Source organism: Marinomonas sp. UCMA 3892, from assembly GCF_012726345.1.
GTDB lineage: Bacteria > Pseudomonadota > Gammaproteobacteria > Pseudomonadales > Marinomonadaceae > Marinomonas.
This window is the reverse complement of record NZ_PTXN01000006.1, coordinates 115,344-173,014: the sequence shown is the minus strand read 5'-3', so window position 1 is coordinate 173,014 and position 57,671 is coordinate 115,344. Positions and strand designations below refer to the sequence as shown.

The 57,671-nt window shown below is 43.3% G+C and carries 54 protein-coding genes (2 of these 54 cut by a window edge); 18 read left to right on the top strand and 36 right to left on the bottom strand.

Annotation, left to right across the window (positions count from 1 at the left end; translation table 11 throughout):
- Positions 1-863, bottom strand: partial view of a rhamnose ABC transporter substrate-binding protein gene (gene rhaS, locus B6N13_RS10170; protein WP_169459279.1) — the 5' portion only. 133 nt of this gene lie to the left of the window's left edge; only the first 863 of its 996 coding nucleotides appear in the window; it begins with the start codon at positions 861-863; its stop codon lies off the left edge, out of view.
- Between the two features lie 62 nt (positions 864-925).
- Complete coding sequence (locus B6N13_RS10165; protein ID WP_169459278.1) at positions 926-1,708, bottom strand: DeoR/GlpR family DNA-binding transcription regulator; 783 nt, start codon at positions 1,706-1,708, stop codon at positions 926-928.
- A gap of 237 nt (positions 1,709-1,945) precedes the next feature.
- Here B6N13_RS10165 and B6N13_RS10160 point away from each other — a divergent pair, with 237 nt between their 5' ends.
- The 6 genes from B6N13_RS10160 (at position 1,946) to B6N13_RS10135 (ending at position 9,559) form a co-directional block, all read left to right on the top strand.
- Positions 1,946-4,036, top strand: coding sequence for a bifunctional rhamnulose-1-phosphate aldolase/short-chain dehydrogenase (locus B6N13_RS10160; protein ID WP_169459277.1), 2,091 nt, complete (start codon positions 1,946-1,948; stop codon positions 4,034-4,036).
- A 36-nt stretch (positions 4,037-4,072) separates the two neighbouring features.
- On the top strand, positions 4,073-5,365 hold the full coding sequence (rhaI, locus tag B6N13_RS10155; protein WP_169459276.1) for an L-rhamnose catabolism isomerase: 1,293 nt from the start codon (positions 4,073-4,075) through the stop codon (positions 5,363-5,365).
- Positions 5,366-5,569: 204 nt separating this feature from the next.
- Positions 5,570-6,688 carry a glycoside hydrolase family 88 protein gene (locus tag B6N13_RS10150; RefSeq protein WP_169459275.1) on the top strand — a complete coding sequence of 373 codons (1,119 nt, stop codon included), beginning with the start codon at positions 5,570-5,572 and terminating at the stop codon, positions 6,686-6,688.
- A 65-nt stretch (positions 6,689-6,753) separates the two neighbouring features.
- A complete protein-coding gene (locus B6N13_RS10145; protein WP_169459274.1) occupies positions 6,754-7,740 on the top strand; it encodes a TRAP transporter substrate-binding protein in 987 nt (328 codons plus the stop codon).
- Positions 7,740-8,258, top strand: a complete 519-nt coding sequence (locus B6N13_RS10140) for a TRAP transporter small permease (protein ID WP_169459273.1) — start codon at positions 7,740-7,742, stop codon at positions 8,256-8,258. The genes B6N13_RS10145 and B6N13_RS10140 overlap by 1 nt, the downstream gene beginning before the upstream one ends.
- A gap of 2 nt (positions 8,259-8,260) precedes the next feature.
- A complete protein-coding gene (locus B6N13_RS10135) occupies positions 8,261-9,559 on the top strand; it encodes a TRAP transporter large permease (RefSeq protein ID WP_169459272.1) in 1,299 nt (432 codons plus the stop codon).
- A 31-nt stretch (positions 9,560-9,590) separates the two neighbouring features.
- Here the strand turns inward: B6N13_RS10135 and B6N13_RS10130 are convergent, their stop codons facing one another.
- The 7 genes from B6N13_RS10130 to B6N13_RS10100 form a co-directional block, all read right to left on the bottom strand.
- Positions 9,591-10,961, bottom strand: coding sequence for a dihydroorotase (locus tag B6N13_RS10130; protein WP_169459271.1), 1,371 nt, complete (start codon positions 10,959-10,961; stop codon positions 9,591-9,593).
- Positions 10,958-12,979, bottom strand: a complete 2,022-nt coding sequence (gene thrS, locus B6N13_RS10125; protein ID WP_169459270.1) for a threonine--tRNA ligase — start codon at positions 12,977-12,979, stop codon at positions 10,958-10,960. The genes B6N13_RS10130 and thrS overlap by 4 nt, the downstream gene beginning before the upstream one ends.
- On the bottom strand, positions 12,976-13,707 hold the full coding sequence (locus B6N13_RS10120; RefSeq protein ID WP_169459269.1) for a PIG-L deacetylase family protein: 732 nt from the start codon (positions 13,705-13,707) through the stop codon (positions 12,976-12,978). Before B6N13_RS10120 ends, thrS begins: the two co-directional genes overlap by 4 nt.
- Before the next feature lie 71 nt (positions 13,708-13,778).
- Positions 13,779-14,339, bottom strand: a complete 561-nt coding sequence (locus B6N13_RS10115; RefSeq protein WP_169459268.1) for a carbonate dehydratase — start codon at positions 14,337-14,339, stop codon at positions 13,779-13,781.
- 13 nt (positions 14,340-14,352) lie between these two features.
- Positions 14,353-15,300: a GTP cyclohydrolase FolE2 gene (gene folE2 / locus B6N13_RS10110; protein ID WP_169459267.1), complete on the bottom strand. Its 948-nt coding sequence runs from the start codon at positions 15,298-15,300 to the stop codon at positions 14,353-14,355.
- Between the two features lie 52 nt (positions 15,301-15,352).
- On the bottom strand, positions 15,353-16,570 hold the full coding sequence (zigA, locus tag B6N13_RS10105) for a zinc metallochaperone GTPase ZigA (RefSeq protein WP_169459266.1): 1,218 nt from the start codon (positions 16,568-16,570) through the stop codon (positions 15,353-15,355).
- Between the two features lie 376 nt (positions 16,571-16,946).
- On the bottom strand, positions 16,947-17,606 hold the full coding sequence (locus tag B6N13_RS10100; RefSeq protein ID WP_169459265.1) for an NAD(P)H-dependent oxidoreductase: 660 nt from the start codon (positions 17,604-17,606) through the stop codon (positions 16,947-16,949).
- A gap of 115 nt (positions 17,607-17,721) precedes the next feature.
- Here B6N13_RS10100 and B6N13_RS10095 point away from each other — a divergent pair, with 115 nt between their 5' ends.
- Positions 17,722-18,615, top strand: coding sequence for a LysR substrate-binding domain-containing protein (locus tag B6N13_RS10095; protein WP_169459264.1), 894 nt, complete (start codon positions 17,722-17,724; stop codon positions 18,613-18,615).
- Positions 18,616-18,633: 18 nt separating this feature from the next.
- On the opposite strand, the gene B6N13_RS10090 is transcribed toward B6N13_RS10095, so the two are convergent.
- On the bottom strand, positions 18,634-19,611 hold the full coding sequence (locus tag B6N13_RS10090) for a hypothetical protein (RefSeq protein ID WP_348981537.1): 978 nt from the start codon (positions 19,609-19,611) through the stop codon (positions 18,634-18,636).
- Between the two features lie 147 nt (positions 19,612-19,758).
- On the opposite strand from B6N13_RS10090, the gene B6N13_RS10085 reads away from it, so the two are divergent.
- Positions 19,759-20,223: an Lrp/AsnC family transcriptional regulator gene (locus B6N13_RS10085; RefSeq protein ID WP_169459263.1), complete on the top strand. Its 465-nt coding sequence runs from the start codon at positions 19,759-19,761 to the stop codon at positions 20,221-20,223.
- On the opposite strand, the gene B6N13_RS10080 is transcribed toward B6N13_RS10085, so the two are convergent.
- The 8 genes from B6N13_RS10080 to cynS form a co-directional block, all read right to left on the bottom strand.
- Positions 20,197-20,523 carry a crosslink repair DNA glycosylase YcaQ family protein gene (locus B6N13_RS10080; protein ID WP_248280291.1) on the bottom strand — a complete coding sequence of 109 codons (327 nt, stop codon included), beginning with the start codon at positions 20,521-20,523 and terminating at the stop codon, positions 20,197-20,199. The genes B6N13_RS10085 and B6N13_RS10080 overlap by 27 nt on opposite strands.
- A gap of 149 nt (positions 20,524-20,672) precedes the next feature.
- A complete protein-coding gene (locus B6N13_RS10075; protein WP_169459262.1) occupies positions 20,673-21,671 on the bottom strand; it encodes an asparaginase in 999 nt (332 codons plus the stop codon).
- A gap of 102 nt (positions 21,672-21,773) precedes the next feature.
- Positions 21,774-22,091, bottom strand: coding sequence for an antibiotic biosynthesis monooxygenase (locus tag B6N13_RS10070; RefSeq protein WP_012071390.1), 318 nt, complete (start codon positions 22,089-22,091; stop codon positions 21,774-21,776).
- Between the two features lie 54 nt (positions 22,092-22,145).
- Complete coding sequence (locus B6N13_RS10065; protein ID WP_169459261.1) at positions 22,146-22,631, bottom strand: MazG-related protein; 486 nt, start codon at positions 22,629-22,631, stop codon at positions 22,146-22,148.
- Positions 22,632-22,688: 57 nt separating this feature from the next.
- Positions 22,689-23,120 (bottom strand): VOC family protein, encoded by a 432-nt coding sequence (locus B6N13_RS10060; RefSeq protein WP_169459260.1) that lies wholly within the window; start codon positions 23,118-23,120, stop codon positions 22,689-22,691.
- A 112-nt stretch (positions 23,121-23,232) separates the two neighbouring features.
- Positions 23,233-24,942: a bifunctional protein-serine/threonine kinase/phosphatase gene (locus tag B6N13_RS10055; RefSeq protein ID WP_169459259.1), complete on the bottom strand. Its 1,710-nt coding sequence runs from the start codon at positions 24,940-24,942 to the stop codon at positions 23,233-23,235.
- A 79-nt stretch (positions 24,943-25,021) separates the two neighbouring features.
- Complete coding sequence (locus tag B6N13_RS10050; protein WP_169459258.1) at positions 25,022-25,834, bottom strand: formate/nitrite transporter family protein; 813 nt, start codon at positions 25,832-25,834, stop codon at positions 25,022-25,024.
- A 55-nt stretch (positions 25,835-25,889) separates the two neighbouring features.
- Positions 25,890-26,330, bottom strand: coding sequence for a cyanase (gene cynS / locus B6N13_RS10045; protein ID WP_169459257.1), 441 nt, complete (start codon positions 26,328-26,330; stop codon positions 25,890-25,892).
- A gap of 761 nt (positions 26,331-27,091) precedes the next feature.
- Between cynS and B6N13_RS23560 the strand changes: the two genes are divergently transcribed.
- Positions 27,092-28,444, top strand: a complete 1,353-nt coding sequence (locus B6N13_RS23560; protein WP_169459256.1) for a methyl-accepting chemotaxis protein — start codon at positions 27,092-27,094, stop codon at positions 28,442-28,444.
- Positions 28,416-28,679, top strand: a complete 264-nt coding sequence (locus B6N13_RS23555; RefSeq protein ID WP_169459255.1) for a methyl-accepting chemotaxis protein — start codon at positions 28,416-28,418, stop codon at positions 28,677-28,679. Before B6N13_RS23560 ends, B6N13_RS23555 begins: the two co-directional genes overlap by 29 nt.
- A 55-nt stretch (positions 28,680-28,734) precedes the next feature.
- Here B6N13_RS23555 and B6N13_RS10030 read toward each other — a convergent pair whose 3' ends face one another.
- The 3 genes from B6N13_RS10030 to B6N13_RS10020 all read right to left on the bottom strand — a co-directional run bounded on the left by B6N13_RS10030 (position 28,735) and on the right by B6N13_RS10020 (position 32,148).
- Positions 28,735-30,321 carry a hypothetical protein gene (locus B6N13_RS10030; RefSeq protein ID WP_169459254.1) on the bottom strand — a complete coding sequence of 529 codons (1,587 nt, stop codon included), beginning with the start codon at positions 30,319-30,321 and terminating at the stop codon, positions 28,735-28,737.
- A 162-nt stretch (positions 30,322-30,483) separates the two neighbouring features.
- Complete coding sequence (gene recA / locus B6N13_RS10025) at positions 30,484-31,560, bottom strand: recombinase RecA (RefSeq protein WP_012071398.1); 1,077 nt, start codon at positions 31,558-31,560, stop codon at positions 30,484-30,486.
- An 87-nt stretch (positions 31,561-31,647) separates the two neighbouring features.
- Positions 31,648-32,148, bottom strand: coding sequence for a CinA family protein (locus B6N13_RS10020; RefSeq protein ID WP_169459253.1), 501 nt, complete (start codon positions 32,146-32,148; stop codon positions 31,648-31,650).
- A gap of 78 nt (positions 32,149-32,226) precedes the next feature.
- Here B6N13_RS10020 and mutS point away from each other — a divergent pair, with 78 nt between their 5' ends.
- Both mutS and fdxA read left to right on the top strand, forming a co-directional pair.
- Complete coding sequence (gene mutS / locus B6N13_RS10015) at positions 32,227-34,878, top strand: DNA mismatch repair protein MutS (RefSeq protein WP_169459252.1); 2,652 nt, start codon at positions 32,227-32,229, stop codon at positions 34,876-34,878.
- A 155-nt stretch (positions 34,879-35,033) separates the two neighbouring features.
- The gene (fdxA, locus tag B6N13_RS10010; protein WP_012071401.1) at positions 35,034-35,357 is read left to right on the top strand and encodes a ferredoxin FdxA; all 324 of its coding nucleotides are present in this window, start codon (positions 35,034-35,036) and stop codon (positions 35,355-35,357) included.
- Between the two features lie 563 nt (positions 35,358-35,920).
- Here fdxA and B6N13_RS10005 read toward each other — a convergent pair.
- Positions 35,921-37,141: an EAL domain-containing protein gene (locus tag B6N13_RS10005; protein ID WP_012071402.1), complete on the bottom strand. Its 1,221-nt coding sequence runs from the start codon at positions 37,139-37,141 to the stop codon at positions 35,921-35,923.
- A gap of 162 nt (positions 37,142-37,303) precedes the next feature.
- Here B6N13_RS10005 and ilvD point away from each other — a divergent pair, with 162 nt between their 5' ends.
- From ilvD to B6N13_RS09990, 3 genes are all read left to right on the top strand, one after another.
- Positions 37,304-39,148, top strand: coding sequence for a dihydroxy-acid dehydratase (gene ilvD, locus B6N13_RS10000; protein WP_169459251.1), 1,845 nt, complete (start codon positions 37,304-37,306; stop codon positions 39,146-39,148).
- Between the two features lie 95 nt (positions 39,149-39,243).
- A complete protein-coding gene (gene rlmJ, locus B6N13_RS09995) occupies positions 39,244-40,086 on the top strand; it encodes a 23S rRNA (adenine(2030)-N(6))-methyltransferase RlmJ (protein ID WP_169459250.1) in 843 nt (280 codons plus the stop codon).
- Positions 40,087-40,108: 22 nt separating this feature from the next.
- Positions 40,109-41,332 (top strand): PAS domain-containing protein, encoded by a 1,224-nt coding sequence (locus tag B6N13_RS09990; protein ID WP_169459249.1) that lies wholly within the window; start codon positions 40,109-40,111, stop codon positions 41,330-41,332.
- A gap of 58 nt (positions 41,333-41,390) precedes the next feature.
- On the opposite strand, the gene B6N13_RS09985 is transcribed toward B6N13_RS09990, so the two are convergent.
- Complete coding sequence (locus tag B6N13_RS09985) at positions 41,391-41,816, bottom strand: secondary thiamine-phosphate synthase enzyme YjbQ (protein WP_169459248.1); 426 nt, start codon at positions 41,814-41,816, stop codon at positions 41,391-41,393.
- 5 nt (positions 41,817-41,821) lie between these two features.
- Entirely contained in the window at positions 41,822-42,331 is a 510-nt protein-coding gene (gene folA / locus B6N13_RS09980) for a type 3 dihydrofolate reductase (protein ID WP_012071407.1), read from the bottom strand.
- A gap of 164 nt (positions 42,332-42,495) precedes the next feature.
- On the opposite strand from folA, the gene B6N13_RS09975 reads away from it, so the two are divergent.
- A complete protein-coding gene (locus tag B6N13_RS09975; RefSeq protein WP_169459247.1) occupies positions 42,496-43,347 on the top strand; it encodes a thymidylate synthase in 852 nt (283 codons plus the stop codon).
- 60 nt (positions 43,348-43,407) lie between these two features.
- Here the strand turns inward: B6N13_RS09975 and B6N13_RS09970 are convergent, their stop codons facing one another.
- The 6 genes from B6N13_RS09970 to B6N13_RS09945 all read right to left on the bottom strand — a co-directional run bounded on the left by B6N13_RS09970 (position 43,408) and on the right by B6N13_RS09945 (position 48,465).
- Positions 43,408-43,914 (bottom strand): GNAT family protein, encoded by a 507-nt coding sequence (locus tag B6N13_RS09970; protein ID WP_169459246.1) that lies wholly within the window; start codon positions 43,912-43,914, stop codon positions 43,408-43,410.
- Position 43,915: 1 nt separating this feature from the next.
- Positions 43,916-44,200, bottom strand: coding sequence for an addiction module antidote protein (locus B6N13_RS09965; RefSeq protein ID WP_012071410.1), 285 nt, complete (start codon positions 44,198-44,200; stop codon positions 43,916-43,918).
- A complete protein-coding gene (locus B6N13_RS09960) occupies positions 44,197-44,502 on the bottom strand; it encodes a type II toxin-antitoxin system RelE/ParE family toxin (protein WP_012071411.1) in 306 nt (101 codons plus the stop codon). The genes B6N13_RS09965 and B6N13_RS09960 overlap by 4 nt, the downstream gene beginning before the upstream one ends.
- 157 nt (positions 44,503-44,659) lie before the next feature.
- Positions 44,660-45,469 (bottom strand): prolipoprotein diacylglyceryl transferase, encoded by an 810-nt coding sequence (gene lgt, locus B6N13_RS09955; protein ID WP_012071412.1) that lies wholly within the window; start codon positions 45,467-45,469, stop codon positions 44,660-44,662.
- Between the two features lie 172 nt (positions 45,470-45,641).
- Complete coding sequence (ptsP, locus tag B6N13_RS09950) at positions 45,642-47,930, bottom strand: phosphoenolpyruvate--protein phosphotransferase (protein ID WP_012071413.1); 2,289 nt, start codon at positions 47,928-47,930, stop codon at positions 45,642-45,644.
- A 49-nt stretch (positions 47,931-47,979) separates the two neighbouring features.
- Positions 47,980-48,465: an RNA pyrophosphohydrolase gene (locus B6N13_RS09945; RefSeq protein WP_012071414.1), complete on the bottom strand. Its 486-nt coding sequence runs from the start codon at positions 48,463-48,465 to the stop codon at positions 47,980-47,982.
- A 135-nt stretch (positions 48,466-48,600) separates the two neighbouring features.
- On the opposite strand from B6N13_RS09945, the gene B6N13_RS09940 reads away from it, so the two are divergent.
- Positions 48,601-49,257, top strand: a complete 657-nt coding sequence (locus tag B6N13_RS09940; RefSeq protein WP_012071415.1) for an HAD family hydrolase — start codon at positions 48,601-48,603, stop codon at positions 49,255-49,257.
- Between the two features lie 86 nt (positions 49,258-49,343).
- On the opposite strand, the gene B6N13_RS09935 is transcribed toward B6N13_RS09940, so the two are convergent.
- Positions 49,344-50,540 (bottom strand): class I SAM-dependent rRNA methyltransferase, encoded by a 1,197-nt coding sequence (locus B6N13_RS09935; RefSeq protein ID WP_012071416.1) that lies wholly within the window; start codon positions 50,538-50,540, stop codon positions 49,344-49,346.
- A gap of 103 nt (positions 50,541-50,643) precedes the next feature.
- On the opposite strand from B6N13_RS09935, the gene B6N13_RS09930 reads away from it, so the two are divergent.
- Positions 50,644-51,510, top strand: a complete 867-nt coding sequence (locus tag B6N13_RS09930; RefSeq protein WP_012071417.1) for an HDOD domain-containing protein — start codon at positions 50,644-50,646, stop codon at positions 51,508-51,510.
- A 75-nt stretch (positions 51,511-51,585) separates the two neighbouring features.
- On the opposite strand, the gene B6N13_RS09925 is transcribed toward B6N13_RS09930, so the two are convergent.
- The 5 genes from B6N13_RS09925 to B6N13_RS09905 form a co-directional block, all read right to left on the bottom strand.
- A complete protein-coding gene (locus B6N13_RS09925) occupies positions 51,586-52,653 on the bottom strand; it encodes an ABC transporter ATP-binding protein (protein ID WP_169459245.1) in 1,068 nt (355 codons plus the stop codon).
- Between the two features lie 40 nt (positions 52,654-52,693).
- Entirely contained in the window at positions 52,694-54,301 is a 1,608-nt protein-coding gene (locus B6N13_RS09920; protein WP_248280290.1) for an iron ABC transporter permease, read from the bottom strand.
- A gap of 112 nt (positions 54,302-54,413) precedes the next feature.
- The gene (locus tag B6N13_RS09915) at positions 54,414-55,481 is read right to left on the bottom strand and encodes a Fe(3+) ABC transporter substrate-binding protein (RefSeq protein WP_169459243.1); all 1,068 of its coding nucleotides are present in this window, start codon (positions 55,479-55,481) and stop codon (positions 54,414-54,416) included.
- Between the two features lie 284 nt (positions 55,482-55,765).
- Positions 55,766-56,593, bottom strand: coding sequence for an HDOD domain-containing protein (locus B6N13_RS09910; protein WP_169459242.1), 828 nt, complete (start codon positions 56,591-56,593; stop codon positions 55,766-55,768).
- Between the two features lie 141 nt (positions 56,594-56,734).
- Positions 56,735-57,671, bottom strand: the 3' portion of a protein-coding gene (locus B6N13_RS09905; RefSeq protein ID WP_012071422.1) for a UbiH/UbiF/VisC/COQ6 family ubiquinone biosynthesis hydroxylase. The gene runs 269 nt beyond the window's last position; only the last 937 of its 1,206 coding nucleotides appear in the window; its start codon lies beyond the right edge, outside the window; it ends in the stop codon at positions 56,735-56,737.

Here is a 57,671-nt window from a genome sequence, read left to right as displayed (position 1 = left end):
CCTTTTACAAGGTTGTACGCCAGCATGGTTGCTGAATAACCAAGATCGATTGGGTTCCAAATAGCAAAGCTATGAATGGCACCACTGTGCACATGACCTGCTAATTCAGAAGGTAGGCCCAAACCTGTCACATAGACTTTGCCCGTTAAGCCCATGTCGCTAACAGCTTGCGCTGCGGCCAAAATACCAACGGTAGTTGGTGCCACGATGACATCTAGATCTGGGTGATTTTTGATCAAGGCTGTTGCTTCACGGAAACTCTTATCCGCTAAGTCATCACCGTAAACGGTATCAACAAGTTTTAAGTTAGGGAATTTACTGAGAGATTTTTTCATCTCACCAATCCAAATATTTTGGTTAGTCGAGGTTGGCGTTGCGCTCAGGATGGCAAAAGTACCGGACTTTTTGCCTTTGGCTTTAATCGCGTCAGCCGCAAGCTGTACGTTCATTTCGCCAATTAGGCTATTACTGGAAGGATTTAAGTGAATTTGGCGTCCCTCTTTGCCTACGCCTGAATCCCAAGAGATGACTTTAATGCCACGTTGTTGAGCTTTTTTCAAGGAAGGAACCAAGGCATCCGCATCGTTTGCAGACACGGCAATCGCATCAACACGCTGCGCGATCAGTGAGTTGATGATTTCAATCTGGCCTTCCGCTGTGGTCGAAGTTGGCCCAGTGTAAATAACCTCCACATCGCCTAACTCTTTCTTGGCTTCTTCTGCACCGCGGTACGCCGCTTCGAAAAAGCCAATACCTAACGCCTTCACTAACAACGCCACTCGAACCTGATCCGCTGCATACGTACCAGAAGCAAATAAAGTTGCAGAAGCCAACACACATGCCGTGATGAGTTTGTTTTTCATAATTATCTCCAAGAGCGCGCTCATCGTCACACAACAAGAAGTTGTCGTATCCGAGACGCGGTTTATTGTTTTTGTTTTTCTACTATGATCAACCGACACCCTGCCGCTTTGATCACTTCTTTACTCTTGTTATCTATTCCATCGTCCGTGATGACGATATCTATCTGTGAAAGAGGACAAATGATCATACTTGATCGGTTTTGAAATTTTGTACTATCAACCAAAAGCACCCGCTGATCTGCTCGATTTATCAATTTCATTACCGCTTGTACGATTTGTGGATCTGTCTCCATCACACCGTGAGAATTAATGCCATATGCACCAATAAAAAGAACATCAGCGTACGTGTGGTTGGAAATATCATCTGGAAACGGACTCAAAATTATGTTCTGTTCCCGATGAATTTTTCCGCTCGGCACGGTCACGCTGCACTTACTCTTTTTAATCAATTGATCAGCAATGGAAAACGAATTGGTCAGTACTTGCAGCTTTAAGCCACGCATAAACTCAGACATAGCCGCTGTCGTTGTGCCGCCGCTGATCATTATTGACATATTGTCCGATAATAAATCCACCGCCGCTTTCGCAATACAACGCTTTATGTCCATGTTAATCGTTTGACTAACCGAGTAAGGCCTTCCCAATAAACTCACATCAGAAGGAGGATTAATGGCTTCCGCCCCTCCTCGCACCCGACGTAGTTTCTTTTGCTTGTCTAAAAAGCTGATATCTCTTCGAACCGTTGCTTCTGAAGCGCCTAGCACATCGGCTAGGTGCGCTACCGTCACAATAGGTCGAGCTTCAACTTCAGACAAGATCACTCTATGCCTTTCAATTTCGTGCATCGATTAAATCCTCGATAATCAATATAATTTATTTTCAATCATTATCAAGCACTATCGATCAAAATATATGTAAAAAGATAAAAAATGCTTGAAAATGATTATTTTTGTTCTAGTATGAACGCTATCGATCATTCTAACCCGCTGATTGTGCATAACAAAAATAAATTTAAAGTCTTTGATTAATAGCCATAAAACAACGCTTTAGGCCATTAAAAAGACGGAACTTGAGGTTAAACGATGTCTACTAACTTACTACCCAATCTTTGGAACGATGCTGACGCGTCCCTTCTGACTGAACCCGAATTATTGCAATATCGATCAAACTTGCTTGGTTCTGACATGCGCGTGACCAATTATGGTGGCGGTAATACCTCAGCAAAGCTGCAAATGGACGACCCTCTTACTGGAGAAAAGACCACCGTATTATGGGTAAAAGGTTCTGGCGGCGATATTGGCTCCATGGGATTGGATGGCTTTTCCACTCTATATATGGACAAACTGAATCAGCTTTTGCCGCTTTATCGCGGACTTGAGTTTGAAGATGAGATGGTCGCTTACCTTCCGCATTGTACTTACAACCTAAACTCCCGCGCCGCCAGTATAGATACACCACTTCATGCGTATTTACCTTACCTCCATGTGGATCACCTTCACCCAGACGCGGTAATTGCTATTGCGGCAAGCAAAAACAGCAAACAACTGACTGAAGACATTTTTAACGGTGAAATTGGCTGGCTTCCTTGGCGTCGTCCGGGTTTTCAGTTGGGTATGGATTTGCATAAAATCGCCACCGAGAATCCTCACCTTAAAGGTGTTGTATTAGAAAGCCACGGTCTTTTCACTTGGTCAAATGGCAACAAAGATTGTTACCTCAACTCACTGAACATTATTAACAAAGCACAAACATGGCTGGAACAACAAAGCGCAGGCAAAGCAGCCTTTGGTGGCGAGTTATTTAAAACCTTGCCTGATGAAAAATGCAAACAAGTGGTTTCTAGCTTAATGCCATTGATTCGTGGCAAAACCAGCGAAAAACAACGTCAAATTGGTCACTTCAACGCTTCAGACGAAGTACTACAGTTCGTCAATTCGAAAGACTTAGACCGTCTTGCCAAGCTTGGCACCTCTTGCCCAGACCATTTCTTGCGCACCAAAATTCGTCCATTTGTGGTCAATTACAATCCAGAAAACGACAACCTTGATGAAGTGATCGAGTCACTAGACCAAAGCCTTGCTGATTACCGTGAAGATTACGCGGGTTACTACAACCGCTGTAAACGCGATAACAGCCCTGCCATGCGCGATCCAAATCCAGTAATTTATTTGATACCTGGCGTTGGCATGTTGTCTTTCGCCAAAGACAAAGCTACAGCACGAATCGCAGGGGAATTCTACGTTAACGCCATTAATGTCATGCGCGGTGCAGACAGTGTGAGCGAATATGTTGGCTTGCCAGAACAAGAAGCTTTCGACATTGAATATTGGCTATTAGAAGAAGCCAAACTGCAACGCATGCCAAAACCCAAGTCCTTGGCTGGTCATATCGCCTTGGTGACTGGGGCCGCTGGCGGCATTGGTCTTGCGACAGCAAAACGTCTCGCCAAAGAAGGCGCTAATATCGTACTGATGGACATAGACGAAGACGCTCTGAAGACCGCCCAGGCGAATATGAACAGCGAATTTAGCAAAGATTGCGCATCTAGTATCAAGATGGATGTAACCAACGAAGACGATGTTATCCGTGCGGTTAAGCATTGCGCTGTGGCATTTGGCGGCTTGGACATTGTTGTTTCCAACGCAGGTATTGCGTCTTCTGCACCATTAGAAGAAACCACTCTTGCTCTATGGAATAAAAACCAAAGCATCTTATCAACAGGTTACTTCTTAGTTGCTCGTGAAGCCTTTAGTCTGCTAAAACAACAGAATATGGGCGGCAACATGGTGTTTATCGCCAGTAAAAATGGCTTGGTAGCCAGTGCTAACGCCAGCGCTTATTGCGTTGCCAAAGCCGCTGAGATTCAACTTGCCCGCTGTGTTGCTCTAGAAGGTGCACCGCTTGGTATTCGCTCCAATGTGGTCAACCCAGATGCGGTTTTACGTGGTTCAAAAATCTGGACAGGTAAATGGAAGGAAGAAAGAGCCAGCGCTTATAAACTGTCTACCGATGATTTAGAAGAACATTATCGACAACGCAGCATGTTAAAGCTGAATGTTTTTCCTGAAGACATTGCCGAAGCCATTTACTTCTTTGCGTCTGACGCGTCATCTAAATCGACAGGCAATATTCTGAATGTTGATGCGGGTCATGCACCGTCATTTACTCGCTAGAGCCTAGACAAAAAAGAACAATAAAAAGGAATCATCATGAAACAATTAATTGATCAAAACTTGCTGCAAGAACACAACGCCAAGCAGGAAGCCGCCGTCACAAGTGATTACAACGCGCTGGCGGAAAAGCTGGATCGCTCCGGCGTGAAAATCGATACTATTCTGCAACAAGCTAAGCAATTTACCGTTGCCGTACCTTCTTGGGGTGTTGGCACTGGCGGCACGCGTTTCGCCCGTTTTCCAGGCAAAGGTGAACCGCGCAATATCTTCGAAAAGCTCGACGACTGCTCGGTAATTCAACTGCTATCGCAAGCCACGCCTGCGGTATCCCTGCATATTCCTTGGGACAGACCAAAAGACCCAAAGGAACTTCGTCAGTACGCAGAACAATACGGTTTGCATTTTGATGCCATGAACTCCAACACTTTCCAAGATCAAATTGGTCAGGATGAGTCGTATAAGTTCGGCAGTTTGACGCACACCAACAAAGCCGTGCGTGAACAGGCTATTGCTCACAACATCGATGTGGTGGAATTAGGTCAAAAGCTCGGCTCTAAAGCTCTGACAGTTTGGGTGGGCGATGGCTCCAACTTCCCCGGCCAACAACACTTTAAAAACAGCTTCACGCATTATTTAGAAAGTATCAAAGAGGTCTATAACAGCCTGCCAGACGACTGGAACATGCTGTTGGAACATAAAATTTTTGAGCCTGCATTCTACTCGACCGTGATTCAGGATTGGGGCAGCAGCTACCTTGCCGCGAAAGAAACCGGCGAGCGTTGTTTGTCTCTGGTAGATTTGGGCCACCATGCACCGAACGTCAATATTGAAATGATCGTTAGCCGTCTTGCGCAATTCGGCAAGCTTGGCGGGTTCCATTTCAACGACAGCAAATACGGTGATGATGATTTGGACAGCGGTTCTATCAATCCTTACCAACTGTTCTTGATCTTCAACGAATTAACCGACATTCGTGCGCAAGATCCGTCTTACAGCCCCTTCTATATGTTGGATCAATCACACAATGTGACAGATCCTGTGGAAAGCTTAATGTACAGTGCGGCGGAAGTGCAACGTGCCTTCGTGAAAAGCTTATTAGTGGATCGCGAAGCCTTAACTCAATACCAAGAAGCAAACGACCCAATGATGGCACAGGCCAGCTTGAAACAAGCTTACAACTTAGACGTTGAGCCGATCTTACAAATGGCCCGTTTACAGGCAGGTGGTGCCATCGACCCTGTTAGCTGTTATCGAGCGAGTGGCTACCGTGCTGCCGTCGCTAAGGCTCGTCCAGCAGATCCGAATAAAACTGGCTCAGGGATCGTGTAGTAAAACAGATAAAAAAAGCGAACGATTAAAAAATATAGCTTTCAAATGAGGCTATATTTTTTTGATTAATTTCATTTTAGAAACGCTATTTTATTTTAAATGATTGAATGTATAACAAAATACAATCATTCGTTTCAAGTTGATATTTTGTGACCTATATTGAGTCTAACCATTACAAGACCCAAAAATAAAAAGGGATTAGCAATGCATGAATTACTAAGAGAAAAGAAGCATGTTGTTTCACGCGATCAAGTCGTCGAGGCAATCGATCTTTTAACTCAAAACCTCATCAACATTGAAGATACTACTGGTGACTTTCTGCTACGTCTTGAAGACGGTCGAGTGATCGACACCAAAGGCTGGGCAGGCTGGGAATGGACTCATGGCATTGGCTTATATGGCTTGTTCAAATATTGGCAGCTCACCAACAACCCAGACACACTAAAAATTATTCACGATTGGTTCGATCAGCGCCTTAGTGAAGGCACGCCAACTAAAAACATCAACACGGTTGCACCTTTTTTAACACTGGCTTGTTTGCATGAACGTACGCCAAAAGAGTCTTGGGTTCCTTATCTGGAAGAATGGGCAGAATGGGTCATGTACGAAATGCCGCGCGTACAAGAAGGCGGCCTTCAGCACATTGTTTATAACAGCGTTAACCACAACCAAATGTGGGACGACACCTTAATGATGAGTGTTTTACCACTCGCTAAAATCGGTAAATTGCTCAACAAACCGGATTACGTGGAAGAAGCAAAATACCAATTTTTGACTCACATTCAATATCTAATGGATTCAAAAAGCGGCCTATGGTTCCACGGCTGGACGTTCGAAGGCAACCACAACTTTGCCGACGCTTTATGGGCTCGCGGCAATAGCTGGATCACTATCGTTATTCCAGAATTCATCGAATTATTGGATTTGGCTGAAAACGATCCGATTCGCCGTTTCTTATTGTCTACTTTAGAACGCCAAGTGAAAGCCCTGAGCGAACTACAACATAGCGATGGCCTTTGGCACACCTTATTGGATGACAGCAGCACCTATTTAGAAGCTTCAGCATCGGCAGGATTTGCTTACGGCATCTTAAAAGCCGTTCGCAAACGCTATCTCTCTAGTGACTACTTACCTGTTGCGGAAAAAGCCATCAAAGCGGTCTATAGCAACATTGACGCGCAAGGCGAACTGCAAAACACCTCTTTTGGTACCGCCATGGGTGAAGATTTAGAGTATTACAAAAACATCAAAATCACCTCCATGCCTTATGGACAAGCGATGGCGATTTTATGTCTTAGCGAATATTTACGTCGCTATATTTAGCTAGTTTATAAACACACTAGCAATCAATTTCTTAGATCAACAATAAACATAAAAAGGATAAGAGAATGAAAACCAAACTATTTACCACCGCACTTACCCTAATCAGCTTAGGACTCGCATCCGCGTCTGCTTATGCGGAAAACTTGCGTTTTGGCTACGCCAGTAATGCCACGCCAACGGTAGAAGCAATGAAAAAGTTTGCTGAATTAGTTGATCAGAAAACCAAAGGCGATGTCACTGTGACTTTTTTCCCTGATAGCCAATTAGGCGGCGAACGGGAAATGGTCGAGCTACTTCAAGCTGGTTTGTTAGATATGACCAAAGTCAGTGGCGGCCTAATGGAAAGCTTTGCCCCTGTTTATGGCGTCTTCTCGATGCCTTATCTGTTTGATAGCCAAGAACATTTTTATAATGTCATGGATAATCCTAAAATCACCACACCGATCTATGAATCGTCAAAAGGCGAAGGTATTTTGGGTCTAACGTATTATGATAGCGGCGCTCGTAGCTTCTATACCTCAGAAAAAGTCATCCGTAATGTGAACGATCTAAAAGGCCTCAAAATCCGCGTCATGCAAAGCCCAACCTCTATCAAGATGGTCAAAATGCTCGGTGGTTCGCCTATCGCCATGGGACAAGCTGATGTGTATTCGTCTATTCAGCAAGGCGTATTAGATGGCGCGGAAAACAACGAGTTTGCCTTGACCATTGCTCGTCATGCCGAAGTTGCAAAACACTATTCTTATGATGTGCATTCTCGTGTGCCAGACATTGTGTTGATCTCGAAAGCAACCATGGATCGTTTAACACCGGATCAACGTCAAGCGGTTCAAGAAGCGGCAAAAGAATCCACTGAGTTTCAAAAGCAAGCATGGACAAAAGCCGTTAACGACGCCAAAGCCATGAGTGAAAAACAATTCGGTGTAACCTTCTATTACCCAGATGTGGCCGAGTTCCAAGCAGCCGTACAGCCAATGTATGACGAGCTAAAATCGGAGCCAGCAAAATATAAGGTTTATCAGGCAATCCGCCAGCAAGCGGAGTCAAAATAATGCCAAAAATAAGACGTTTCCTAGACATCTGTCTAGGGACAACTTGTTCACTCTTACTCCTCAGCATGGTTGTAATACTCAGCTGGCAGGTGATCAGCCGCTATGTATTTAACGACCCTTCGACCTTTACCGAAGAGCTGTTACGTTTAGGACTGGTCTGGTTGTCTCTATTAGGAGCCGCTTATTCTGCAGGCCGTAATTCTCACATGGCTATCGACCTACTGCGCGATCTTTCGCGCGGTAGGTTCCGCAAATTTCTTAAGCTGTTGGTTCCTGTCAGTTTTATTATTTTCAGTATTTATGTGCTGATTTTAGGAGGTTTGCACAGCATGCAGATTGCCTCTAAACAACTCACTGCGGTGTTACAAATGCCAATGTCGAGCTTTTATGCCGCATTGCCTGTCTGTGGTGGATTGCTGATTCTGTACGCCATTTTAAATTTGATTGATGTATTAAAAGAGCCGACCACAAATCAGTCGGATTCAGATGTTGATCAATCACTAAGCATGGGAGAATAAACATGGCAGGTGAAGCGAGCCTTGTACTCATTATTACGTTTTCTATCCTGTCGCTGTTAGGCTTGCCGCTGGCGATTGCCTTAGTTGCCTCTTCTTTGGCTGCCGTCACCATGATGGTGCCAGTGGATATGGCACTTTTCACCTCGGCACAAAAAATGGTCGCCAGCTTAGACAGTTTCTCTCTGTTAGCCGTACCGTTTTTTATTCTTTCTGGCGTCATCATGAACTCCGGCGGTATTGCTATTCGTTTAGTGAATTTCGCCAAACTGCTCGCGGGGCGCATTCCTGGTTCCTTAGCGCAAACCAACATCGCAGGTAACGTGTTATTTGGCTGTATTTCAGGTTCAGCCATTGCCGCATCAACCTCCATTGGTAGCGTGATGGTACCGATTCAAGCCAAAGAAGGTTATGACCGAGCTTTTGCTGCTGCGGTTAACATTGCCTCTGCCCCAACAGGCATGTTGGTGCCACCCACCACAGCCTTTATCATTTACTCATTAATTTCCGGTGGTACGTCTGTCGCAGCCTTGTTTTTAGGCGGCGCTGTAGCAGGTGTTATTTGGGCGTTGGGCTTGGTGCTAGTCACCGTTATTATTGCCAAAAAGCGCAAGTACCCATTGTCAGATCGAGTACCCTTTAAAGAAGCCATTAAGATAACCCTCGACGCGATTCCTAGCTTGTTCTTAATCGTCTTTATCATTGGCGGCATTGTTATGGGCGTAGTAACACCGGTAGAAGCGTCTGGCATTGCGGTGATTTACACCATGATCTTGGCGTTCTTCATCCACAAAACCACACCACTTCGCGCGCTGCCTAAGTTTCTTATTGAGACATCGCACATTACCGGCACCATCATGTTGCTCTTAGCGGCATCGGCCACCTTGTCTTTCGCCATGGCCTTTACTGGCATTCCAGCAGCAATCTCCGCCTTGATTCTTGGGATCTCCAACGACCCGATTATGGTCATGTTGATCATCAATATTTTATTGTTGATTGTCGGCTGCTTTATGGACATTGGGCCGGCAATTTTGATCTTCACGCCGATTTTGCTGCCGATTGCCATGAAGGTTGGCTACGATCCTGTGCACTTCGGCGTCGTCATGGTGTTCAACCTTGCCATCGGCACCATCACTCCGCCTGTCGGTACCGGCTTATTCGTCGGGGCTACCGTTGCCAAGGTAAAAGTCGAAAAAGTCATTGTCGCGCTCGCGCCTTTCTACTTCGTGCTTTTCAGCTTACTCGCGCTGATCTCTTACGTGCCTGTCATCACCTTGTACTTGCCAACACTCTTTGGACTTTGAATGAATAGCTTTGGATGAATAGCTTTGGGGTTTAGATAAGTTCGGTATCCAGAAATCGAATCATTTTCCCGTTGGGCGTGCCCACCAAGGTTTCATTTTCGACGACAAGCAGCCCATTCACTACGGTGTGAATGGGCCAGCCAGTGATGGTTTTGCCGTGATAAGGTGTCCAACCACTGACGCTGGCGACCCAATCATTATGGATTTCCCGTTTGGCGTTAAGGTCAACGAGGGTTAAGTCTGCATCGTAACCTAGGGCGATCCGTCCTTTTCCTTCTATGCCAAAAATCCTAGCGGGGCCAGCGCTGGTGAGGTCCACTAAGCGCGATAGGCTTAAGCGACCTGCATTAACATGATCCAACATCAGAGGAAGTAAGGTTTGAACGCCTGTCATGCCGCTTGGCGATTGTGGGTAAGGTTGCGCTTTTTCTTCTAGGGTGTGCGGTGCATGATCACTGCCAATCACATCCACTACTCCCTCTTGAATGGCTTGCCAAAGCGCATCTTGATGCACTTGTTCTCGAACGGGTGGGTTCATTTGCGCTAGGCTGCCTAAACGCTCGTAACATTCTGGTGCGCTCATGGTTAGGTGGTGAGGCGTGACTTCGACCGTGACTCTGTGTTTGTGCTGAGCCAAAAAGGCCATTTCCTCTTTAGTAGAAACATGCAGCACATGTAAACGACGGTTTGCTTCGCTGGCGATTTTGACGATGCGTTTGGTGGCCATAAGGGCACTTTCTGGGTCTCGCCAGACAGGGTGATCGGTGATTTTATTACTGGTCTCGACGATGCTTTTGCGCGCTTTTAAACGTGCTTCGTCTTCGGCATGAACCGCCATACGACGGGTGCCATGGGCAACTATACGTCGCAGAATATCGTCATCGTCGGCTAACAGGTCACCAAAAGAACTGCCCATGAAAACTTTTACACCAGAGCAGCCAGGAAGTTTTTCCAGCTTATCCAATTTTTCGGCATTGGCGCCAGAGCCGCCCATGTAAAAAGCAAAATTACACCATGCCTGTTGCTTAGCTATGGCAAGCTTGGCGTTTAAGTCATTTTCATTGAGCGTAAGGGGATTGGTGTTAGGCATTTCAAATACACTGGTCACACCGCCCAGCACAGCGCCTCGGGTGCCCGCTTCGATGGTTTCTTTGTGCGTTAAGCCCGGCTCACGAAAATGCACTTGACTGTCTATGACGCCGGGCAAAACATGCAAACCGCCGGCATCAAGGTATTTGTCTGCTTGCCAAGTCTCTTTTAGCTTGCCAAGCGCGACGATACGACCTGCAAGGCAGGCAATATCAATGGGTTCTTCGCCATTGGGCGTGATCACTGTGCCACCATGCACGAGTAAATCGGCATGGTGCTTATCTGTGTGATGAGGAAGTATTGATGCGGTCATGCAGCTCCTTCTATGTCATCGGTGTGATTAGTAGCTATTAGCCTGTTTTTAAGGCTTTGATGAGTCGCCAAACGACCCGCAGTATCCGGCGCTTGGGTAGCTTGTTGCAGTAAGTCGATGGCGTCTTCTAAAGACAAGGTGCCAAGATCTTCACCGCTTTGGCTACGAATCGCGACGCTGCCAGACATTTGCTCTTTCGCACCAACCACCAGCAAGTAAGGAATGCGTTGTAAGGTGTGTTTGCGGATTTTGTAGCCGATTTTCTCGTTACTAATGTCCGTTTCGGTGCGGATATGCTCGCCTTCTAGAAAGGCAGCGACATCTTGAGCATACGCGTTATTGTCTTCGCTGATGGCCAATACAATGGCTTGAGTGGGAGCGAGCCAAGCAGGCAGTTTGCCCGCGTGATGTTCAATCAAAATACCAGTGAAGCGTTCCAGTGAGCCAAAGAGTGCGCGGTGTAGCATGACAGGCTGTTTTTTCTGGCCGTCCATGTCGACATAGTCAATATCAAAGCGTTCTGGTAAGTTCATGTCCACTTGCAGAGTGCCACATTGCCAATCTCGACCGATGGCGTCTCTTAAAACAAACTCCAGCTTAGGGCCATAGAAAGCGCCTTCCCCAGGGTTGATTTGGTAATCCAAAGACATTTTCGTCAATACGTCGATTAAGGTGTTTTCCAGCACGTCCCATGTGGCGTCATCGCCCATCCGATTTTCTGGGCGAGTGGATAATTTGATACGCACCTCGTTAAAACCAAATTGGCGATAAATATCTAATACCAAGGACACCACGTCGCGACATTCGGCTTCCATTTGGTCTGGCGTACAATAGATATGAGCATCGTCTTGGGTGAAGTGACGAACGCGCATCAAGCCGTGTAAAGACCCAGATGGCTCATAGCGATGCACTTTGCCAAACTCCCCCATGCGGATGGGCAAATCCCGAAAGCTTTTCAATCCATGGCGATACAGCAATACACTACCGGGGCAGTTCATCGGTTTGAGGGCAAGGGAGCGATTGTCTTCCGTTTGCGTGGTAAACATATGGTCGTGATAGTTTTGCCAATGTCCTGAGGTTTCCCAGAGCTTGCGGTCCATCATGTCGGGCGAGTTGACTTCTTGATAGCCTGCGTCTTTTTGGCGACAGCGCATGTAGGCTATCAGTTCTTGCAGAACCCTCCAGCCTTTAGAGTGCCAAAAAACGGCGCCAGGGGCGTCTTCATGGAAATGAAACAAATCCAACTCGCGGCCCAATTTTCTGTGGTCTCGTTTCTCCGCTTCTTCTAAACGAGTTAAATAAGCTGACAATTGTTTTTTGTCTGCCCAAGCGGTTCCATAAATACGCTGTAGCCGTTCATTTTGTGCGTCGCCACGCCAGTAAGCCCCTGCTAGCTTGGTTAACTTGAAAGCTTTGAGGAAACGCGTATTCGGTACGTGTGGGCCACGACACATATCGATGTATTCTTCATGGTGATATAAGCCCATTTCGATGACATCGTCTCCCATCTCTTCGATCAGGCGCAGTTTGTAGGCTTCGTCGCGGGCTTCAAACGTACGGATGACCTCATTACGAGGAGTGATTTTTTTGATGACGTCATAGCCTTTTTTGATTAATTCTGCCATGCGTTTTTCGATGGCCGACATGTCGTCTGGGGTGAATGGTCGCTCGAAAGCAATGTCATAGTAGAAGCCATCTTCTATCACAGGACCAATGACCATGTTGGCCGTTGGGTAAAGCTGCTTAACAGCGTGGCCAATTAAATGCGCGCAAGAATGACGGATGATCTCAAGACCTTCTGCGTCTTTTGGGGTGATAATGCTTAAGGTGGCATCCTGATCAATAAGATCGCATGCGTCGACTAGCTGGCCATTGACCTTGCCAGCCAAGGTGTTTTTGGCAAGACCTGCGCCAATGGATTGCGCGACGTGAGCAACGCTGACTGGCGCGGGGTATTCACGCACGCTGCCATCTGGCAGCGTGATCTTGATGTGTTTTTTGGATCTATCTAGGGTCATAGTGTGTCCACGACAGTTGGAGTGAGTTTCATATAGCCTTCCGCGTATTCGATGTTACGTTTTGCGGTAATGCCAATATTACGTTTTGCTTGAACACCGCGCTGTTGCGCAACGCGAGTGTAATACGCCCACAAATGTTCTTGCCCTGCCATGCATTCAATGGCTTGACGTTTGAGGTCCCATACATGGGTGATGTCCAAGTAGGTATTAGGGAGCCATTCACATTGTTCGGTTTGATGAGGTTCAAATGCATAAACAGGTGGCGCGCCCAGTACTTTTTGCTCTAGATTGTGTCCGGCCGCTTGTGCTGTGACTCGTGCTTCTTGAGCTAAGTGCATGGCAAGTGGGTGATCGAAGTTGTAAGGGTCTTTAACGGAGTGACTTAAAACGAATTCTGGTTGTAGTGTCTGATAGAGGTCCACCATACGGAACAAGGTGTCATCGCTGACACGCATTGGATAATCGCCGATGTCCCAGAACTCCACGTCAGCCCCTAAAATGTCCGCCGCGCGTTGCGCTTCCTCGCGTCGAGCCGCTTTGACTTTTTCTAATGTCATATCGGGGAGTTTCCAGAGTTTGGCGGATTCACCTCGTTCGCCATAAGATAAGCAGATCACTTTTACATGCCAACCTTGTTTAACGTGGCTGGCAATGGCGCCACCACAGCGCCACACAAAATCAGCTGAATGAGCACTGACAACAAGCGCGGTTTTATTTGTATTAGACATGTTGTTTCCTCTTTTTTTTGGTGATGGTTGAAAGTTAAATGCTTGCTCAACGAAGCACTGACTTATGTAACTTAAAACTCGTTTTGAATGCGTTTATAACCATTGACAAGTTCATTGTTGGTTCGAGCCACGTCTTCAGAAAAATCGCTGGCATCGGCAGACACTTGCGGCAAGGCGTCTAGATCCGTATCTGGCCCAATGCGTTCGGTAGAGCACACATAAAAACCAGACGGTAAATGACAGCCGTCTACAACGGCGTTATAACGTACGACACAGCCGTCATCGATGGTGCAATTAAACAGCACACTGTTAAAACCAATAAAAACACCGTTGCCGACATGGCATGGGCCATGAACTATCGCCCGATGGGCAATGGAGGTGCGTTGGCCTATGGTGACTTTTGCGCCAGATTTGGAGTGGATAACGACACCGTCTTGGATGTTGGAATGGGCGCCAATGATGATCGGATCGATGTGACCATTAGCGTCCATTTCATCCGCACGGATCACCGCATAAGGACCGATAAAGACGTTTTCTTCGACGACGACTAAACCACATAAAATGGCAGTCGGATCGACAAACGCACTAGGGTGAACAGTCGGTAAATCGCCGCGAGGGTTTTTGCGTATCATGATGGCATTCTTATCAATATAGGTGAGTGGGGAACTGTCTTTGGTCTACTTTGGTTTGCTGTTCTGGCGCGTTAGACCAAGCAACGGCATCGTGTGGGTGCAAACTTTCTAAATGCCGAACATGCACTTTCGGTGAGGCAAACTTGTCATTCAGTGCGGCTTGAATACGACGGGCGGCATCCTCTACAAACATCAGATTTTGACCATTTAGTGCGGCAAAGGCTTGCTCATCTGCGCGCTTAACAGAGGTTTGCAATGGTGTGCCTAAGGCCATTTCGATCTGATCGATCAAAGGTAATAAGCCAAGCTCCTGTTGATTCGTTGGTACATCGACTCGAACGGTGGCCTCGCTGCGTTGGCTATGCGGCTTTGCTAAGCTGGCATTGTCTCGCAACCATACAGCAACGGTATCAGAGGCTAATGCAGGCTGATTAGCAAAATCGCTTAAAAAGCGCCGTTCAATTAATTGGCGAGATAGCGCCGCCGAGCAAGGGCAAGTAGACGAGTATTGAACAATAACTTGGGCATTGATTCGTAAGGCTTTATTACTAAGATAGACGTCCAAGCACACTGGGTAAGATTTCCAGCCAGAAGCGCCTTCGGTCATTAAGGCTGGTCGCCGGGTGAGAAGATCAAATGTCAGACGTAAACGAGCCCTGTCCGTATAACAATCTCGATGGCTATCTATCATAGTTTTGAGCAAGTTTTCTAAGCGATAAGGTGAAAGGGCCTCGCCATCGCTAAGTGAGTCTAATAGGTTATAAAGCCGAGACATATGAATGCCTTTAACATGGGCTGCAGGCAGATTAACCTGTATATCTGCATGAGCATGTAACTCTCTATGATAATGGGCCTCACTAACGGTAATGGGTAAATCGATGCCCTTCATTCCCACCCATTCTAAAGGGGATTCGTTTGCCACGGTTTCACTGATCGAAACATCAGGAAGTAAATTCGTCATTACATTAACTCCTTGGAAAAACACGCCTTATGACCATAAGGCGTGAACAGAATTAAGCCCATTCAGAGAAAGGATTCTTCCATGTTTGCCAAGTGTTAATGCCTAGACGCATTTCTTCATCGCTCAATAAGCAATGGTCTAACTCGGCTCTCAATAACGCTTCATCCATTTGCATGCCGATTAACACCAATTCTTGGCGAGCATCACCAACGGTCTCATCCCATTTTTCATCAATCCAAGCAAGAGACTCTTCATCTTTAGGCCAATGCTCTTTCGGTACAGACACCCACCAATAACCCGCTGGACCCTGTTTTGCGACGGCTCCAGCTTGAGACCAATTTCCCGCTTTGCGAGGGTCGCTTGCCAACCAAAAGTAACCTTTTGAACGAATCACCCCCGGCCATTCTCGATTCACAAGCTCATAAAAACGCTGGGGATGAAAAGGTCTACGCGCTCGATATACAAAATTGCTAATGCCATATTCCTCTGTTTCAGGAACATGTGTACCACGAATTTCTTGCAACCAAGCAGGAGCAAGAGACGCCTGTTCAAAATCAAACAACCCCGTATTTAATACTCGATCTAATGGTACTTTTCCGAACTCTGAAACTTCAATTTTTGCTCTTGGATTCAAATTATGAAGAATCGCGATTAAACGATCTCGATCATCTTCGCTCACCAAATCAATTTTGTTAATGATCATCACATCACAAAACTCAATTTGCTCAATCAATAAGTCCACAACTGTTCGATTATCTTCTTCTCCCAAAGACTCTCCACGAGCTTGCAAACCATCTCGAGAGCTGTAATCGCGAAGAAAATTAAATGCATCGACCACAGTCACCATGGTATCGAGCTGAGCGACTTCATTGAGACAGCGCCCATCTTCACCTTCAAAGGTAAAGGTTTCCGCAACCGGTAATGGCTCTGAAACGCCGGTCGATTCAATCACCAACTGGTCAAACTTACCCTCATTCGCCAATCTCTCCACTTCGATTAGCAAGTCTTCTCTTAACGTGCAGCAAATGCATCCATTGCTCATTTCCACCATTTTTTCGTCCGTTCGAGACAGCTCAGCGCCACCCTCTCGAACTAGATCTGCATCAATATTGACCTCACTCATATCATTAACAATGACGGCAACTCGTCGCCCCTCACGATTATTCAGAATATGATTTAGTAATGTGGTCTTGCCTGCACCCAGAAAGCCAGACAATACTGTGACAGGAAGCTTTTTGCTTCGTGTACTATTCAAAAAATGTTCATTCATATAATGCCCTACATGATAAAAAGTAATAGACGGGACTTAAGCGCTTAAAATAAGCTGCAATTTAAAATGTTATAACATAACATTTTAACTTTAAACCAATATAACTAAAATGAATACAAAGATCAGTAAAATTGCCTACAGAACTGAACTACTCCATCAATTCTGAACTGGGAGCCGATCAACAACATAACGATGTATTTTCAACTTGCTTGCACTTATTCCCTACGTGCCAGTCATCACCTTATACTTGCCAACGCTCTTTAGACTTTGAATGAATAGCTTTGAATGAATAGCTTTGGGCTTTAGATAAATTCGATATCAAAAAAAACAGCATGGAAGCGCTAAACTTTCATGCTGTTTTTTTTATATTAGTAAATCAGCCCAATTGGTTTACTAAAGCGACAATGTCTTGCTTTGCTTTTTCGACCGACGAAGCATGACGATCATCTGCAAATTCTTGATATTCAGAACCCATTTCGTAAAACTGATCAACGCCCAAGTACTTGGCTAATTCTTTGATGTGCGGACCGAGATGATTCATCTGCTCGCGTACGCCACCAACACCAAAACCAAACTCACCAGATGAAGTAAGCAGGACTAAGGTCTTTCCGGACAAGATAGGTTCAATCGGAAAATCTCCTCGCGCTAGGTCAAAGGTAAAGGTTTTATTTACTCTCAGCATTTGATCAAACCACGCCTTTAATACCGCTGGCATACCGTAGTTATACATAGGTGCTGTAATCACAATGACATCGGCATTGGCCACTTCATCAAAATAAGTATCTGACTCAGCCAAGACTAATTTCTGCGCCGTGCTTCTCTTTTGCTCTGGGGCGAACGCCGCAGCAATCCACCCCTGACAAATGAAGGTTGGCGGATTAAGACCGAGATCGCGATAAACCACCTCGTCTTGATGATTTTTATTCAGCCATGTGTCTATAAAAAAACGTCCAAATGACTTCGAAATCGAATTATAGCTTTGTGTTGAGTTGTCAGTACGACGAACGCTGGAGTCGATATGTAGAATGGTTTTCATATTTTATGCCTCTTCCATTGATAGTTAGTAGGCATAGTATGTTCGGCAATCGTTTTAGTGACAAATGGTCTTATTTTTCCTATAAAGTAGTTATTCTCATCCATAGAGTGCCTTTATGTTTCAGCAACTCCCCTCGTTAAATGCTATCAAAGCCTTCGAATCTGCAGCCCGATTAAACAGTTTCAAAGAGGCTGCCAATGAATTAAATGTCACACCAACGGCGATTTCACATCAAATCAGAGCGCTTGAAGACAGCTTAAAAGTAAGATTATTTGAACGACAAACGCGAGCAGTGACATTAACGAAAGAAGGCGAATTACTAGCAGCGTCTGCCAATCAATCTCTGCAGGATTTACTCTCGACAGTGAATCAATTAAAAGGCTCTCCTCGAACATTAACCATCAGCACGACCAGCTCGTTTGCGGCCATGTGGCTGGTACCCAATCTTGCTGACTTTCAGCAGCAGTATCCTGACATCGACATTCAAATAAGAGCAGAAGAATCACTCATAGATATGGAACGTGATAGACGTGTCGATATGGCGATTCGCTACGGAGAGCCGCCGAAACAACTCGACACTAAAACGCTTATTTACCAACCTTTAATTCAAGAATCGATTGGCTTCTTTGCAACACCAGACTATTGGAAAAAACACAGTGAAAACCTATCTGAAGCCGTATTTTTCTGTACTCAATGGAAGAACCCAAACCTACCGAACTTAGGGATAGAAGAAGCGATCAAAAACATCGTTGCTAACACTCAACCACATATTCGTTATTTTAACGATGAAAACCTCACCGCCCAGGCCGCACTTTCTGGACAAGGCATCGCCATCATCAGCCAGCTTGCCGTCGCAAATTCGATTAAAAACGGCTGGTTAACCCAAGGTACGGACAAAATGGCAATGTCTATCACTGGCCTACATTACTATTTAGTTATACCCAAGCGCTTGCAAACTAGCCAAGCTGCAATGTGTTTTAAAAACTGGCTTCAACAAACATTAGCTTAGAGCACTGACTCATTACCTTTAGCTGCTTATCTTTTTATATAAGAACTTTCGACAAGTGCTTTCATCCATTCGTTTGAGAGCAAAAACTAGAATCCCAATCACTACCACTGCAAACGCTATCCGTCCCCAGAAAATAGTCATAAAGTCCGCGCCAATTAACAGAATCAGCAGCGTATCTTCAATCAAGCTATGAAGCAGGTTGAGCAGCATCATGGCGACAAAAATATCCCGTGGGGAAATGTGTCCTCGCTTTGCTTCGTTAATAAGCAAACCGCCACCAAAGGAAACGCCTAGCGTGATACCAACAATCGTCAAATTGGTGGCTTCTCGGCTGATGCCCAGCACAGACAAAATCGGCTTAAGCAGTATTGCCATGAGCTTTTCGATGCCAAGTAATTTCAGCAAACGTAACAGTGTCATCAACGCAGCGATCACCACAAAAATCATCGCAAGACTTTGAAGTTGGTCAAGCGCCCACGCTATATAACTAGGATCACTAGTTGGTGTATGTTTCCAAACAGTGTGCGCAGTTGTGTTTAATAGATCTCCGCTTTGGTAAATGTGGTGAAGTATCCAACCCATTAATAATCCACCACCAAGACGAATCACCAGTGTCGCAACAATCCCAACGCCAGCTTTTTTAGCCACCGCCACTTCTACTGGCAATGAGTGTGCGAGCAGTAATAACGTTCCTAAAATAGAGACTTGAGCGACCGTTAAGTCAACATCTAAGCTCATAAATACCACAAGCCCAGCGTACATATTGGTAACCAGTGTTGTTGCCCACACCAACCCCATTTCACTGGGCAAGCCAACCAAAGACATAACAGGACTCAACCAGTGACTTAGCAGTTCTATGCCTCCCAACTCTTCAACAACCTTGATCACGATAATCATCGGAACCATGATCTTATAAAGCGTCCATGTGACATCAATAATCTCTTTCCAGAGACCATTCCACAAAAGTCCAACCCAACGGGATATGCGTTTATTCACTTCTCTTGCTCCAAACAATTTATAAATAAAGTCTATTGAGATAAGAAGAAATATGTCGATCAATTTAATAATTGATAACGCTAAATATTTTTAATATAAAAGCTGTTAAGAAATTTTCTTTCGTATAATTATTATTTAGAGAAATTTATGGAACTAGACAAAATAGACCGAAAGATCCTAGCCATCTTGCAACGAAATAATCGTATCGCAAACGTGGAACTGGCCGAAGAAGTAGGCTTATCACCACCAGCTTGCCATAAAAGAGTAAAACGACTGAGAGATGACAACATCATTGTGGGTGATGTCTCTATTGTAAATCCAGAATTGAGCGGGAATAAGCTGACTTTACTGGTGTCAGTAGAAATGGAGCGAGACCGAAAAGATGTCTATGACGCTTTTAAGCGCGTCGTGAGCAAAGCTGCGGAAGTTAGACATTGCTACCAAATAACAGGCAGCTACGATTTTATGATGGTTGTCACTGTGCCAGATATCCAAGCTTATGAAAGCTTTGTCGACCGAGTACTTCACACAGAAGCCAACATCCGAAAATTCCAGACCTCGGTGTCACTTCGAACAGTAAAATCCTCAACAGAGGTCCATTTGAACGAATAGGTTACGTAGAAGTGGAGCAAAACTCTCAGGCACAACGAATGTTAGCATCACAGAATCACATTGTTGGAACTCGCTAAAAGCTTTAATGACTGCAACGAAGGCGCTAATCACCATGTCATCATCAAAACTCTGTTTTTCTAGGTATAGCGATTTGATTTCGAGACGGCGTTCTTTTCGGTGGGCTTTGCAATCCATACGACTGATAAATTCCCCTCGAAACAGTAATGGTAAACAAAAGTAACCATATTGCCGCTTGGGTTCTGGCACGTAACATTCGATCTGATAATCATATTGAAACAAGCTTTTGAGTCAATCGCGCTGAATAATGCTGTTATCAAAGGGCGAGAGTATCAACATACGATTATTAAGCCGAGGCCAAACGATGCAAGCGAGAGAGGTCTTTATTAGATTTGAACTCAATTATACTAATACCAAGCCTTATTCAATAACTAAATACGGCAAACTATCAGGCCCGTTATACGCTTTTCCCAATTTTTCAAAGTGACGGCACGATATTTCTGCATGACGTCATCCGCAATAAAAGACGTAATGCCAACATGATCCAATAATGCCGTCATAACGGACTCAGCGGCTCGAACCGCGCCATCTTCACATTTCAGCGCTATGGCGAGTTTTAACTCAGGAATCGCAGCGATATAAACACCTTCCGCGCCAACTTTCAGGAAGGCATGCTTCTGTAATAGGGTCATCATGTCTGTACAGTAACGGCCGGTTCCTGCCACCATAAAAGGATGCTTCACCACAGCATCGTATAAGGTTTGACAGGCTTTCTGGCGCTCTTCCGATAAATTTTCAGGACTAGCAAACTTCGCAAAGGCCAATGCAAGATTAGTCAGTGGCATCGCCCATGTTGGTGCAGAGCAACCATCTGGAGACCAAGGTGCTGTACTGTAATCGTACTCGCACATCTCTGCCATAGTAACGGCAATTTTCTGTTGTACTGGGTGATCAATAGCTATGTAACCCTGTGATGGAACACCGAGCAATTTGGCTAACCCCAACATACCTGCATGTTTTCCAGAGCAATTATTATGTAACTGATTTAGCGCTTTTCCTTCACCAGCTAAGGCGTATCCAGCTTCGACGCGCATAGGCCAATGACAGCCACACTCAAAGTCAGACTCAGACGATGCCAGCTTGTCCAACATGCTCTGCACTGTTGCCACATGTTCTGGTTCACCATTATGAGACGCACAGCAGATAGCAATTTCTTCATCACTAAAAGCAAATCGTTCAGCACCGCCCATCTCAATAAAAGCCAAAACCTGCATGGCTTTAATAGCACTGCGAGGATAAACCAACGTATCCATATCCCCCCAGGAATCAATAACCTCGCCCGTACTTGAAACAATAACCGCCTTAATACTATGTTCGCTTTCAACAATACCACCACGAGTCACTTGCACAGAAAGAGCAGCATGTTGCATATCATTGATCCTTTTATTAAAAATGGAATGGAAAATAAAATATAGGAAATAAAGTAAGTTGGCCGTATAGATAAAACAACGCGTCAAAAAAGTTTTTTATCACTAAGATGCGACAGAAGTTTGTAGATAATCATCACAAACTTCCAGCTCGTAAACCGTTTTAGATTGAACAAGACACCTACGCATTTCATTACGTGCACTTTGGTAAAGCTCATCGGTAAGATCGGTGATCTTTTCCCATTGCTCTCGACTTGGCCATTGGGCATAACCTACCAAAATATTAGGTTTATCTGACGTATGAAGTCTTGAGCCAAAGCTACCACAATTTTTATAAATCGCTTTTGTAACTTCAAGCCATGCATTACGAAAAGACGCTTCCGTGCCTTCTTTGATTTCAAATTCATAAACAGCAATAAACATCCTTTTCTCCTTGGGTTACTTACACTTTCATCGGGTGTTGGCATTTAAATAGCTTCAAACAGCTTTGTGAATTATTGCAAGCTCTTGGATATCAATTAAATCCACTTCCCGACCTAATATACGTTTATACAGAACTAGCTCATCAACAGGAATGACAGGGACTTCGATAGTTTGATAATAACCGACAACTGACTTGGAAAAATCTGTTTCCAACGTATGCCACACACCATCTTCTGATGATTTGATCTTAGTCCCTGGAGACAAGCCTATTTCTATTTTTTGGGAATGGTAGATCAATTGGAAATACTCTAAATCCCAATTACCCTCCATATAATGAGTTAAAGGTTTGGAAACATAAGCAGCTACTTGAGATAAAACCTTGTCCGCTGCCGAGCGGTGAATATATAAGTCAATATCTGCTACATCACGGCTACCACCATGAATTGTTGCAGCTAAACCGCCAACAATCTGATATTGGATATGCTGTGAATCCAAAATCCCTTTAAGCCATTCCAACGCGACAGTTACTTTAGCGCTCATTCTTAGTCCTGATTTAATTTTGTCGTATGCTTTAATGCTCTGCTAAAGATAGGTAACTCAAAACAAAGCTTTCAATCGACTAGAAATTGGATGATTATCTTTGAGTTGCAACAAATCCCATAAATTACCGTATAGATCTTCAAAGACAGCGACTGTACCGTATTCCTGCTCTGCAGGTGGTCGAACAAAATGAATACCTTCTGCGACCATGCGTTCATAGTCTCGCCAAAAATCGTCAGTATTTAAAAATAGAAAAACACGACCACCCGCTTGGTTACCAATAAAACCTATCTGCTCTGGTTTGGACGCTTTCGCTAGTAATAAGGTCACGCCCTTTGAACTAGGTGGAGAAACAACTACCCAGCGTTTATCTTGTTCTGGCTGGTAAGTATCTTCAATTAACTCGAATTTGAGTCTATTAACATAAAAATCAATCGCTTCATCGTAGTCTCTAACGACCAAACCAATATGCACTATGTCTTGCTTCATAGATTTAAAACTCATCTAACAATGAATAACAAACACTATAACGCCAATGAAGTAGCATCGAAAACGAAATTTAGTATTTGAAAATTAGACAACCTATGTACGTAAAAAAATATCATTTAACCAACAAGAACAAAACCACGAGAAACAAAGCAAAAGACACCCCTTGCCAAAACATAACAGGGTTACGTTGTATTAATGGTGGACGAGTCCGATCGAGAAAAATTTGATTCGGGTGATGGAGGTCGTAGACAAATTCCGAGACCTCCTCGTAGCGTTGTAATGGGTTGATATTCAAGGCTTTATGCAATGCATCATCAACCCAAACAGGCAGTTCGGAGGCATCATTAATCACCCTACGATAGGTTAATCTTCGTTGGGCTGCGATGCCTCTGGCTTGAGCTATTTTTGAACTGTAAGGAAATTGATTGCCAGAAAGCATCTGATAAGCAATCACCCCAAGCGCGTAAATATCGGAGCGCTCCGACCCTACCTGACCAAGAAAATACTCTGGAGCAGAGTAACGTAGTGTGCCACGTAACACTTCTTCGTCTTTAATGTTGCTCACCCCCGCAATATAAGTCGAGCCAAAGTCGATAATTTTCACTGTCCCGTGGCTGTCTATCATGATGTTCGCTGGTCGAATATCTTGATGAATCATGCCTTTTCGATGGAAAGCCTGTAGTCCAGTCGCAATCTGCGAAATGATATTACGAATTTGTTCTAAACTTGGCTTGGGGTTGTCTATCATCCATTGAGCCAAGGATTGGCCTTCTATATATTCTGTTGCCAAATAAAGAAACTGACGCTGCCTTGGCGATTCTATCGCTTTCGCGACGTGAGGATTATCAAGTCGTTTGGCGATCCAATCTTCTAACATGAAACGCTCTAGATAAGCTGTATCCTTACTCAACTCTGCCGATGGAGTTTTAATCACCACCAACTGATTACTGTCTGCGTCGCGCGCTAAAAATACATGACTACGGCTGCTCACATAAATGGAACGAAGTATCTCATAACCATCGAACAACATGCGTTCCGATAGAGGGGGTGGCAAAGGTAATACACTGATATTTGGCTGAACCTCCTCTAATTGATAGCTGGGTATATTCTCTACTCGGGCAAGTTGAATACTGAGGTTATCATCACTACCATTTTCTAAAGCCAGCTGGATTATTCGTTCCGCGGCTCTATCTAAGTCTGCTGATTGAGCGATACAGTCGAGAATTTGTTCTGGCGTAATAAATTCATACACACCATCTGTTGCTAAAATAAATGTATCACCTTTATTGGTCGGCAAGCTTTGGTAATCCAACTCGATGATTGGCTCTATACCCAAAGCACGTGTCAAATAGCTCTCATTAGATGACACGACACGGCGATGGTCTTTTGTAAGTTGTTCGAGTTGGCCATCCACCAAACGATAAATTCGGCTATCACCAACATGAAAAAGATGAACCGTATTTATACAAAATACCATGGCAGCAAAAGTACACACATAGCCTTTGTCTTTATTAAAACGACTTGGGCCGTTTTGCGTTTGCGAATAAAGAGCAGCGTTGATGGACTTAATCACTTTTTCAGCGGATATCTTCACTGACCAAGCATCAGAAGTACGATAAAAATCCTCTAAAAATCGCGTCACGGCAAACTCACTGGCAACTTGGCTCACTTGGCTCGAACTAATGCCATCAGCAACAACAAAGGCAACACCTCTTGTGGTCAACAAGGGTTCAGAGGGAGTCTGACAGCCTAAGAAATCCTGATTAATTTCTTTGTTACCTTTATGGGTCGCACTACCTACATTAATCCTAAGCTTTTTCATTTTACTCTCTTCATAAAACAAAAAACTCTGTAAGCACGGATGCTTACAGAGTATTGAGCATGAGTTAACAAAACAAATATTACGCCAATTTACGTGATGCCGATGTTCTCACATGTGTTAGGTATAGTGGTAAGCCAACCAATAACAAGCCACCAGCAAGGTTACCCAAGACAGTTGGAATTTCGTTCCAAATCAAATAATCCATGAAAGTAAAATCACCACCCATAATCATGGAGAATGGGAACAAGAACATGTTCACAATGGAATGTTCAAATCCCATGAAGAAGAACAGCATAACAGGCATCCACATTGCCGCCATTTTGGCGCCCGCCGAGGTGGAGATCATCGCACCAACAACACCCATAGACACCATCCAGTTACACAACATGCCACGAATGAAGATGGTAAACCAACCACCCGCACCATGAGATTGATAACCCAAAGTACGCGCTTCACCAATGGAACTTACCTTAGCGGCCAACGCCCCACCATCCGTTGAATAGCCATAAGTCAGAATAAATGACATGAAAAATGCCGTAGTTAATGCCCCACCAAAATTGCCGATAAACACTAAGCCCCAATTACGCAGCACTTGCGCTGGTGTCACACCCGGACGCTTATCAAATAAGGCCAGAGGCACTAAAGTAAACACTCCCGTTAATAGGTCAAACTTCATTAAATACAGCATAATAAAGCCAACAGGAAATAGTATGGCTCCTATTAATGGGCTACCCGTTTTAGTCGCTACGGTAATCGCAAAGATTGCAGCTAACCCTAAAATCGCTCCCGCCATAAAAGCTCGAATGATAGTGTCTTTTGTCGACATATAGGCTTTTTGTTCACCTGCATCGACCATTTTAGTGACAAATTCACTTGGTTCTATATAAGCCATTTTCACGCCCTCTTGTCTTTAAAATTACCTAAGATTCACTTTTGAAAAGAAATAATTACCAAGATTTATATGGCAAAAACTTCCCGTTCAGTGTCAAAATCACACGATCTCCTTTAGGGTTTTCTTGCTTATCAACCTTCATTGAGAAATCAATGGCGCTCATAATGCCGTCACCAAATTTCTCTTGAATTACTTCTTTCAATGTTGGACCGTAAACTCCAACCACCTCATACAAGCGATAAATTAGTGGGTCTTGTGGAATCGCTTCATCCCATGTTTTGGTTGGATATTCCATCAGCACGGATTTTGCTTCTGCAGGTAAACCCAAAAAAGCTACCAACTTTTCAGCCACTTCTTCAGTACAGCTATTCATTCCCAGACAAGCTGAAGTGATCCACACATCCGTCATACCTACCGCGTCAGCAATGGCTTCCCAGGTTAAATTTTTCTCTTTTTTAATTGCGAAAATAGCTTCCGTCACATCAATTTTTTTCATTTTTTACTCCTAAAAATTAGGTCTAGAAAAATCCAGTAAATGAACGCCGTAAACTCTATGTCTTAGAGTTGAGAAAACAGGTTTTGCCAATGACACGATCAGTATTGAAAAATCAAACGGCTTTTTAAAACGGAGAAGGAAAATGAAAAGAGAGAAATAGAGACACGCCTCCCTTATCAGTAACCTCCTTTCAAAAGGAGCCTGATCGAGTGCTACCAAAAGGTTTAGTAGCGGGCGACGGTGCCATTGACTAAGTTAACCGACATTGGCCAACTTATGAAATTCCTGCAGGTAAAACCTACATGAAGATGTTTTTCATTGAGCAAAGATAATGCCAAGAAGAAAAATTAAAAGAACTCAAAGTATTTTTTCCTTTAAAATCAATATATAAGGTAATTTTATAGCAATTGAATAACATAGAAGTTTATTTAAAATACGCGATAAACCGGGAACTACTTTTATTAAAGCGCACGTTTTAGACACAACCTCCGCACCAAGAGTAAACACAATTCATAAACCACTAAGTGAATGCGTCATTAGCGCTTTGATTTTCCTATCCCAGTACAGCGATTAATATAAAAATTTCACGAGATGAATTTTTATATTAAAGATACCATTTTCAAAAATTAACGATAAAAACCAATAAAACAACGCAACTTCCTTTTTATTTTTATTAAACCAGACCATACAAAAAAAATACTGAATAAATATTTTTTTCAACTAGAATCAAAAATCATCTACCCTTATTTTGGAGAAAGTTAATGACGATAAAAATCAAAATTTATCTAGGCATAATGTTATTCGTCATCATAGTTCTAGGTAATTCTGTTCTAGGCATGTTATCCGTCAGTAAGCTAAAGTCCGAAATCAACTTTATTACAGGCAATGCATGGGATGCAGCGGATGGCTCGATGGAAGGCACCATTGGTATACAATCACAAATCATCACTCTTGATGCTTTCATCAACAATGAAATTTCATTAGCAGACGCTAAACAGAAAGTTACAGAGACAAATGCATTCACCTTAGAAGCTCTAGGCAGGATGAAAGCGTCTGGGCTGATAGGTGCGCAATCAATCACCACCCTAGATAGTTATTTAGCAAAGCTAGACAGCTTGAAAGGCAACATCCTTTCCGATGACAAAGAAGTCTCAAAAAATGCTATTGCAGAGTTCGATCAGCACGTCATAACATTATTGGAATTTGTGGGTGAATTAGAAGAAGAAGGTGATAGTAAAGTCGAAGAAGGCGCAGCGGGGATAGCGAATGTTATCAATCAAGTTGAGCTAAATAATTACATTGGCTTAGCTGTTGTACTTATTCTATGTGCCTTTATTATCTTTGCTGCGAACATGCTCATCATCCGACCTTTACGTCAAATGATATCAGTACTGGAAGGCCTTAATAGTGCAGACGGCAATCTAACCACGCGTCTTGATAGTTCGGGCAAAGACGAAATGTCTGAAGTAGCGAAAAACCTCAATGGCTTTATTGAACTAGTCCATTCTGTTATCAAACAAGTAGCCAGTACGGTTTCTACCACTCAAGGCTTTGCCGCTCAAATTGATGACGCACTACAACAAGTTGACCGTTTATCCAAGCATCAACAACAAGGTACTCACGAGATATCCAATTCCGTCAACGCTATGACAAGCTCTTTAAGCGAAGTGTCTGCTGATGCCAGCAAATGTGGCGATATGGCAATTGCAGCCAATACCAGTTCAACCCAAGGCCAAAGTAACCTCTCGCAGACACTCAAATCACTTAATAACGTGGTTAACGAAATGGACAAAGCTTCGTCTGTGGTTTCTACCCTAGAAACAGATGGTCAGAATATTGGTAATGTCCTAGATGTGATTAGAGGTATTGCAGAACAAACTAACCTATTAGCGCTTAACGCTGCAATTGAAGCCGCTCGTGCAGGGGAAACAGGTCGAGGTTTTGCTGTCGTTGCAGATGAAGTACGTAGCTTGGCAAACCGAACACATGAATCAACATTAGAAATAGAAACCGTTGTAGAGCGTATACAAAAAGGCTCAGCAGATGCGGCGCAAGTCATGCGTTCTTCCCAGAAGTTGACCGAAGATGTCGATACAAGCAAAAGAAACCATTGAAATGTTTACAGCCATTACTGCTTCGATCAATACCTTGAGCCACACTAACCAACAAATATCCGCGTCTATTCAGGAGCAAAACCAGCAAGCAGGCGAGATAGCTGAACAAGTTAATGATGTTACTAACACCGCACTTTCAAACGTGGAATACACTCAAAAAGCCGTCGATATCAAAAATCGTTTAATAACCGATGTACAACAGCTAAGCAAGTTAGTGGATCGCTTCAGAATCTAATATTGCGGTAAAAACACTTAACGCCGTCTAGAGCTTGGGAAGTCCAGAGGATAACTTATAAGTTGTCCTCTTTTGCCATGAGAGCGGCTAAATAGCGCTCTTCCATTTCAACATAATGTTTTTGGACTGACTCTATCTTTGAATCTAACTCCTCAATTTTTTTCTGTAATTTTTCGAATTCTTCAGATTGATCTTTTCCATCAAATAGCTCTGCTTCTAAACGCTTTCGCTCTTCTTCTAATTCCTCATTAATTTCTCGAAGGTTTTCAATTTCTTCTTGATCTTGGCTAGCTAAAATATCCTCTTCACTTTCTCCCATTACTGACTCATCAATAGCATCAGGGTGAAGCAGTTTATGTTCAAGACTTTCACGTAAATCTCTAGCTTTATCCAAGTCTCGCTCGAGCATTTCTACATACAATTCCGATTCATTTACCATTAAGCGCAATGAGCTCAACTTTGAAACTTGCTCATTTGCAAAAGCATCAGACTCTTCAGTAAATGAATCCTGATAAAGCAAGTCTTCCATATTTTTCATGGTGCTTCGTTCTTCATCTATAACGCCATATATATCAATACCCTGCGAAAGACCTTCACCTTGTTTTTCAAGTAGTGCTTTTTTTCGTTTTAAAGCCTCGTCACGCTTAATCACGTCAATATTAAGGTTATATTTTATGGCCTGTAAACTCTCCAATTTTCCCTCTAATCGCTTAACCACTCGACTACTTTCTAATAGTGTTTTTTCCAATCTGACAATAGAAATATCATAAACCCCAATGTGCTTACCATCGCCTTCATGGTCCACTCTCACTTTACGAACTTGTTCTTTTAAATCAGCAATGATTGTTTTTTGGTAAGCCGCTAACTGCTTAAGATCAGACACTTTATCATCTAGCTCTGAACGAACCGAATGTAAAAAATCAGACTGATCTGCCTCACTTAAAAATGTCTCCAAGGCATCTACATAAAGTGCGTTATCTCCCTCTTCCTTAACCTTAGCCAAATGCAACTTTAAGCGTTCCGCAAACTCGTACATACTTGCCATTTCAGATCGAAGCAAGGCAAGTGACTCATCAAGCTCAGTTTCTTTCTCTAATTTCTTTTGAAGCTTTTCAAACTGTAGGTTTAATTCAGATGTTATGTTCACCTGGGCGAACACTTTTTCACCCGCTTTCTGGATGACTTTATTTAATTCTCGCAACAAAGACTGATTCACTTTTAAGGACTTCAAAAGTGCATCTATCTCCTGTGCACGATCCACTTTATCCAAGAGGCTTTTGAATCCATCCAAAAGCGACAGCACTTTCTGATTCGGCACAGAATTCTCAATTATGTGTATTTCAACATCTAGAAAAATAGCCCAACATGATAAAGCTGCCCGCCCCTGAAAATCAGATTTCGGCAACTCCGTAAGAAGTTGAGCACATATGTTTCGCTGCTGCTCCAACAAAGCTAACCACTGTCTTTTTTCTGCTACTGACACATCTTGCTTACCATCACGCAACGCTACAGATTTCGTTTCATCAGTAACATCTGGCTTAGATACCTTTTTCTTCAGAGAAAAATATCTCAACAAAACAAATATAAACACCACAAACAGAAGCGTACTCGATGCAATAAGTCCCCATTGCCAAATCAACATAATGCGACAGTCCTTTTTAATGCAAAGTCTTTAAAGAAATAATCATAGAGGGATATGTCTTAAGAAACCATCAAACCTACATTTTTTAACGTACTCTCTACAAAAACAAAAAAAGCAGGTACAAGACCTGCTTTTAAAAAGTATTATGTTTGCTAGAAGAATTTAGAAGTCTAGTTGTTCAGCTTCTTCATCTGCTTCAACATCCGTTTCTTTAGCATTTGTTTTTTCGTCCGTCTGACCTTTTTTAGGCAACAAGTCTTCACGAATTTTAGCTTCAATTTCTTTCGCCATTTCTGGGTTATCTGCTAGAAATTGAGCAGCATTAGCTTTGCCCTGACCAATTTTATTGCCATTGTAAGCATACCAAGCGCCCGCTTTATCAACAAAACCTTGCTTCACACCTAGGTCGATGACTTCGCCCATACGGTAAATACCAGCTCCGTACATGATTTGAAATTCAGCTTGTTTAAATGGTGGTGCAATTTTGTTTTTCACTACCTTAACGCGGGTTTCATTACCAATCACTTCATCGCCCTGCTTCACTGAGCCGATTCGACGAATATCCAAACGGACAGAAGAGTAGAACTTAAGTGCGTTACCACCCGTAGTTGTTTCAGGAGAGCCAAACATTACACCAATTTTCATGCGGATTTGGTTAATGAAGATAACAAGGCAGTTTGCGTTCTTAATAGAACCAGTCAATTTACGCATTGCTTGAGAAAGCAAACGTGCTTGAACACCAACAGAAGAACTACCCATTTCGCCTTCAATTTCCGACTTAGGAACCAAAGCGGCTACCGAGTCAACAATGATAACGTCAACGCTGTTTGAACGTACTAGCATGTCGACGATTTCAAGCGCTTGCTCACCCGTATCTGGCTGAGAGATCAAAAGATCGGCGATATTAACACCAAGCTTTTCTGCGTAAGAAGGATCTAGAGCGTGTTCCGCATCAATAAAGGCACACGTTTTACCTTGCTTCTGAGCTTCTGCAATAACACTCAATGTTAGGGTTGTTTTACCTGAAGACTCTGGTCCGTAGATTTCACAAATACGACCATAAGGAAGACCACCAGCACCTAGTGCAATATCAAGACCTAACGATCCAGTAGAAACCGTATCAATATCAAGCTTAGCACCTTCGCCCATCTTCATGATGGCGCCTTTACCAAATTGACGCTCGATTTGAGACAGCGCTGCATCCAGCGCCTTTTTCTTGTTGTCTGCAATAGATGACATGATGAAATCCTTGTGATTAATTATCGTTGTGGTAACTCTATCGTTTTTTTGGGGTAATCTCAAGAAATACTGTATATAAAAACAGTATTATTTTTCACCGTTTTTAAGCATCTCTTTCACACCATCTAATGCAGCTAAAACAGTCGCTTCTCTTACCGCCTGACGATCTCCAGAAAACTGAAAACGCTCAGCTTTGGCTTCTTCTCCAAGCATTTTCCACCCGATATAAACACAACCTACAGGCTTTTCTGGCGAACCTCCCCCAGGGCCAGCCACACCACTAACAGCAACAGAAATATCACCACCTAACTGTAAAGCCCCAGCACACATCTCTTTCACTGTTTGTTCAGACACGGCACCAAAGGATGACAAAGTTTCCTCTTTTACCGACAGCCCCCGCATCTTAGCTTCATTTGCATAACTAATCATACCGCCAAAAAACCATGACGAACTGCCAACTATTTCCGTACATACCGCACCAATCAACCCGCCAGTGCAAGACTCAGCCGTAACGAGCAACAACCCTCTTACTTGTAAGAGCTCACCAACTTGTTGTGCTGCTTGTGTCATTTTTTGCATGTGATTCATTATCGTTATCCCTTAAATCCTTGGAAAATATCCCGTAGAATACCCCTCTATTTTTTGGATCACAATCGAGCTTCCCGAATGAGTAAAACACCAGCAGATAATCACACGCCAATGATGCGCCAGTACTTCGGCCTTAAGTCACAGCATCCAAACCAGCTGCTATTTTATCGCATGGGAGATTTTTACGAGCTTTTCTACGACGACGCAAAACGTGCGTCTCGGCTACTTGATATTACACTTACGGCACGCGGGCATTCTGGTGGCGTACCGATTCCTATGGCTGGCATTCCCTATCATGCGGCGGAAAACTACATTGCACGCTTAGTTCGTATGGGAGAATCTGTCGTCGTTGCCGAACAAACCGGTGACCCAGCAACAAGCAAGGGTCCAGTTGAACGACAAATCGCTCGCATCGTAACGCCAGGCACCATCAGTGATGAAGCTTTTTTGGAAGAAAAACGCGAAAACCTTTTACTTTCCCTGGCTCATCAATCCCGTAAAGGGCTCGATATTTTTGGCTTTTCTTATTTAGATATGGCCAGTGGCCGTTTTTGTCTGTTTGAAGTCGATGGTCACGAAGCACTTTCCAGTGAATTGCAGCGATTGTCGCCTAGAGAAATTTTAATATCGGAAGATTTCCCAGCCCGAGCCACTCTAAAATTAGAAAAAGGCATCTCTGAGCTTGGCCCTTGGCATTTCGATTATGAATCCAGTTATCGTCAACTTATTCAGCAATTTAGCACTAAAGATTTGTCTGGCTTTGGCTGTGAGGCCATGACGGCCGCTATCGCGTCTGCTGGAGCTTTGCTTCAATACGCCAAAGACACTCAGCGCTCTGCTCTGCCACATATTCAATCCATCATGGTTGAACATAAAGACGATTCTGTTCTGATTGATGGTGCAACTCGACGCAACTTAGAAATCGATATCAACCTTACTGGCGGTACAAGCAACACCCTAGTCGAAGTGCTAGACAAATGCTCTACACCTATGGGCAGCCGCTTGTTAAAACGCTGGTTACACACGCCAATTCGTGACTTGAACGAAATTCAGGCTCGCCAACAAGTAGTCGCAGAGTTGCAGCAAAACCAAAGCTATAATGCCTTTGAAGCACCATTAAAAAAGGTAGGTGATTTAGAACGAATATTGTCACGAGTCGCCTTACGTTCTGCTCGCCCGAGAGACTTACTGCGCCTGCGATTTGCCCTTGAAGCAGCACCAGAAATAAACGGTTTATTAGCAAACGCAACATCTGAGCGACTACAAGAGCTCAATCTGCGCATTCTGGCGCAACCAATTATCACAGAGACGTTGGCAAAAGCCCTTGTCGAAAACCCACCATCAGTTGTTCGTGATGGGGGAATTTTTGCCAAAGGCTACGACGAAGAGTTAGACGAGCTTCTAGCTTTATCGACCAACGCCACAGACTTTCTGGCAGAAATGGAGCGCAGCGAAAAAGCCCGTACTGGCATCAGCTCATTAAAAGTCGGCTTTAACCGGGTTCATGGCTATTACATTGAGATTAGTCGCCTGCATTCCGACCAAGCACCAGTGGAATACATTCGTCGTCAAACACTAAAAAATGCCGAACGCTTTATCACACCAGAACTAAAAGCCTTTGAGGACAAAGCGCTCAGTGCAAAGTCTAAATCCCTTGCTAGAGAAAAAGAGCTTTACGAAGCCCTTCTAGAACAACTTAATGAAATTCTAGGTGAGCTACAAACCACCAGCCAAGCTTTGGCGCAACTCGATGTACTAAACAACTTTGCGGAAAGAGCTAACGCACTTAGTTTCACATGTCCTGAATTACATAATCGTGGGGGAATTCAAATTGTCGGTGGCCGCCATCCGGTGGTGGAATCGGTTATTTCAGAACCTTTCGTACCAAACGATCTAGATCTAAATGACAAACGCTCCTTATTAATGATTACCGGCCCGAACATGGGCGGTAAATCGACTTATATGCGCCAGATCGCTTTAATCACCTTGTTAGCACATACCGGCTGTTTTGTACCTGCAGAGTCGGCTTCTATCTCAGTAGTGGATAGAATCTTTACGCGTATGGGTTCATCCGACGATCTTGCCGGCGGTCGTTCAACCTTCATGGTGGAAATGACTGAAACCGCGAATATCCTCAATAACGCCAGTCAAAACAGCTTAGTATTAATGGATGAAGTCGGGCGCGGTACCAGTACTTTTGATGGTCTGTCATTGGCTTGGGCAGCAGTCGACTATTTAGCCAACAAGTTAAAATGCTATGTCTTGTTCGCCACCCATTATTTTGAGCTAACTACGCTAGCGGACCAATTAGAAAATGCCGCCAATGTTCACCTAACAGCGACTGAGTACGAAGATGAAATCGTCTTCTTACACAAAGTCCATGAAGGCCCAGCTAGCCAATCATATGGCTTGCAAGTTGCGCAGCTAGCAGGGGTCCCTCGAGATGTTATTGGGCACGCTAAGCAAAAACTCAAAGAGCTGGAAGTCGTCACAGGCATTGACCTTGATACAAAGACCATAGAGACTAAGGCAAATTCAAGTTCAATCAAAGCTAAAACCAAGGAGCACTTGGTCAAAGAAAGCAAGAATGGCTATCAACCTCAGCAAGTGGATATGTTTGCTCAGGCGGAACAAAATGCCTTGAAAAATGCTCTTGAAGAACTAGATTTAGATAATATGACGCCGCTAGAAGCAATAAGCGCCCTTTATAAGCTAAAGTCTCAGCTGTAATGGGTTACAGAGACCTTTAAGACTTCTGTCGAAAGGTCTCGATATAAGCTAATAGCAGATAAATTTAGCCTAATGACGATTGTTGCTTGCCGCGAAATAGCCTATACATCTAAAATAGCGCGCAATCATTTTTATAGCTTGTAAGGAGAAGTCGAATGGCTTTCATCGTTACCGATAACTGCATTCGCTGCAAATACACTGACTGTGTTGAAGTTTGTCCTGTAGACTGCTTCTACGAAGGCCCTAACTTTTTAGCCATCAATCCTGACGAATGCATCGACTGCGCATTGTGTGAACCTGAATGTCCAGCCAATGCCATCTTCTCTGAAGACGAATTGCCTGAAGACCAAGAAGTGTTCGTAGAATTGAACAGAGACTTATCTTTGATCTGGCCAAACATTGCAGAGAAAAAAGACGCACTCCCTGATGCCGCCCAGTGGGATGGTGTTGAAGATAAATTAGAACATCTAGAGCGCTAATTTAACGCTACACAAAGCTTAAGAGCCAAGAATGTTAAAAAGCGACTCTGTGGTCGCTTTTTTTATGCTCAAATTTACACTGATAAAAGTCAATATCTGATAAATTTTAGACAAAAAAAAGGGCGCCTATTGGCAGCCCTACTTTTTGCTAACATCCTGTCAAGCAACTCTTCCGATGAGTAAAACATCACTGTTTGCTTCATCATGAAGCATCCAAACTATCCTTATCACATGGCGCATTCCATCAAACCACGTTATTCCTTTGAACAATCCATTGCTCTCGAACATCCGGTTCAATCCTTAACACCATCAATGGCATTTCATTAAGCACGTCATGCGCTTTTCATCCATGAATTCCGTTTGGATAAGACACAATTTAACAGCTAAAAAATATATATCAACTTTATCAAAAACAACTAAAATTCAGTTATTTCATTTAAAATCAATGAGATAGATAGAGATCACAAAAATACATGACATATAGCCACACAACATACGGGAAACGCCTACAGGCATGTAAGGAAAAGACTACAAACCTTGATTATTCATTCAAACATACAGAGTCATATAGCAACAAGAAACTCATCAGCCCACTTGATTGCATCAAGGTACGTAGTTTTCAAGTCGTCCAAATCTTGAGGACTTTTTATCGTATGTCCACTGCCATAATGCTCAACTAGATCAAGCGTATTACCCACTCTTCCAGATCGATGTACTATTGCATTAATAAATTCACTTGGTAAAGGCAACTCCCCGAGCACTTCGTCTAGCTTCATTCCTGTGCAAACATCAATCATTGACAACATTCCGGCTAAGAAATATTTGTCCTGATTATTGTAACCTCGGCTATGAGCAAATAATTCAGCATGTTTCGCGCGAACCATTATTTGCTCAAGCAAAACATGTCTCTCTCCAACCATTTCAGACATTAATAACAAATTGGTTAATGACTTAAGTTTTTCCACACCAATCAACATAATAGCCAAACGCACAGAATCAACCGAGGCAACTAAGCCGGTAATCGGAGAGTTTAAGTAACGCAGTAGTTTATGAACCAGTCCAGCGTCTTGGCTGACTATTCGCTCCAGATCATCGACACTTAAAGTCGAGGTATTTAAAAGCGATGACATCAACTGCAAAAGTGTCATGCTGTTCACTTTAGACGCTTTACTGGATATCAATTCAGGCTTCTCAAAAAAGTACCCCTGAAAATATTCAACGCCTAACAAACGGCAAAATTGATAGTCTTCCCACGTCTCCACTTTTTCAGCAATAATTTTAATGTTAAAGCCCCTTAGTGCTTCAACTTGCTTATGGAAATTATCTCGACCTAAAGCCTGAACATCTAACTTAATGTAGTCAGCGAGTTCAATGAAAGGCGTTAACTTACTATCAAATACAAAGTCGTCTAATGCAATGCTACAGCCAGCCTTCACCCAGCGACGTAAAGATGACAATAGAATCGCATCGAATCCCGAACCTTCTAGCACTTCAACCACGATATTTTCTTTATTGATCGGCATGCCACTGGGACTTAACAAATAAGCGCGAGGAAAGTTAATAAATGCCTTACTTGTCCCCACAAGGTTTTCCATACCCAGCTCAAAAAGACTAGCGGCTATGACCTGAGCAGTTGCTCCAACGTCATCTATAATATCAGCCTGCGCTGCAACAGAATTTTTGCGATAAAGAAGTTCATACCCCATTACAGCAAGGCGACTGTCTACAATTGGCTGTCTTGCCAATGCAACATTAGAGTGGGCTGATAATACATTTTCGGCCATATCGTTTCCGTTTCAATAAAAGTATCAGTATTAATTTATACAGTGTCTCAATATTGTCTAAAAATTGCCATTGGGCATAGACAATAATCTTGGTAACATGGACTACATAAAATGTAGACAGCTATATAAAACAAAATAAAGCAAAAATCTGTGGGGAAAACAATGCCAGTATATCGCTCCAAAACAACTACATCGGGCCGTAATATGGCCGGAGCTCGCGCGCTATGGCGTGCAACCGGAATGACAGACGATGATTTTCAAAAGCCAATCATAGCAGTAGTCAACTCTTTCACTCAATTTGTACCAGGTCATGTTCATCTCAAAGACATGGGCCAACTGGTTGCTCGTGAAATTGAAGCCGCAGGTGGTGTAGCGAAAGAATTTAACACTATCGCTGTCGACGACGGTATCGCCATGGGCCATGATGGCATGCTTTACAGTCTTCCATCTCGTGACCTGATCGCAGACTCTGTTGAATACATGGTTAATGCCCATTGCGCCGACGCCATGGTCTGTATCTCAAACTGTGACAAAATTACACCTGGAATGCTAATGGCAGCTATGCGCATCAACATTCCGGTTATTTTTGTATCTGGCGGTCCAATGGAAGCGGGTAAAACCAAATTATCCGAAAACAAACTTGACCTAGTAGATGCTATGGTTATCGCAGCAGACCCAACAGCGACAGATGAAAGAGTAGCGGAATACGAACGCTCAGCATGCCCAACCTGCGGTTCTTGTTCTGGCATGTTTACCGCGAACTCAATGAACTGCCTAACAGAAGCGCTTGGTCTAAGTTTACCGGGCAACGGCACGACATTAGCCACTCACTCAGACCGTCGCCGTTTATTTCTAGATGCAGGCCGCCGTATCGTTGACATAACTAAACGTTACTACGAAAATGATGAAGCAAACTGGGCACCACGCTCCATTGCAAGCTTCGAAGCCTTTGAAAATGCTATGACGTTAGACATAGCTATGGGCGGCTCAACCAATACAATTCTTCACTTATTGGCGATTGCCCGTGAAGCAGGTGTTGATTTCAGCATGGAAGACATCGACCGCTTGTCTCGTAAAGTGCCTCAACTATGCAAAGTAGCGCCAAACTCACCGAAATACCACGTAGAGGATGTACACCGTGCCGGTGGTATTTTTGCCTTGCTAGGTGAACTGGATCGCGGAGGAATTTTACACAACCAATGCCACACAGTGCATTCTAAAACCATGCTCGAAGCATTAGAGTCATGGGACATTATGCGTTCGCCTACTCCTGAAATCATCGAGTTTTATAAAGCAGGACCTGCTGGTATTCCAACGCAAACCGCATTCAGTCAATCTACTCGCTGGCCTTCTCTAGATGGTGATCGTGCAGAAGGTTGTATTCGCTCTATCGAAAATGCTTTTTCCCTCGAAGGCGGCTTAGCCGTACTTTATGGCAACATCGCTGTTGATGGTTGTGTTGTAAAAAGTGCTGGTGTAGACGAATCTATCCTTGTGTTTGAAGGCCGTGCTCACGTAACGGAATCTCAAGACGAAGCAGTTAAGAACATTCTTGATGATAAAGTAGAGGCAGGTGACATTGTCATCGTTCGCTACGAAGGCCCTAAAGGCGGCCCAGGTATGCAAGAAATGCTTTACCCAACGTCTTACATTAAGTCTAAAGGGTTAGGCAAAGCCTGCGCACTATTAACTGACGGTCGCTTCTCTGGTGGTACATCAGGTCTATCTATCGGCCACGTTTCTCCTGAAGCTGCTGCCGGCGGCGCAATAGGTTTGGTTGAAAATGGCGACCGTATTTTGATCGACATTCCGAACCGTTCGATCAACGTATTACTATCTGACGAAGAGCTTGCTAAACGTCGTGCGGCAATGGAAGCAAAAGGTGCTGCTGCATGGAAGCCTGTTGAAATGCGCCCACGTAAGGTTTCTCCGGCACTAAAAGTTTATGCACACTTTGCGACCAGTGCGGACAAAGGGGCAGTACGCGATATTAGTCAAATCGACTAATATTTAAAAAAGTAATATGCAAAAGGCCGCTTTGCCAAATACAGGTGCTGCGGCCTTTTTCATTATCGATAACACAACTTATAACAGGAAAGACCATGCTCAGCTACCGCCATATTTATCATGCAGGCAACCACGCTGATATTTTAAAACATTTGACGGTCAGTCAAATATGTCGCCATTTTATAAAAAAAGACGCGCCCTTTTTCTATTTGGATACACACGCTGGCATTGGTCAATATTCACTAAACTCTGAGCAGGCGCAAAAGAACAAAGAATTCCATTCAGGTATTGCACGACTGTTAACCGAAGACAACCTTCCTGAGCCATTGGAAGGTTTGTTAGACATCGTCCGTGAAATGAACCCAACAGATACACTAGAGTTTTACCCAGGTAGCCCTAAAATTGTCGATTATTACGTTCGTCAAAAAGACAAACTACACTTATGCGAACTACATCCAAACGATTACCCAATTTTAGCAGCGCTTTTCCCAAATAAACGCAAAGCCAATGTTGTTAAAGACAATGGCTTTGCCGCAGTTAAAGCCATGCTGCCACCACCGCAAAAACGTGGATTCGTTCTAATGGATCCGCCTTATGAAGTGAAAAAAGATTACCAATATGTGGTTCAAGCATTGGAAGATGGTTACAAGCGCTTCCCTCAAGGGACTTACGCCATTTGGTATCCTGTATTAAATCGTCAGCAAGCGAACGAATTATTAAAATCAGTTAAGGCAACCAATATTCGTAATGTGCTTTTGCTTGAGCTTTGCATTAGAAACACAGAGCAAGAGCGCGGTATGGCAGGAAGCGGTATGATTATTGTTAATCCACCCTGGACTCTAGAAAAAGAAGCCAAGGAATTTTTGCCAGTTCTCAGTAAATTGCTCGCAGAAGACAATGAAGCGGGTTACCAAGTTACTTGGATCACCCCTGAATAGCTATATTATAGAGGAGCGCGTCATGAACACGCCTTTCGAACTCGCGTTTAAGTACATGCCAACGCCTGCTTTTATAATAGAAAGCAGCACAGGCAAGCTAATATCATACAATCGTAACTTTGAAATTTTGTTTGAAAATTTTAATGCGACGCCTGCCAGCACATGGCAATCTCTTTGTGAAGACGCTGAATCTTCAGATGACTGGCAAACACTCAACACCAAAATTAAAAGTGGCTCTATTGAGCGCTGCGAAAGTTTGATCCGTGTCGGTGACAAGCTAATCAATATGCAGCTCGAAATGCGGCACCTTGGCGAAACGGTTTTAGCATGTGTTTACAATACTGACCACATGGATCTTTCTGCTGCCGAAAACACCCTGCTAAAATTCGCACTTACCGAATCTTCTGCGGGATTGTGGATTTGGGAAACAGAATCGGATTTAGTATCTTGCTCAAAATCCATTGCAACACTATTGAATTATCCTCTTGATAAAACGCCACGTTCTACTACTGAATGGCATGCTCTTGTTCATCCCGATGATGTGAAAAAATTAGCTACCGTAGTCAATGAGCATGTGGCACTCAATCAAGATTATTATGAAGTAGAATATCGTATTCTGACTGGTGACCAACGTTACCTATGGGTAAAAGAACGCGGCAGAAGCTACACAAAAGGCCCTGATGGCAGCATCAAGAAGATCATTGGTTTCATGGTGGATATTAGCCACCAAAAAGCACTAGAAGAACATCTACGCAACCAAGCGACATTTGATGAACTAACAGGGCTATTGACTCGTGGCGCAGCGCTGACGCATTTTAAAAAGCAACTAGGCTTGGCAAAACGTCAATATACGCCATTAACTATGGCAAAAATTAACCTTGACGCAAACGAACGCCTAAGTAAACTTCCAATGGAAGCGCGCAATATTGCCATTCAAACCTCCGCTCGTTATATCTATAAAAAGATTAGGGAGGCTGATGTGCTGGCGCGAGTAGAGCCAGACAAACTGCTGTTATTACTACCTAATACCAGCGTGAAAGATGCGAAGACTTTGCTAAAACACATTATCAACCCGACAGAAGATGAAAAATCGGCCTTGTTCGAGGGTAACTCTGATCCAATGGATTTTTGTATTGGTATCGCAGCGTTTCCAGAAGATGGTGAAACGATAGAAGAACTCGCTCTCAGCGCTAATCAAGCCGTTGAAGATGGCCAAGCTTCTTGCAAACAAATCGCTGTAAACTAAATTCACACGACGAATAAAAACGCCGCATTGTATGCGGCGTTTTTCGTTATTGGCATCTTCAACAAGATTCCCCCTGAAGAGTCAAAATAAGCCTTCTTGAACCGCCATGGTCTCGGTGCTCACCTAAGTAAATCCCCTGCCAAACTCCCAAGCATAATCGCTTATCACGAATAGGAACTGTCAGAGATGACCCCAACATACTTGCCTTAATATGAGCTGGCATATCGTCACTTCCCTCGTAAATATGCTCATAATAGGGCTGATCTTCTGGCACCATGTAAGAAAAATGTTTTTCCATATCCCTACGAACCGAAGGATCGGCGTTTTCGTTGATCGTCAAAGAAGCCGAAGTATGCAGCAGCTGAACATGCAACAATCCTATCGAGACTGGTGTCATTTTTGATAAAGCAGCCTCCACCTGATCAGTAATCAAATGAAAACCTCGGCGCATCGCTGGCAATTGAAATTCAATTTGCTGCCACATAAAAATTACTCTGCACTGGTTCTTTGGTAAACAGAGAAACGGTAGTCGTATGGATTCGGCCCTTCAGCGGCAAACGCTTCTTCACCTATCAGGGTAAACGATGGCCAATCTACTTCAGGGAAAAAGGCATCGCCTTTTACCTCTGCATCAACGTGAGTAATGTACAAACGATCTGCACGCTCAAGAGCAAGTTGATAAATTTGCGCACCGCCAATAACCATGACTTCCTCTTGGCCATTAACCAAGCAAATGTCTTCACCAAGAGAAATAGCATCTTCCAACGTCGTCACCACATCAATTCCCTCTGCTTGATAAGTTGGATCACGGCTGATGACAATATTACGACGTCCTGGCAATGGCTTGCCAATCGATTCAAAGGTTTTACGACCCATAACAATAGGCTTTCCCATAGTAGCCTGTTTGAAATATTTAAGGTCGTTTGGCAAATGCCAAGGCAGTGAGTTATTAATACCTATGGTTCTGTTCGTAGACATAGCGACAATTAGTGACAACATAAAACAACCTGCGTAAAAATCTTGGCTCTTCTTTACTCCAACAATCCAAGAGCAAAGGCTTCTGATATAATCTATAGCATTTATTATACCCATGACGGACCAGATTGCATTTCTTAACCTGCACTAGCAAGCGTCATTAGGCAAAAACAGACAAGGCATTTTTTATGAAACAGTATTTGGATCTTTGCAACCGCATCGTCAACGAAGGTGAATGGGTTAGTAACGAGCGAACAGGTAAACGCTGCCTAACCGTTATTAATGCCGACCTCACTTATGATGTAAGTAAAGGCGAATTTCCCCTCGTTACCACACGAAAAAGCTACTGGAAGTCTGCCATTGCTGAAATCATCGGTTATTTAAGGGGTTACGACAACGCGGCGGACTTTCGTGCGCTGGGTACAAAAACATGGGATGCCAACGCCAACGAAAACGAAGTTTGGCTAAACAATCCTTATCGTAAAGGCGAAGATGACATGGGACTTTGCTACGGTGCCATTGGCCGCAACTTCCCAAAACCAGACGGTGGTCATATCGACCTATTAAAACAGATTGTTGATGATCTAAGCCGTGGTGTGGATAACCGTGGGGAAATCCTCACATTTTATCACCCCGGCGCGTTTCACATGGCTTGTCTTCGTCCTTGCATGTACAGCCATCACTTTTCACTGCTTGGTGATACGCTTTATCTGAACAGCACTCAGCGTAGCTGTGATGTGCCACTTGGCTTAAACTTCAACATGGTTCAAGTGTACGTATTACTTGCCATCATAGCGCAAATCACTGGTAAAAAACCGGGCAAAGCTTTTCATAAGATAGTGAACGCTCACATCTATGAAGATCAGCTAGAATTAATGCGAGACGTACAACTAAAGCGTGAGCCTTATCCTCTGCCAACATTAAAAATCAACCCAGAAATCAAGTCTCTAAAAGACATAGAAACTTGGGTCACCATGGACGATTTTGAAATCGAAGGCTACCAGTTCCACGAGCCTATCGCCTACCCTTTTTCAGTGTAAGCGACTCTAGTCTCAAGAGACCTAAAAGCAAAACGGCAAACCAATATTGGTTTGCCGTTTTTACTTAACGATTTTCTGGTATTCAATACAATCAATATTTTTACCCTGCACTTCAGCGAAGTTTTCATGGCTTTTCATTTTAACAAACCCGTTGTATGCCAGCACTTTCTGCGATGCAATATTGTCCACTGAAGCAAAGGCTATTAAGGTTTGCAGATTAAGCTCGTTAGCCAGTTGAGTTATTTGTTCAACTGCACGCTTGGCGATGCCACGTCCAGTAAACTTCTCACCCAACCGATAACCTAAATAAGCCTCTCTCAATACCAGATTAATATCGGTTAAATTAATACGGCCAGCAATTTCACCCATCCCATCAACGATAAGCATCGGCAGCATGGCTTTTCTTTGATATTGCGAGAGGCATTCTTCTATGTGACTTTTCACACCGTCAACCGAATAAAATGACGCTTCCCGCGGATTGATGTGAGATTCAAACCAAGCTCGGTTCTCGACTTCAAAGCGTAACAAAGACGCATAGTCAGATCGAGATAATAGACGCAATTCCATTTCAAGCTGAGTGTGTGGTGAAGCGAAAATTTAGTGCCTGCATGATTTTAAAAATCGTGTCGAAGCGCGGCTTTGTTTTACCATTGATGGTTTTATATAAGCTTTCTCTGTTCAGTCCAGATGCTAAAGCAATATCGGTTACACCATGCTTTTTAACCAGAAATCCCAATGCTTCAATAAAAGTATTTGGGTCATCGTCAGCCAAACATTCTTGTAAGAAAGCCTGCACTTCTTCTTGTGTCTCAATATAATCAAACGGATTAAAATCGCTTGTCTTTAATGTCATGCTGTTTGCCCCCACTCACTAAGCAAGATCTTCGCTTTCTCTATATCTTTGCTCTGTGTGCCTTTATGGCCACCATTAATAAGCAAGATAACTTCGTTATTACGTATGCTGTAATAAACTCGATAGCCTTTTCCCACAAAAACACGCATCTCCAAGAGATTACTCGCAATCACTTTGCTATCACCAAAGTTGCCGTTAATCGCCCTAATAATTCGCATGTTTATCGCTAAAAGAGCTTGTCGATCCTTTAGTTTAGACAACCATTGATCAAAAACATCCGTTTTCTTGATTTCATACTTCATATAAATAATTGTAGCCCTTAGGCTACATCAATACAATTTTAATCTACTCTTTCACATTTTGAAAAAAACACACAAAAGCCATAATTAACTTTGTCAGCAGCAAAACAAAAAAACCAGCCGTACGGCTGGTTTTAAGCGTCGCTCTGAATCTTTTGAGCTATTTTGAAGTGCTCGCTTTTGGAAATGTATTCAGCTTAAGGCCAGCCATAATTAAGCCTGCGCCAATAATGACCATAGGTAAAGACAACAACTGCCCTTCTGTCAGCCAACCAAAAGCAATATAGCCAATTTGTATATCTGGCTCGCGGACAAACTCGACTAAGATTCGGAAAATACCATAGAAAAGTAGGAACATACCAGAAACACAATACCGCGGTTTTGTTCTTTGTGAGAAGAACCACAAGATACAAAACAGTGCTACACCCTCTAGTGCAAACTGATACAACTGCGAAGGGTGACGAGCAAGTTGTAGCGGATCATTAGGGAAGATCATAGCCCAAGAAACGTCTGTCGGTTTACCCCATAATTCGCCACCAATAAAGTTACCCAAACGCCCAGCGCCTAAACCGATTGGCACGAATGGTGCTAAAAAGTCGGTTACATCAACAAGATGTTTGTTATAGCGACGCGCGAAGAAGAACATCGCGATGATGACACCTAGCAATCCACCATGAAAAGACATGCCGCCTTCCCAAATACGCACCAAAATCAGTGGATTATCAACAAAAGCAGGGAACTGGTAAAACAGAATATAACCGACTCGACCACCCAGTATGACACCTAATGCGCCATAGAAAATGGCGTCACTAACCATTTCAGGGGTCCAAAGACCATTAGAGCGTTTGGCGCGATACATGCCACATAGGTAAGCTCCGGCAAAGCCAATTAGATACATGATGCCGTACCAATGCACGGAGATCGGCCCTATTGATACAGCAATAGGATCAATGTTTGGATATGAAATCATAATGAAACCTTTTCAACGACTACTGCGCTCGTCAAAACCGCGTTAAAAACAGATTCAAAATGCTCATTTATAACCCATAGACTCCGTTTTTTAGTCTGTTTTTGCCTTGTCTTGGCTTCGCTCATGACGTCGTGTAAATATCTCATAATATTGAAAAAATCTCTGGTAGGTATTAATCCACGTTGCTGGTTTTAGATGGTCTAATCAAACGCTCAATATTGGCTTCGCGCATGAGTCGAGTCATGGTCTGTGTGACAGCTTCGGCATGAGATAGTTTCATCACTTCGTTCAGCATAGCCTGTGATTGTTCCATCGAAATATTTCGAATGACCGCTTTTACCTTAGGAAGGCTAGTAGAACTCATCGATAAAACGTCATACCCCATGGCCATCAACAAAATAGCCCCCATCGGATCTCCGGCCATTTCACCACATACACTTAGACCGACACCTTCATCTCTAACTTGATCAACAATGCTAAGCAGCGCACGTAATACAGAAGGATGGAAGGAGTTATATAAGTCGGCCACACGAGGATTATTTCGATCTACCGCAAGTAAATATTGTGTTAAATCATTACTTCCTACGGATAAGAAATCTACTAATTCAGCTAACTCTTTGACTTGATAAACTGCTGCAGGAATTTCTATCATCACGCCGACCTGAGGCATTTTGACGTCATAACCTTCTTCTTTAACCTCTGCATAACCTCGACGAATCAGTGCCAAAGCTTCTTCTACTTCCGCCACATTTGAAATCATAGGTAGCATGATTTTTAGATTATACAGACCAGCACTGGCTTTTATCATGGCACGAATTTGCGCCATAAAGATTTCCAAATGATCCAGAGTAACTCGAATACCACGCCAGCCCAAGAAAGGATTTGCTTCGTTTATCGGGAAGTAAGGCAGTGCTTTATCACCGCCAATATCCAAGGTACGAACCGTTACTGGAGAAGGCGCAAAGCCTTCAAGTTGTTGGCGATAAATAACCACCTGTTCCGCTTCTGTAGGGAAACGATCGCGAACCATGAAAGGTACTTCTGTACGATAAAGACCTATTCCTTCAGCACCACGATCCAAAGAACGGGCTATATCAGCAGACAAACCAGTATTTACATACAAAGATAAGCGGTGACCATCAAGTGTTTCACAAGGTAAGTCTTTAAGTGTTTCGTACTCTTCTTCTAATAGACGTTCTTCATCAACAATTTGTTGATAATTTTCGATCAGTGCATCAGACGGATAGGTAAAAATCTTACCTAAGTAACCGTCGACAATAAGATCCACTTTATCCAACTGTGCATAAGGTAGATCTAATGCCCCCATAACAGTTGGAATGCCCATCGCACGAGCTAAAATTGCCACATGGGAGTTACCCGACCCCATTACCGAGACTAGACCTTTGATCTTATCGATTGGGATTTCACCCAGCATGGAAGCCGTTAGCTCTTCACCGATAATAATAGACGGCTCACTGAAGCGCTCAGCTACATTTGGTGCTTTCTCTTGAAGATGAGATAAGATACGACGACCAAGATCACGAAGATCTGAAGCTCGCTCACGTAAATAAGGATCATCCATGCGGTTAAACTGCTGAATATGCGCCTGAATAACCTGCCTTAACGCACCTTGGGCCCAATTACCCTCTTTGATCTTACGAACAATTTCACCAGCGATTGAGTTATCATCTAAGATTTTTAGATAAACATCAAATAATGCTTTTTCATCTTCCGAAAGGTGTTGACTAATACGGTTACTGGCCCGACGAATGTCTTGCCGAACGGCGTCAAGTGCTTGATAAAAATCTTGAATCTCTTCATCAAAGTCTGTTGTACGACGATCGGGGATAACATCTAAATCGGCAGGCGGAAACACCACCACACCACGACCAATCGCCACACCAGAACTACCAGGAACGCCCTTATAACGAAAATCAGATCCACTAGGAATGGCATTAGGATTAAGGTTTGTGATTGCCCCCGTTGCTTCGGCATGAGCAATAACACCAGCTAATTGAGCTGATAAAGTAATAAGAAAGGCTTCTTCGCCTTCATCAAAACGACGTTTATCTTCGTGCTGAACCACCAACACGCCTAATACTTGGCGATGATGGATAATAGGAACACCTAAAAAAGAACGATAGCGCTCTTCTCCAGAGCCCTTTAAATAATGGAAAGATGGGTGAATATGAGCATCTTCAAGGTTGACAGGTTCAGCCCTACGGCCAACCAAACTGACTAGGCCTTCATCGGCCTTTAGACTAACGTTACCAGCAACATCAGCATTTAAACCTCGAGTTGCCATTAAGACATATTCTTTCGTGTTCGTATCCACCAAATAGATAGAACACACCTCTGCACGCATTGCTCTGCGGACACGTCGGACAATAATATCCAGTGCCGCAGATAAAGACTGCGCGGCAGTCACCTCCTGGGTAATACGTCTTAACAAACTTAGCATAGCTCTCCCATCAATCTATATAACCTCCAGCATCAAGCCAGTAAGTTTATCACTTTTCTAGTCGACGATGTGCACTGGGGATAAGCTCTTTTAGAGCTCGGCGATAAACATCTTTTTTGAACGCCACAACCTGACCCAGTGGATACCAATAACTAACCCAGCGCCAGCCATCAAATTCAGGCGTTTCCGTTCCATCAACGCACACAGAAGCATCAGGACAACGAATAGATAAAAGAAACCATTTCTGTTTTTGCCCAATACATAAAGGCTTACTGTTGTGTCTTAGCATGCGCTTAGGAAGACGATAACGCAGCCAACCACGAGTTTTACCTATTATTTCCACCTGATGAGGATCTAAGCCTACTTCCTCTTTTAGCTCTCTAAATAAAGCTTCTTCTGGTGTCTCGTCGGATTTGATACCTCCTTGAGGAAACTGCCAAGCATTTTGCCCTACGCGTCTCGCCCAAAGAAGTTGGCCACGCTCGTTCATCAGTATGATGCCCACATTCGGTCTGTATCCGTCTGCATCAATCACGAGCTATCACCTTTTAATATAAAAATAAATTAGTTTCATTGTTCCATAATTCCCCCATCTGCACAATTAAGACTGCTGTTATTTATTGTCTTGAAGGCTATAATTCACGCACTTTAGAAGAATTGGGGACAGCTTGTGACACTCGCAATATTTGACTTAGACGGCACTTTATTAAACGGCGACAGTGATTACACTTGGGGGCAATTTCTAGTTGAGAAAGGCTTAGTAGACAGCCAAGTCTACAAACAAGCCAATGATAAGTTCTTCGAAGAATACCAAGCGGGAACACTAGACATTCATGAATATCTAGCATTTAGCTTAGAACCGTTAACTAAATTCTCCAAAGAAGAACTCAGCAAACTGCACAACACCTTCATGCAAGAAAAAGTTCAGCCGATGATGCAGGAAAAAGCCAACGCTTTATTAAAGCATCATAAAGATCAAGGTCATTTTTTGCTCATGATCACCGCCACCAATCAGTTTGTTACTGGTCCAATTGGCGACGCCTTGGGTATGGACCATATCATTGCGCCTGTGCCAGAAATTATTGATGATCACTACACAGGAAAAATCGTTGGCATACCAAGTTTCCAAGCAGGCAAAGTCACACGTCTCAATGACTGGCTCGCTGAAACAGGACATTCAATGGAAGGCAGCTATTTTTACAGTGACTCACGCAATGACTTGCCTTTGTTAGAATTGGTTACACACCCAATTGCGGTAGATGCGGATGAGACATTAACCAAAATCGCCCAAGAACGCGGCTGGCAACACATCTCCCTAAGAGATTAATCAAAACACATAAAAAAAGCGCTGTCAGAGCAATTCTGCCAGCGCTTTTTGTCTCGTCTCTTTTAAAAGACAATCAGCAAGTAATGCTATAAGCCCATATTGTTATGAATACGATAAAACAGTGCTTTTAGATATTCTGTTTCCTCAATAGCAGGGTGCACAGGATGATCTGGCGCTTGCGTTCCACGGTAAATCAATTGTGAAAATCGCTCTAACTGACGGCTATTGCTGCGAATAATGTCATGTAATCGCCCTGTTTCTAAATGCATAGAACAGGAGCCAGAAACCAAAATACCACCTTTAGCAACCAAGCGCATCGCCAGCTGATTTGCTCTATGGTAAGCCCCTTCTCCCGCCTTAATATCTTTACGACGAGCGATGAAAGCTGGTGGATCCATAATGACCACATCAAAGCGCTCTTTGTCTTCAATTAAAGATTGCATAGCATCAAACGCATCACCATGCATCAAGTTAGAACCACCTTCAAATTGGTTCAATTTAAGGTTTTCTTCCACATGACTCAAAGCGCTTTCAGAGGCATCAATAAAAGTCACATCGGTTGCACCAGCAGAAGCTGCCTGCACTCCCCAGCCACCAACATAGGAGAAAACGTCTAATACGCGCTTACCATCACAAAAACCTTGCATGGTTTTACGATTTTCACGGTGGTCATAGAACCAGCCGGTTTTTTGACCATCCCACACTGGAGCTTGAAACAAAACACCATTTTCTTGTAGAAAAACCAATTCTGGAACCGTACCAAAAGCTTCTTCAACATAGGTTTCAAGGCCTTCAATCTGGCGCATCTTGCCGTCATTTTTCATCAGAATCGCTGATGGCTTCACTACATCTTGCAAGGCTTCAACGATCTCGTTTTTTACTCGCTCCATACCAGCGGTCGATATTTGTACAACTAAAATATCGGCAAAACGATCGACAACTAAGCCTGACAAACCGTCTGAATCACCAAAAACAAGACGGTAATACGGCGCTGGATAAGTCAGCTCTCGCAAAGATAAAGCAATCTTTAGACGATGCACTAAGGTCGACTTGTTTAAAAACGTATCGATACTACGGCTCATTAAGCGACCACAGATCAATGTATTAGGATTTATTGTCGCAATACCAAGAGGTTTACCTTGAGCTGTTTCGACAACAACCTGATCCCCTGGGGTAAATTGCTTTAATGGCGTAGCTGAGGTATCTACCTCATTGCTGTAAATCCATTGATGTCCAGCCCTTAAACGGCGATCAGCTTGACCTTTTAGTCGAATAACACTCAAAATTTTCACCCAGTATATTTAAAAAACGCTATTATAAAGACTCTAGATTCAATTGCTACGAATTACGTAGCTGTAAAGTTACTTGTCTTAAAGAAGTGTGTCCATGTCATCTACATTAAATGAAAATCAGCTAAAACTCATCTTGCAAGGCATCAGCATTCCACCACAACCGCAGATTATGGTGGATTTACACATGGAACAAGCCATGCCAGATCCTGACATGGCACGTATATCAGAAATCATTTCACAGGATGTAAGCCTTTCAGCTGCTGTCTTAAAACTTGTCAACTCTGCGTCTTTTAATTTATCTACAAAAATAGCATCTATTCAACAAGCCGTCATGTTGCTTGGCCCAACCAGTGTAACCAACATAGTCAATGGACTTGCGGTAAAAAGTGAACTATCCGACGACGCTATACAATCCCTACACAGCTTTTGGGATACCGCGAGCGATGTCGCCGCCATCTGCTCAAGCCTAGCTAATCAAGTTGGTTTTAAATATCAAGATGAATGCTATGCACTTGGCCTGTTTCATAACGCCGGCATTCCCCTTATGCTGAAGCGTTTCGATGGCTACAAAGACGTATTGAAACAAGGTTATCAAGATCCAGAATTCAACCTAACCGATGTTGAAAACCAAGCTTTCAAAACCAACCATTCGGTTGTTGGTTATTATTTAGCAAAATCATGGGGGCTACCTAAAAGTTGCTGTGCGGTTATCGCCAAACACCACCGAGTCGATTACTTATTCCGCCACAGAGTGCCAGGCGACTCGATTAATTTAAGCTTTGCTTCTATTTTAAAAATGGCTGAGCACATTGCCTCAACCTTTAGACACATAGGCGGTGCAAGCGAAGACTACGAATGGCAAAAAATTGGCCATTACGTCTTAGATCATTTTGAATTGAGTGAATACGATTTTGAAGGCATGATTGAAGTTTGCCATGAACAAGGAATCGGAACTATCTAATTCTATTGCTTCCCCAAACAAGACATAAAAATACCCAAGTAATTTATAAATAAGTCACTTGGGTATTTTTATCTACTAACGTGGAAACATCACAAGGTGATCTAAATGAACACTCAAGCCGATCTCTTGTCCCACTGAGTGATTGTGGTGAGAAGAAGCAAAACAATAGACCACTTTGCCAGAAGACAATTTCACGCGATATAAGAAGTGTGACCCACGAAACCATTTACTTACAATCACGCCAACAAATTCACTGTCATCGTCATGCAAAATGTCATCAGGACGAACCAATAAGTCCACTTGAGTATTGTCAGCAAAGCCATGGTCTAAATCACCGCGAATATTACCCAAATCTGAATGAACACAATCTGGACCACAGACAGTCGCTGCTAGGAAATCACCATGACCAATAAAACTCGCCACAAAGCGCGTTTTTGGTCGATGATAAATCTGATACGGCGAACCTGTTTGATGAATTACGCCTTCGTTCATAACCGATACTTGATCAGCCATCGCAAAGGCTTCCATTTGATCATGGGTAACCAATAACGCACTCATTTTTTCATGCTGTAATATGACACGTATATCGGGCACCAGCTCTTCTCTTAACTTAGCATCAAGCCCAGAAAAGGGTTCATCCATAAGCAGTAATTTAGGCTTAGGTGCAATGGCGCGAGCCAAAGCAACACGTTGCTGTTGGCCACCAGAAAGAGAGTGTGGATAGCGCGACTGGAAACCAGATAAACCAACCAAATTTAACAAATAAGTCACTCGTTCCTGTGCCGCCTCTTTAGACCAAGCAGACAAGCCAAACGCAATATTCTGTTCAATAGTAAGATGAGGAAACAAGGCTATATCTTGGAAAACCATACCAATATGGCGATGTTCAGGATTCACACTGTGTGTTGGATGAGAAATCACCTCATCATCAATGCATATTTGCCCCGTCATTAAAGACTCAAAGCCTGCAATTGCACGCAACAAGGTTGATTTACCGCAACCACTTGGCCCAAGTAAACAACCGATCTGCCCTTCTAACAGTTTAAATGAAGCATTTTTAACAACCGCATCACCATCATAACCAACCGAAACATCGGTCAGTGTCATTTCTTTCAATAGTTTATGAGGAGGTAACGATGTCATATGCGATCCTATTTTTAATAAACGCTATTTGGCGCTTCGACTATTTAGATTTATTCAGGTGAGAAGAAATGGAACGACTCAACAAAATCACTGGCACCAGCCCCACCAGCACTATCATTAACGAAGCAGGAGCCGCATCAACCAGTCGCTCATCTGACGCCAATTCAAAAGCTCGCACCGCTAACGTATTAAAGTTAAATGGTCGTAATACCAAAGTGGCTGGCAATTCTTTTAATACATCGACAAAGACGATCAGTATTGCCGTAAGAACAGACCCTTTTAAAAGTGGAATATGAATACGGGTTAACACTTTAAAAGGCGACATACCGAGCGAACGTCCTGCCATATCCATACTGGGTTTAATCTTTCCAAGTCCATTTTGAACCGCCCCTAAAGATACCGCCATAAAACGAACAGTGTAAGCAAACAGCAACGCTACTAATGTGCCAGAAAAAAGTAAACCGACTCTTTCCCCACTGTAATGTTTAACCAAATCAATGATTCGATGATCCAACCAAGCTAGAGGAACAATGGTACCAATCGCAATAATCGTCCCTGGTAAAGCATAACCTAAGCCCGCAATGCCTACAGATGTCCTCACCGCTTTACCATTATTTAAACGAATAGCGTAACTCAATATCAAGGCTAAACTCACCACAATGAGTGAGGCCATCGCAGCAAGATAAAACGAATTCCACGCCAGTTGAATAAAGTTCGCGCCGGGCATTTCTGCTTTAAATACCGCCCAATACGCCAACACACCTACGGGAATAAGAAAGCCAACAAGAATAGGCAGCAAGCAAAAAATGCACGCTATAAAGCCACGACTACCTTTCAAAATCATACGCCGATTACTGGCCTTTTTTAGACCTGATGCATGATAACGAATGCGATGCCGAGAATATCGTTCTAGCAGAATCAACACCGCCACGAACATCAGTAAAATACCTGCCAGCTGAGAAGCAGCTGCGATATCACCAAATCCATAAAAGGTTCGTAAAATGCCCGTTGTGAAAGTATTTACACTGAAATATTGCACCGTACCATAATCCGCCAATGTCTCCATAAGCGCTAAGGTAAGGCCTGTTACTATCGCCGGACGAGCAAGGGGAAGTGCCAATTTGAAAAATACCGCGCGACCAGAATAGCCAAGTGTGCGACTAACTTCTAAGGTGTTCTCAGACTGCTCTAAAAAAGCCGCTCGGCTCATGAGATACACATAAGGGTAAAGAACCAAGGTCAGCATAGCTATGGCGCCACCAAGGGAACGTATTTCAAAGAACCAATACTCACCGTAACGCCAACCAGTAAGTTCGCGAATAAAAGTTTGTACAGGACCTGCAAAATCCAATACCCCCGTGTAGGTATAAGCAATAATGTAAGCAGGCACGGCCATTGGCAACAGCAAGGCCCAAGATAGTAAGGTGCGACCGGGGAAATCACACATGCTAGTCAACCAAGCGCAAGGCACACCGATAACCAGCACACCAATACCAACACCCAACATCAGTAACAAGGAGTTAGAAATGTATTCTGCTAAGACAGTCTGATAAAGGTGTCGCCACACTTCACCATCACCGATCAAAACATTAACCAAAACAACCAAGATGGGTAATGCCAAAATGGCGGCAATAAGCATTGCCGCCATTTTTAACCAATTCCACTTAGACTTACTTACTACACTAGGGGGAGCTAAATTAGCCATCAATCGTTAAAAACCACATCAGAAAGCTCGTTATATGGAGCAAATATCAGAAAAATCACTTCCAACCAGCAATATCCATCAGTTCAACCGCTTCACGATTGTTTTCACCTAATTGGCTTAATGAAATGGTATCAGAGCGGAATGTACCAAATGGCGCCAACATTTCTGGCGCGCCAATGCCTTTTACCACTGGGTACTCGTTATTCACGTGGGCGTACCATTCTTGAGAAGCTTGGTTGGTAAGAAACTCAAGCAATAAGGTAGCATTTTCAATATTAGTCGCCGCGGCAGTAATGCCTGCACCACTAACGTTAACATGAGCACCACGCTCACCTTGTGCTTGATTAGGCCAGAACAATTTTACGTCGTTATAAACCGCTCTTTCGTCTGCGCTATCACTTTGCCCAAGACGGCCATAGTAATAAGTATTCGCCAACGTTAGATCACATACACCCGCAGAAACGGCTTTTAATAGATCCACATCACCACCAAAAGGCGGACGTGCTAAGTTCGATACCAGCCCCTTGATCCAGGCTTGCGTTTTCTCACGACCATCGGCCTCTAACATTGAAGCAACCAGAGATTGGTTATAAATATTGGCTGACGAACGCACACAAATACGTCCTTTCCATTTTGGATCTGCAAGGTCTTCGTAAGTTGATAAGTCCTTTACTGATACTTTTTCCGGATTGTAAAAAATTACGCGAGCACGCTGAGATAGACCAAACCAATAGCCATCACTATCTCGCAAATGACTTGGTATGTTGGCGCTTAATACGTCACTGTGAATAGGCTGTAATACACCAGCCGCTTTTGCTCGGTGCAAGCGACCAGCATCAACCGTGATAAAAATATCCGCTGGGCTCGCATCACCTTCTGCTTTCAAACGACTTAACAAAGCATCGGCAGACCCCGTAATAAGGTTTACAACCACATCATTTTGTTCTGAGAATTTATCTAAAGCGGGCTTTATAAGAGATTCTTTGCGGGCAGAATAAATATTCACTTCGCCTTTGGCTTGTAAACCGGTAGAAAGAAGCAATGATGAAGCTAACGCAGCAAATCCAACATAACTAAATATTGATTTTCGTCCTTGCGTTTTGATCGTTTTGCGCAGTTTCATAAACACACTCACCTTCTACTAATTCAACAGATTCCCTCTTCCCAAAACACCACATAGCAGATAAAAACAAGAGAAAAGATCATAAAAAAAGAGACAAGAAATTAGCACAACACAATGCTAAACACTAGCGATTATCATTTATTTATAGAGGTAAAGTCTGGATTTAAATAGCGAAAAAACAAAGATGAACTAAAAATTGACACATCTATTTTTTCAAATAAGCCAATCTATTAAATACATGTGTTTAAAAGCACTTTAGAGACTTTAAATGACGAATCCAAAACTTAATGAAGTAATTGATTGAGTCCATCGCCAATCGCTAAAGCGTCATCTAATTCATAAATGACACCCTCAGACAAACCAGCCGCTTTCGCTACAGCAGAAGGAAAGCCCTCTCGAACTAAATCGTAATCTCGCTCGTTACGAATACACGCATTAATGTAACAAGCCAAATTCAATACACAGGCAAGTGGATTTGGTTCATTATCAGAAAACGGACGTTTATGATGTTGTACTGCGTACCCTAGCCCTGCCGGAAACTTCCACAAATCCATTAGCGCTTTGCCAGCATCTTGAGTAGTAAAACCAAGTAAATCTTGTTCTGCTTTAACACGACCGGCTTTGCGGTTTGCAACCAAAGACTGAATCTCTTGCGCAATAGCAGGCTCGGTAAGATGCAATAATAATCGTCCGATGTTATGAACAATCCCTGCCGTAAATGCTTCATCTACTTCAACCAAAGGTGTCCGCTTTGCAAACCATTGTGCCAATTCCGCCACGCGAAAAGAATCCGCCCAAAATTCATTAAGATTTAAACCCTCCACCTTTGCAACCGAGTTAGAAAAGCCAGAAGCAATAACCAAGGTTTTCAGTTTATCCGTGCCGAGCAATACAGTTGCTTCATCAATAGAAGAAATTTTTCTCGATAATCCGAAATAAGCCGAGTTAACCACTCGCAATACTTTTAATGAAATTGTCTGATCATGAGAAACTCGTTCAGTGAGGTCTGAATATTTTACATTGGGATCACTAAGAAGCTGAATCAGCTCGCGAACAACATCGGGAACATTGGGAAGTTTGTCCGTTTTCTTCAAAAGATCTGTTGCTTGCATACCATTCCGCCTTTTATTCTGATTGATGATATATCTATACATGCAGAATAAGACAGCAAATGCTTTTTGCAACCGGAAATACGTAGCGTTTTGAAAACACGCCATTACTTCATAATTGCAAAAAACAACAAAGTGCTTAATTTAAGAAAAAGAAGACAAACCTGCAGCACGTGCAACCAACTTTTTCTTCAGGGTCTCCCCTTTGTTAAATTGCTTCATACCGATATTTCTAAGCTGAACAACAAGCGGCTGTTGAGTCGAAAATAAGCGCTTAAATGACTCCATACCTGCAGCCATGGCAATATTATCCAACATACGTGCACGCTGGTAACGACGCAATACTTTACTCGCGCCAAGATGTTCACCTCGCCGATGGGCTTTTTCTAATACCTCAACCAAGGCTTTAACATCACCAAAGCCCAAGTTAGCACCCTGCCCTGCTAGCGGATGAATAGTATGTGCTGCATCACCTATTAACGCCAACCCTGCTTTCACATATTGTTTTGCATGGCGCTGTCTTAGCGGTATTGCTTGGCGGATTTGCGTCAACCCCAAAACATCGAAACGTTTATTGATTGCGTAATGTAAGCGTCGACAAAATGCCTCTTCATCAAGAGCCATCAAAGACTCAGCTTCTTTTGGTGGCACAGACCAAACAATAGACACAAAATGTTTTTGATCGACCGAAGGAAGCGGAAGGAATGCCAAAATACCTTCTTCACCAAAGCTTTGCCAAGCGGTATTTTCATGGGACTGGGCTATTTCAAGCGTAGTGACAATCGCATGATGACCATAATCCCACTCAACCGTATCAAAGGCATTTTCTGTGCGTAGTTTGGACATAGCGCCATCAGCAGCAATAATAGCTTTAGCATCCAGAACATGTCCTGACATCAGCTCCACTCTTACACCAGATTCACTTAGCTCATGAAACTCTAAGGTATCCCCTAGAAAAAGATCGATGTTTTTTAACCTTCTTACCTGCGTCATCAATTGCTGATTAAGCACGGCATTTTCGACTAAGTGGCCAAGCTCAGGCATTGCTGTCGCTTGGGCATTAAAGTCAATATATCCCTCA

Coding starts and splice junctions, on each gene's coding strand:
- B6N13_RS10165 (WP_169459278.1), bottom strand. CDS start 1,708: ATGCACGAAATTGAAAGGCATAGAGTGATCTTGTCTGAAGTTGAAGCT.
- B6N13_RS10120 (WP_169459269.1), bottom strand. CDS start 13,707: ATGTCTAATACAAATAAAACCGCGCTTGTTGTCAGTGCTCATTCAGCT.
- B6N13_RS09925 (WP_169459245.1), bottom strand. CDS start 52,653: ATGACATCGTTACCTCCTCATAAACTATTGAAAGAAATGACACTGACC.
- B6N13_RS10050 (WP_169459258.1), bottom strand. CDS start 25,834: ATGGCTTATATAGAACCAAGTGAATTTGTCACTAAAATGGTCGATGCA.
- B6N13_RS09910 (WP_169459242.1), bottom strand. CDS start 56,593: ATGCAAGCAACAGATCTTTTGAAGAAAACGGACAAACTTCCCAATGTT.
- B6N13_RS10075 (WP_169459262.1), bottom strand. CDS start 21,671: ATGCAACATGCTGCTCTTTCTGTGCAAGTGACTCGTGGTGGTATTGTT.
- B6N13_RS10145 (WP_169459274.1), top strand. CDS start 6,754: ATGAAAACCAAACTATTTACCACCGCACTTACCCTAATCAGCTTAGGA.
- B6N13_RS10030 (WP_169459254.1), bottom strand. CDS start 30,321: ATGTTGATTTGGCAATGGGGACTTATTGCATCGAGTACGCTTCTGTTT.
- B6N13_RS10085 (WP_169459263.1), top strand. CDS start 19,759: ATGGAACTAGACAAAATAGACCGAAAGATCCTAGCCATCTTGCAACGA.
- fdxA (WP_012071401.1), top strand. CDS start 35,034: ATGGCTTTCATCGTTACCGATAACTGCATTCGCTGCAAATACACTGAC.
- lgt (WP_012071412.1), bottom strand. CDS start 45,469: ATGATTTCATATCCAAACATTGATCCTATTGCTGTATCAATAGGGCCG.
- recA (WP_012071398.1), bottom strand. CDS start 31,560: ATGTCATCTATTGCAGACAACAAGAAAAAGGCGCTGGATGCAGCGCTG.
- B6N13_RS10160 (WP_169459277.1), top strand. CDS start 1,946: ATGTCTACTAACTTACTACCCAATCTTTGGAACGATGCTGACGCGTCC.
- B6N13_RS10150 (WP_169459275.1), top strand. CDS start 5,570: ATGCATGAATTACTAAGAGAAAAGAAGCATGTTGTTTCACGCGATCAA.
- B6N13_RS09920 (WP_248280290.1), bottom strand. CDS start 54,301: ATGGCGGCAATGCTTATTGCCGCCATTTTGGCATTACCCATCTTGGTT.
- B6N13_RS09960 (WP_012071411.1), bottom strand. CDS start 44,502: ATGAAGTATGAAATCAAGAAAACGGATGTTTTTGATCAATGGTTGTCT.
- ptsP (WP_012071413.1), bottom strand. CDS start 47,930: ATGCTAAGTTTGTTAAGACGTATTACCCAGGAGGTGACTGCCGCGCAG.
- B6N13_RS10070 (WP_012071390.1), bottom strand. CDS start 22,091: ATGTTTATTGCTGTTTATGAATTTGAAATCAAAGAAGGCACGGAAGCG.
- B6N13_RS10135 (WP_169459272.1), top strand. CDS start 8,261: ATGGCAGGTGAAGCGAGCCTTGTACTCATTATTACGTTTTCTATCCTG.
- B6N13_RS10095 (WP_169459264.1), top strand. CDS start 17,722: ATGTTTCAGCAACTCCCCTCGTTAAATGCTATCAAAGCCTTCGAATCT.
- zigA (WP_169459266.1), bottom strand. CDS start 16,570: ATGAATGAACATTTTTTGAATAGTACACGAAGCAAAAAGCTTCCTGTC.
- B6N13_RS10065 (WP_169459261.1), bottom strand. CDS start 22,631: ATGAGCGCTAAAGTAACTGTCGCGTTGGAATGGCTTAAAGGGATTTTG.
- B6N13_RS09965 (WP_012071410.1), bottom strand. CDS start 44,200: ATGACATTAAAGACAAGCGATTTTAATCCGTTTGATTATATTGAGACA.
- folA (WP_012071407.1), bottom strand. CDS start 42,331: ATGTTGTCACTAATTGTCGCTATGTCTACGAACAGAACCATAGGTATT.
- B6N13_RS09915 (WP_169459243.1), bottom strand. CDS start 55,481: ATGAAACTGCGCAAAACGATCAAAACGCAAGGACGAAAATCAATATTT.
- B6N13_RS10140 (WP_169459273.1), top strand. CDS start 7,740: ATGCCAAAAATAAGACGTTTCCTAGACATCTGTCTAGGGACAACTTGT.
- mutS (WP_169459252.1), top strand. CDS start 32,227: ATGAGTAAAACACCAGCAGATAATCACACGCCAATGATGCGCCAGTAC.
- B6N13_RS10055 (WP_169459259.1), bottom strand. CDS start 24,942: ATGAAAAAGCTTAGGATTAATGTAGGTAGTGCGACCCATAAAGGTAAC.
- B6N13_RS09975 (WP_169459247.1), top strand. CDS start 42,496: ATGAAACAGTATTTGGATCTTTGCAACCGCATCGTCAACGAAGGTGAA.
- rhaI (WP_169459276.1), top strand. CDS start 4,073: ATGAAACAATTAATTGATCAAAACTTGCTGCAAGAACACAACGCCAAG.
- B6N13_RS10020 (WP_169459253.1), bottom strand. CDS start 32,148: ATGAATCACATGCAAAAAATGACACAAGCAGCACAACAAGTTGGTGAG.
- B6N13_RS09990 (WP_169459249.1), top strand. CDS start 40,109: ATGAACACGCCTTTCGAACTCGCGTTTAAGTACATGCCAACGCCTGCT.
- B6N13_RS23560 (WP_169459256.1), top strand. CDS start 27,092: ATGACGATAAAAATCAAAATTTATCTAGGCATAATGTTATTCGTCATC.
- B6N13_RS23555 (WP_169459255.1), top strand. CDS start 28,416: ATGTCGATACAAGCAAAAGAAACCATTGAAATGTTTACAGCCATTACT.
- B6N13_RS10005 (WP_012071402.1), bottom strand. CDS start 37,141: ATGGCCGAAAATGTATTATCAGCCCACTCTAATGTTGCATTGGCAAGA.
- B6N13_RS10130 (WP_169459271.1), bottom strand. CDS start 10,961: ATGACCGCATCAATACTTCCTCATCACACAGATAAGCACCATGCCGAT.
- thrS (WP_169459270.1), bottom strand. CDS start 12,979: ATGACCCTAGATAGATCCAAAAAACACATCAAGATCACGCTGCCAGAT.
- B6N13_RS10060 (WP_169459260.1), bottom strand. CDS start 23,120: ATGAAGCAAGACATAGTGCATATTGGTTTGGTCGTTAGAGACTACGAT.
- B6N13_RS10115 (WP_169459268.1), bottom strand. CDS start 14,339: ATGATACGCAAAAACCCTCGCGGCGATTTACCGACTGTTCACCCTAGT.
- rlmJ (WP_169459250.1), top strand. CDS start 39,244: ATGCTCAGCTACCGCCATATTTATCATGCAGGCAACCACGCTGATATT.
- folE2 (WP_169459267.1), bottom strand. CDS start 15,300: ATGACGAATTTACTTCCTGATGTTTCGATCAGTGAAACCGTGGCAAAC.
- cynS (WP_169459257.1), bottom strand. CDS start 26,330: ATGAAAAAAATTGATGTGACGGAAGCTATTTTCGCAATTAAAAAAGAG.
- B6N13_RS09930 (WP_012071417.1), top strand. CDS start 50,644: ATGTCATCTACATTAAATGAAAATCAGCTAAAACTCATCTTGCAAGGC.
- B6N13_RS10100 (WP_169459265.1), bottom strand. CDS start 17,606: ATGAAAACCATTCTACATATCGACTCCAGCGTTCGTCGTACTGACAAC.
- ilvD (WP_169459251.1), top strand. CDS start 37,304: ATGCCAGTATATCGCTCCAAAACAACTACATCGGGCCGTAATATGGCC.
- B6N13_RS09985 (WP_169459248.1), bottom strand. CDS start 41,816: ATGTGGCAGCAAATTGAATTTCAATTGCCAGCGATGCGCCGAGGTTTT.
- B6N13_RS09970 (WP_169459246.1), bottom strand. CDS start 43,914: ATGGAATTGCGTCTATTATCTCGATCTGACTATGCGTCTTTGTTACGC.